49 protein-coding genes and 2 tRNA genes (2 of these 51 cut by a window edge) are annotated in these 57,306 nt (G+C 61.1%); 29 read left to right on the top strand and 22 right to left on the bottom strand.

Going from position 1 to position 57,306, the window contains the following annotated elements:
- The 5 genes in view from VFG26_RS12860 to VFG26_RS12840 are tightly spaced (at most 8 nt apart) and all read right to left on the bottom strand, a layout consistent with a single transcriptional unit that may run on beyond the window.
- On the bottom strand, nt 1-883 hold the 5' portion of the coding sequence (locus VFG26_RS12860) for a hypothetical protein (protein WP_325025877.1). Its footprint begins 101 nt before the window's first position; 883 of the gene's 984 nt are visible here — the first part of the coding sequence; its start codon is at nt 881-883; its stop codon lies beyond the left edge, outside the window.
- 1 nt (nt 884) lies between these two features.
- Nucleotides 885-2,078, bottom strand: a complete 1,194-nt coding sequence (locus tag VFG26_RS12855; protein ID WP_325025875.1) for a polysaccharide pyruvyl transferase family protein — start codon at nt 2,076-2,078, stop codon at nt 885-887.
- The gene (locus VFG26_RS12850; RefSeq protein WP_325025873.1) at nt 2,075-3,868 is read right to left on the bottom strand and encodes a polysaccharide biosynthesis tyrosine autokinase; all 1,794 of its coding nucleotides are present in this window, start codon (nt 3,866-3,868) and stop codon (nt 2,075-2,077) included. Before VFG26_RS12850 ends, VFG26_RS12855 begins: the two co-directional genes overlap by 4 nt.
- Nucleotides 3,868-5,142 carry a polysaccharide biosynthesis/export family protein gene (locus tag VFG26_RS12845; RefSeq protein ID WP_325025872.1) on the bottom strand — a complete coding sequence of 425 codons (1,275 nt, stop codon included), beginning with the start codon at nt 5,140-5,142 and terminating at the stop codon, nt 3,868-3,870. The genes VFG26_RS12850 and VFG26_RS12845 overlap by 1 nt, the downstream gene beginning before the upstream one ends.
- 8 nt (nt 5,143-5,150) lie before the next feature.
- Nucleotides 5,151-5,834, bottom strand: a complete 684-nt coding sequence (locus VFG26_RS12840) for a sugar transferase (RefSeq protein ID WP_325025870.1) — start codon at nt 5,832-5,834, stop codon at nt 5,151-5,153.
- A gap of 424 nt (nt 5,835-6,258) precedes the next feature.
- Here VFG26_RS12840 and VFG26_RS12835 point away from each other — a divergent pair, with 424 nt between their 5' ends.
- From VFG26_RS12835 to VFG26_RS12805, 7 genes are read left to right on the top strand one after another with little or no spacing between them, the layout of a single operon-like run.
- Nucleotides 6,259-7,731, top strand: a complete 1,473-nt coding sequence (locus VFG26_RS12835) for a hypothetical protein (protein ID WP_325025868.1) — start codon at nt 6,259-6,261, stop codon at nt 7,729-7,731.
- 32 nt (nt 7,732-7,763) lie between these two features.
- The gene (locus VFG26_RS12830) at nt 7,764-9,614 is read left to right on the top strand and encodes a WecB/TagA/CpsF family glycosyltransferase (RefSeq protein WP_325025866.1); all 1,851 of its coding nucleotides are present in this window, start codon (nt 7,764-7,766) and stop codon (nt 9,612-9,614) included.
- On the top strand, nt 9,611-10,879 hold the full coding sequence (locus VFG26_RS12825) for a polysaccharide biosynthesis protein GumE (RefSeq protein WP_325025864.1): 1,269 nt from the start codon (nt 9,611-9,613) through the stop codon (nt 10,877-10,879). The genes VFG26_RS12830 and VFG26_RS12825 overlap by 4 nt, the downstream gene beginning before the upstream one ends.
- 18 nt (nt 10,880-10,897) lie before the next feature.
- Entirely contained in the window at nt 10,898-11,950 is a 1,053-nt protein-coding gene (locus VFG26_RS12820) for a glycoside hydrolase family 5 protein (RefSeq protein WP_325025863.1), read from the top strand.
- Nucleotides 11,947-13,224 carry a lipopolysaccharide biosynthesis protein gene (locus VFG26_RS12815; RefSeq protein ID WP_325025860.1) on the top strand — a complete coding sequence of 426 codons (1,278 nt, stop codon included), beginning with the start codon at nt 11,947-11,949 and terminating at the stop codon, nt 13,222-13,224. The genes VFG26_RS12820 and VFG26_RS12815 overlap by 4 nt, the downstream gene beginning before the upstream one ends.
- 8 nt (nt 13,225-13,232) lie before the next feature.
- The gene (locus VFG26_RS12810; RefSeq protein ID WP_325025858.1) at nt 13,233-14,057 is read left to right on the top strand and encodes an FkbM family methyltransferase; all 825 of its coding nucleotides are present in this window, start codon (nt 13,233-13,235) and stop codon (nt 14,055-14,057) included.
- 52 nt (nt 14,058-14,109) lie between these two features.
- Nucleotides 14,110-15,555: a mannose-1-phosphate guanylyltransferase/mannose-6-phosphate isomerase gene (locus VFG26_RS12805; RefSeq protein WP_325025856.1), complete on the top strand. Its 1,446-nt coding sequence runs from the start codon at nt 14,110-14,112 to the stop codon at nt 15,553-15,555.
- Nucleotides 15,556-15,755: 200 nt separating this feature from the next.
- Here VFG26_RS12805 and VFG26_RS12800 read toward each other — a convergent pair.
- A tRNA-Gly gene (locus tag VFG26_RS12800) sits at nt 15,756-15,829 on the bottom strand.
- 423 nt (nt 15,830-16,252) lie between these two features.
- Between VFG26_RS12800 and VFG26_RS12795 the strand changes: the two genes are divergently transcribed.
- From VFG26_RS12795 to VFG26_RS12770, 6 genes are all read left to right on the top strand, one after another.
- Nucleotides 16,253-16,708, top strand: coding sequence for a hypothetical protein (locus VFG26_RS12795; RefSeq protein WP_325025854.1), 456 nt, complete (start codon nt 16,253-16,255; stop codon nt 16,706-16,708).
- Nucleotides 16,709-16,860: 152 nt separating this feature from the next.
- The gene (locus VFG26_RS12790) at nt 16,861-17,796 is read left to right on the top strand and encodes a hypothetical protein (RefSeq protein WP_325025852.1); all 936 of its coding nucleotides are present in this window, start codon (nt 16,861-16,863) and stop codon (nt 17,794-17,796) included.
- Entirely contained in the window at nt 17,793-18,593 is an 801-nt protein-coding gene (locus VFG26_RS12785) for a glycosyltransferase family A protein (RefSeq protein WP_325025850.1), read from the top strand. The genes VFG26_RS12790 and VFG26_RS12785 overlap by 4 nt, the downstream gene beginning before the upstream one ends.
- Nucleotides 18,590-19,354 carry a glycosyltransferase family A protein gene (locus VFG26_RS12780; protein ID WP_325025848.1) on the top strand — a complete coding sequence of 255 codons (765 nt, stop codon included), beginning with the start codon at nt 18,590-18,592 and terminating at the stop codon, nt 19,352-19,354. The genes VFG26_RS12785 and VFG26_RS12780 overlap by 4 nt, the downstream gene beginning before the upstream one ends.
- Nucleotides 19,344-20,024: a glycosyltransferase family A protein gene (locus tag VFG26_RS12775; RefSeq protein ID WP_325025845.1), complete on the top strand. Its 681-nt coding sequence runs from the start codon at nt 19,344-19,346 to the stop codon at nt 20,022-20,024. The genes VFG26_RS12780 and VFG26_RS12775 overlap by 11 nt, the downstream gene beginning before the upstream one ends.
- Entirely contained in the window at nt 20,021-21,475 is a 1,455-nt protein-coding gene (locus tag VFG26_RS12770; protein WP_325025844.1) for a nucleotidyltransferase family protein, read from the top strand. The genes VFG26_RS12775 and VFG26_RS12770 overlap by 4 nt, the downstream gene beginning before the upstream one ends.
- Before the next feature lie 222 nt (nt 21,476-21,697).
- On the opposite strand, the gene VFG26_RS12765 is transcribed toward VFG26_RS12770, so the two are convergent.
- Entirely contained in the window at nt 21,698-22,369 is a 672-nt protein-coding gene (locus tag VFG26_RS12765) for an outer membrane protein (protein WP_325025841.1), read from the bottom strand.
- Nucleotides 22,370-22,703: 334 nt separating this feature from the next.
- On the opposite strand from VFG26_RS12765, the gene VFG26_RS12760 reads away from it, so the two are divergent.
- Complete coding sequence (locus VFG26_RS12760) at nt 22,704-23,012, top strand: hypothetical protein (protein ID WP_325025839.1); 309 nt, start codon at nt 22,704-22,706, stop codon at nt 23,010-23,012.
- Nucleotides 23,013-23,075: 63 nt separating this feature from the next.
- On the opposite strand, the gene mscL is transcribed toward VFG26_RS12760, so the two are convergent.
- On the bottom strand, nt 23,076-23,498 hold the full coding sequence (gene mscL / locus VFG26_RS12755) for a large-conductance mechanosensitive channel protein MscL (RefSeq protein WP_325025838.1): 423 nt from the start codon (nt 23,496-23,498) through the stop codon (nt 23,076-23,078).
- Between the two features lie 305 nt (nt 23,499-23,803).
- Here mscL and VFG26_RS12750 point away from each other — a divergent pair, with 305 nt between their 5' ends.
- From VFG26_RS12750 to pip, 3 genes are all read left to right on the top strand, one after another.
- Complete coding sequence (locus VFG26_RS12750; RefSeq protein ID WP_325025836.1) at nt 23,804-24,064, top strand: DUF4212 domain-containing protein; 261 nt, start codon at nt 23,804-23,806, stop codon at nt 24,062-24,064.
- Between the two features lie 8 nt (nt 24,065-24,072).
- A complete protein-coding gene (locus VFG26_RS12745; RefSeq protein WP_325025834.1) occupies nt 24,073-25,908 on the top strand; it encodes a solute symporter family protein in 1,836 nt (611 codons plus the stop codon).
- A 68-nt stretch (nt 25,909-25,976) separates the two neighbouring features.
- Entirely contained in the window at nt 25,977-26,948 is a 972-nt protein-coding gene (gene pip, locus VFG26_RS12740) for a prolyl aminopeptidase (RefSeq protein WP_325025831.1), read from the top strand.
- A gap of 39 nt (nt 26,949-26,987) precedes the next feature.
- Here the strand turns inward: pip and VFG26_RS12735 are convergent, their stop codons facing one another.
- Nucleotides 26,988-27,659 carry a hypothetical protein gene (locus VFG26_RS12735; protein WP_325025829.1) on the bottom strand — a complete coding sequence of 224 codons (672 nt, stop codon included), beginning with the start codon at nt 27,657-27,659 and terminating at the stop codon, nt 26,988-26,990.
- Between the two features lie 362 nt (nt 27,660-28,021).
- Between VFG26_RS12735 and VFG26_RS12730 the strand changes: the two genes are divergently transcribed.
- The 3 genes from VFG26_RS12730 (at nt 28,022) to VFG26_RS12720 (ending at nt 32,802) form a co-directional block, all read left to right on the top strand.
- Nucleotides 28,022-30,895, top strand: coding sequence for a sel1 repeat family protein (locus tag VFG26_RS12730; protein ID WP_325025827.1), 2,874 nt, complete (start codon nt 28,022-28,024; stop codon nt 30,893-30,895).
- A gap of 192 nt (nt 30,896-31,087) precedes the next feature.
- Nucleotides 31,088-32,014 carry a sulfite exporter TauE/SafE family protein gene (locus VFG26_RS12725; RefSeq protein ID WP_325025825.1) on the top strand — a complete coding sequence of 309 codons (927 nt, stop codon included), beginning with the start codon at nt 31,088-31,090 and terminating at the stop codon, nt 32,012-32,014.
- Entirely contained in the window at nt 32,014-32,802 is a 789-nt protein-coding gene (locus VFG26_RS12720; RefSeq protein WP_325025823.1) for a TIGR02186 family protein, read from the top strand. Before VFG26_RS12725 ends, VFG26_RS12720 begins: the two co-directional genes overlap by 1 nt.
- 1 nt (nt 32,803) lies before the next feature.
- Here the strand turns inward: VFG26_RS12720 and pdeM are convergent, their stop codons facing one another.
- From pdeM to VFG26_RS12700, 4 genes are all read right to left on the bottom strand, one after another.
- Nucleotides 32,804-33,526: a ligase-associated DNA damage response endonuclease PdeM gene (gene pdeM, locus VFG26_RS12715; protein WP_325025821.1), complete on the bottom strand. Its 723-nt coding sequence runs from the start codon at nt 33,524-33,526 to the stop codon at nt 32,804-32,806.
- Complete coding sequence (locus VFG26_RS12710) at nt 33,523-36,177, bottom strand: ligase-associated DNA damage response DEXH box helicase (RefSeq protein WP_414653292.1); 2,655 nt, start codon at nt 36,175-36,177, stop codon at nt 33,523-33,525. Before VFG26_RS12710 ends, pdeM begins: the two co-directional genes overlap by 4 nt.
- Before the next feature lie 96 nt (nt 36,178-36,273).
- Nucleotides 36,274-37,362, bottom strand: coding sequence for a quinone-dependent dihydroorotate dehydrogenase (locus VFG26_RS12705; protein WP_325025819.1), 1,089 nt, complete (start codon nt 37,360-37,362; stop codon nt 36,274-36,276).
- Nucleotides 37,356-37,709 carry a DUF952 domain-containing protein gene (locus VFG26_RS12700; protein WP_325025817.1) on the bottom strand — a complete coding sequence of 118 codons (354 nt, stop codon included), beginning with the start codon at nt 37,707-37,709 and terminating at the stop codon, nt 37,356-37,358. The genes VFG26_RS12705 and VFG26_RS12700 overlap by 7 nt, the downstream gene beginning before the upstream one ends.
- A gap of 159 nt (nt 37,710-37,868) precedes the next feature.
- Between VFG26_RS12700 and VFG26_RS12695 the strand changes: the two genes are divergently transcribed.
- A complete protein-coding gene (locus tag VFG26_RS12695; protein WP_325025815.1) occupies nt 37,869-39,635 on the top strand; it encodes a DUF262 domain-containing HNH endonuclease family protein in 1,767 nt (588 codons plus the stop codon).
- A 62-nt stretch (nt 39,636-39,697) separates the two neighbouring features.
- On the opposite strand, the gene VFG26_RS12690 is transcribed toward VFG26_RS12695, so the two are convergent.
- Both VFG26_RS12690 and VFG26_RS12685 read right to left on the bottom strand, forming a co-directional pair.
- Nucleotides 39,698-41,350, bottom strand: coding sequence for a lysine--tRNA ligase (locus VFG26_RS12690; RefSeq protein WP_325025814.1), 1,653 nt, complete (start codon nt 41,348-41,350; stop codon nt 39,698-39,700).
- 99 nt (nt 41,351-41,449) lie between these two features.
- Entirely contained in the window at nt 41,450-42,148 is a 699-nt protein-coding gene (locus tag VFG26_RS12685) for an alpha/beta family hydrolase (RefSeq protein ID WP_325025812.1), read from the bottom strand.
- A 162-nt stretch (nt 42,149-42,310) separates the two neighbouring features.
- On the opposite strand from VFG26_RS12685, the gene mepA reads away from it, so the two are divergent.
- Nucleotides 42,311-43,813, top strand: coding sequence for a penicillin-insensitive murein endopeptidase (gene mepA, locus VFG26_RS12680; RefSeq protein ID WP_414653291.1), 1,503 nt, complete (start codon nt 42,311-42,313; stop codon nt 43,811-43,813).
- A gap of 122 nt (nt 43,814-43,935) precedes the next feature.
- On the opposite strand, the gene msrA is transcribed toward mepA, so the two are convergent.
- Nucleotides 43,936-44,589: a peptide-methionine (S)-S-oxide reductase MsrA gene (gene msrA, locus VFG26_RS12675; RefSeq protein ID WP_325025810.1), complete on the bottom strand. Its 654-nt coding sequence runs from the start codon at nt 44,587-44,589 to the stop codon at nt 43,936-43,938.
- Between the two features lie 117 nt (nt 44,590-44,706).
- Complete coding sequence (locus VFG26_RS12670; RefSeq protein WP_325025808.1) at nt 44,707-45,204, bottom strand: hypothetical protein; 498 nt, start codon at nt 45,202-45,204, stop codon at nt 44,707-44,709.
- Nucleotides 45,205-45,393: 189 nt separating this feature from the next.
- Here VFG26_RS12670 and VFG26_RS12665 point away from each other — a divergent pair.
- Nucleotides 45,394-45,483, top strand: a tRNA-Ser gene (locus VFG26_RS12665).
- 63 nt (nt 45,484-45,546) lie between these two features.
- Here VFG26_RS12665 and VFG26_RS12660 read toward each other — a convergent pair.
- Both VFG26_RS12660 and VFG26_RS12655 read right to left on the bottom strand, forming a co-directional pair.
- On the bottom strand, nt 45,547-46,164 hold the full coding sequence (locus VFG26_RS12660; protein WP_325025806.1) for a rhomboid family intramembrane serine protease: 618 nt from the start codon (nt 46,162-46,164) through the stop codon (nt 45,547-45,549).
- A gap of 127 nt (nt 46,165-46,291) precedes the next feature.
- On the bottom strand, nt 46,292-46,951 hold the full coding sequence (locus VFG26_RS12655) for a TetR/AcrR family transcriptional regulator (protein WP_325025805.1): 660 nt from the start codon (nt 46,949-46,951) through the stop codon (nt 46,292-46,294).
- A gap of 116 nt (nt 46,952-47,067) precedes the next feature.
- Here VFG26_RS12655 and VFG26_RS12650 point away from each other — a divergent pair, with 116 nt between their 5' ends.
- From VFG26_RS12650 to VFG26_RS12640, 3 genes are all read left to right on the top strand, one after another.
- Nucleotides 47,068-47,907 (top strand): oxidoreductase, encoded by an 840-nt coding sequence (locus VFG26_RS12650; RefSeq protein ID WP_325025803.1) that lies wholly within the window; start codon nt 47,068-47,070, stop codon nt 47,905-47,907.
- Between the two features lie 136 nt (nt 47,908-48,043).
- The gene (locus VFG26_RS12645) at nt 48,044-48,433 is read left to right on the top strand and encodes a DoxX family protein (protein WP_325025802.1); all 390 of its coding nucleotides are present in this window, start codon (nt 48,044-48,046) and stop codon (nt 48,431-48,433) included.
- Between the two features lie 189 nt (nt 48,434-48,622).
- Nucleotides 48,623-49,522, top strand: coding sequence for an ATP-grasp fold amidoligase family protein (locus VFG26_RS12640; RefSeq protein WP_325025800.1), 900 nt, complete (start codon nt 48,623-48,625; stop codon nt 49,520-49,522).
- Between the two features lie 86 nt (nt 49,523-49,608).
- On the opposite strand, the gene VFG26_RS12635 is transcribed toward VFG26_RS12640, so the two are convergent.
- Nucleotides 49,609-50,769, bottom strand: coding sequence for an MFS transporter (locus VFG26_RS12635; protein ID WP_325025798.1), 1,161 nt, complete (start codon nt 50,767-50,769; stop codon nt 49,609-49,611).
- A gap of 542 nt (nt 50,770-51,311) precedes the next feature.
- Between VFG26_RS12635 and VFG26_RS12630 the strand changes: the two genes are divergently transcribed.
- On the top strand, nt 51,312-53,435 hold the full coding sequence (locus tag VFG26_RS12630; RefSeq protein ID WP_325025796.1) for a glycosyltransferase: 2,124 nt from the start codon (nt 51,312-51,314) through the stop codon (nt 53,433-53,435).
- 170 nt (nt 53,436-53,605) lie between these two features.
- Nucleotides 53,606-54,682 (top strand): glycosyltransferase, encoded by a 1,077-nt coding sequence (locus tag VFG26_RS12625; protein WP_325025793.1) that lies wholly within the window; start codon nt 53,606-53,608, stop codon nt 54,680-54,682.
- Nucleotides 54,683-54,736: 54 nt separating this feature from the next.
- On the opposite strand, the gene VFG26_RS12620 is transcribed toward VFG26_RS12625, so the two are convergent.
- Complete coding sequence (locus VFG26_RS12620; protein ID WP_325025791.1) at nt 54,737-55,171, bottom strand: CBS domain-containing protein; 435 nt, start codon at nt 55,169-55,171, stop codon at nt 54,737-54,739.
- 189 nt (nt 55,172-55,360) lie between these two features.
- Nucleotides 55,361-56,467 carry a bifunctional DNA-binding transcriptional regulator/O6-methylguanine-DNA methyltransferase Ada gene (gene ada / locus VFG26_RS12615; RefSeq protein ID WP_325025790.1) on the bottom strand — a complete coding sequence of 369 codons (1,107 nt, stop codon included), beginning with the start codon at nt 56,465-56,467 and terminating at the stop codon, nt 55,361-55,363.
- 103 nt (nt 56,468-56,570) lie between these two features.
- On the opposite strand from ada, the gene VFG26_RS12610 reads away from it, so the two are divergent.
- Nucleotides 56,571-57,306 carry the 5' portion of an FUSC family protein gene (locus VFG26_RS12610; RefSeq protein ID WP_325025788.1) on the top strand. 1,322 nt of this gene lie beyond the right edge of the window, so only the first 736 of its 2,058 coding nucleotides appear in the window; the start codon lies at nt 56,571-56,573; its stop codon lies beyond the right edge, outside the window.

Here is a 57,306-nt window from a genome sequence, read left to right as displayed (position 1 = left end):
GCGGGCTCGGCGCCATAACGTGGCGCGCCGCCTCAAGCGGGCTCTCGCAATTGATCGTCGCGGCGCGTAGCCAGGCGGGCGTCTCAGCGGTGTGGGTCGTCAGCACGGACACGCCGTGCTTGAGGCAGGCGAGCGCGGAGCCGCGCTTGTCCGTAATGCCATCGGGGAACGGCATGTACGCATAAGTGGCGCGCCTGAGTTCTCTCGAAACATCCTCGCTGCTCAGGTTCAGATGGAGTTCGATGCCGTATCTGGTGGCCGCATCTTTGACGCGCGCCACTATGGGGGAAGAGGCGTCGGTGATGGCGCCAACGAAGGCGACGGGAATTTGCGAACCTTGCTTTCGCAGTTCGGCGACGGCTTCGATGACGAGGTCGAGGCCTTTGCTCTCACCAATCTGACCGAAGTAGATCAGCCGGCGCATGCGCTCATTCTGAGACGCGGGCGTCACGGGAATGTTGTTGCCGATAGGAATGACGCTGCAGGACTTCGCTGCGAAGGGATACCAAGAGAGAAACGCTCGGCGTTCTTCGTCGTTCGAAAAGACAATCTGCTTCGCCAGCAACGCCGCAGGGAGGCAATAGAGCTTCCGCGCGGTTGAGAAGATCCGGAACTCGTGGAGCGTCAGGATCGTGCGCCTGTTCAGTGCCAGAAGCGCCCACCAGGGCGCCTTGCCCATCTGCAGGCTTGGATACTGAATGTGAATGATCTTGCTGCGGTGCGTGCGGGAAATTCGGAGTGCCTCGCTGAGCGACCACGTCTTCACGAGCGCGCATTCCGTACCGTCGTGCACGGAAGCCAGGGCTCCGACGAGGCTGTTCGTGTAATCGAGGACACCGCAGCGGTTGCCCGGCGTGCCCGAGAGGACGTGAACAATCCGCACCTTAGGTCCCCTGCGTGATCATTGCTGCGAGCGAGCGTATGCTCTGATGACATGCCTCGATCTGCTGCGCACGGTGCGGTTCATCCAAGCCTTCGCGCGCGGCTTGCAGCACGCGTGCTGCAGCCTCTTCAGGGCGTGCGCCACGGTCGTCGAGAAAATACTCGGCGCGATTGGTCAGGCGGTAGAAGGCGCGAACTTTCGGATCCCAGCCCAGTCCGATCGAGGGAACGCCAAGCGCATACGAAATGATCGACGCATGCAGGCGCTGCGCCAGCACGGCCTCAAAACCTGAAAGGTTATTGACGAGATCACCATCGTCTTTCGGGGCGATGCCTGAGGCGGTGTGCGCGATGCCATTCGCGCTCAGCAGCTCGGATACGCGGCGCGCGGCACGAATATCTCCGGCCTCTCCCGTGGTGAAGAGGCCGACTTCCCCACCGGCGGCCGATATGCGCCGCGCGACATCGATCCAGAACGCATCGGTGATCCCCGATGGCTCCGGCCGTATGTTGGTGACCGCGGCGGGCGACATGATGCCCAATCCAACGCTGAAGCGGGCGCTTAGCGATTGCTTTTCGACGCCGAAGGTTCTCGCGGCGAGGAGTCCCGGATCGGGCGCGATGCTGATGCCGTTGCGCGCCAGACGCGCTCGGCTCAGGTGTTCCGCTGATTGCTCGTCGCGGACGCTGATGCTTTCGATTGGCGAATGCTCAAGAAAGCGCCGTAACTCCTCGCCCGCCGCAGCTTCCCAAGTGTCTGGGTGAGAGACGCCGACGGAGTGCACGTGAATGCCGATTCCAAGCGCGCGTGCGAGTTCTCCGACAGCACTGAGCCGAGCCGGAAAATACTCCGTCGTTCCCGTGAGCAAATGTCCTCCGCCGACGACGATCGCGGACACAGGCGTGCCGTTGATCGCTCTCTGCCATTCGGACAACAGCCGGTGGCGCGCGCGCCGAACGTTGAGCCGTGTCTTTATCCGCCGGGGCACGAGCGGCAAGATCATCGCGCGTGCTTTTGACGGCCGTGAAGGTGCGGTCGAGGCAGGTTCGCTCTTGCCGTCGATATCCCAACCGTCTACCTGGCCGTCGAGTTCGCCCCGAAGCCCCTCGTGCAGACAGCGCCCAAGCAGGCGATCGCCGAGGTTGGCGCTAAAAAAATCGTTGAAGCAGATAACCCGCAGTTCAATATCCCTCACACTTCAGCGCGCTCAGCCTTGGCCATCATCCTTGTCGCCGCTTTCATAGGCCGGATGGATCCCTTGGATTGGACCTCGGGTGATTTGTTGATCACGATGCCCATCACACGGCTTGCAAGTCCGTCGGCGTTTTCCAGACAGTGTTCGATATCGACGATCGGGCTGCCCCAGCGGGTCACGATGAGAACGCCGTCAAGCAGCGACGCGATCGCGCGCGGCTCCATGTGATCGAGCCCTGCCGGCAGATCGATGATGATGTAGTCGAAGTGGCTCTGGGCACGGCGCAGTGCATTCCGCATCCCTTCGCAACTGAGGACATCGGCCGGGTGGCCATCCGTTCCGAGCTTGTGCTGACCCAGGAAGCTCAGATGGTCGGACAAGCGGGCGACCGTGAAATTGCCGTCGGTCGAGGCCATGAAATCGGAGAGCAGCGCGGCGCTTGGTTCGCAGAAGGCGCGAGCCAACGTCGGATTGTGCGTGTTGGCATCGATCAGCAGCGTTCTGCTTCCTGCCTGCGCGGCGAGGAGAGCGAGACTGTAGCTGATCGTGGTTTTGCCGTCCTGCGGCCGTGGAGATGTGACGCCGATGATGCGCGCGCTATCCTCGGCACCGCGTTGGCCGAACGCGAGCTTTATCTTGCGCAGTTCATTCTCAGCGAGAGCTGCGCCATTGCCAGCATCTTTGACAAGCGCAACCGGCAATTCTTTATCGCGCCCGAACAGGCTCGTGCGGACTTTGATCGACGGCAATGGTCCGAACGCTCTGATCCCGAGTGCGCCCGACAATTGCGCGCGCGTTCGCACGGCAGGCTGAAGAAACTCGGCGCCGAAGGCTCCGAGGACGCCAATCGTGCAGCCGGCAATCAGCGACAGCGCAAGCACGAGGATCTTGCGGGGCGATCCGGGACGGGTCGGGGGGATGGCGCGCGTCAATACGCGGGCACCGGTCGTCGGAATCGCGATCTTTTGCAGCTGCAGCGCCTGCGTGTAGCGGTTCTGATAGGCCTCATAGTTCGCGCGCGCGCTCCGCGCCTTGTCATTGAGGTCTCGCACCTTGAAGTCAGTGGGGCCGCCATCAGCAGAGGCAGCGGGTGCCGGGTTGGGTTCGCTCGCGGCTTCGCGGGCTTCCTTGTCAGCCCGTTCGGCTTGCGCGCGAAGCTCCGTGAGCCGGTCCTCCATCCACTTGTTGGCGCGCTCTTGCGTATCCTGGCGCGAGCTCAGCTGTTCATCGATGTAACCCTCCGCAATCGCGTTAGCGATTTTGGCGGCTTTTTCGCTATCGACGGACGTTACGTCGATCTGCGCTACGTAGCTTCTTCCGATCCGCTCGATTTTGACCTTGGTCAAAAAGTTATCCAAAGCGATTTCGCGCCGGTCGACTTCGCGCGATCCTGAACCAAGGCCCGGGACTATCGACAACAGGCGAGAGAGCAAGCCTGGTTTCGGATTGCCGAATTCGGGGTCGTCGGCGAGGCCGAGCTTATCAATCACATGCAGCGCAAGGCTCGCCGAGCGAACTGCTTCGACCTGAGATTCAACGACGCTGCTGTCGACGGTCGCCTCGCGTGACGAGGCGTCGTCGTCTCCAGGCATCTGTCTGGTTTCCGTGAGCAGGACAGCAGTCGCGATGTACTTATTAGGCGTCACCGCAAGGTACACAAGGGCTCCGCCGAGGCAGGCGAGGATCGCCATCAAGATCGCGCGGCGCCACCATTTGAGAACGCTCAAGAGCTGGCCGAGTGACCAGCGAGAGCTTTTCAGATCGTATGTGGATTGACCGATGTGAAGCACTATTGGGATCTTCTCTCATCTGACTGCGGGGATGGCGCGCTGCCCTCGGGCATTTGCAGCGCCACGTCGACGACGTCGCCGGGTGCCAGCTCCTCGTCTTGCGTGGCGGTGAGGTCGACGGAGCGGCCGTCCTTCTTGCGGTGAATGCGGATGCTCGGCTCGCTGTTGTTCCCGCGCACGAGTTGCGAGCGAACGAGGCCCGTGTAGATGAGCTTATCTCCGAGCGCTTGGAGCTTGCCGCGGGTTTCAGCCATTTCCGTTTCGGTATTGCGTATTTCCGCCAGGATGCTTTCGCGCCGTTCGTCAGGCAACTTGTTCAGCTGTGCCTCCAGATCGACGCGGTCGCGCTCGGAAACGCCGCGCTGCGCGACGGTTTGCAGATATCGCGTCGAGGACAGCAGGATTGTCCGCCGTGCCTCGATGACACGTGTGATTGGAAGCGTCTGCCTGCCGAACAGTTCCTTGACGCGGTCGAGCTCCTCGGTGTCAGCCTGGACGCCGAGGTTCTCCTTTTCCTCCTGCTGCAGAAGGGTGTTGATGCGATTGTTCTGACTGGCGATCGCGGCTTGCAGATATTCGCGCTGCGTCTGATGCAGGCTGTTGCGCGTTTTCAGCTGATCCTCTTCGAGATCGACGATGGCCTTGGCCTTCTGCTCGGATATCGGCGTCTTGAGCAACTGCGCGCGGTCGATCTTGTCCTTACCGTCAAGTTCCGCTTTGAGCCTCAGGATCTTGGCCTGCTGGGAAGCGAAGATGGTCCATTGTGCTTCATAATCGGCGCGGAAGTCCGCTTCCTCGAGGAGCGGGTTTTGCGCGCGAAAGCGCATGACATCCACTCCGCCGGCCAACGTGATGGCCTGGCGCACCGTCATCCCGGGCCGGAACACCTGCTGTCCCGGTTGTGAGACATCGCCATTGACGTAGATCGGCCGGTATTCCGCGATAGTGACCGAGATCTCCTCCGGCGCCAGCATTTCCGAGAGCTGACGTCCATCACTCGTACGGCGGCGAAGCACCTTTGCTGATATTTCACCGCGCACTTTGGATTGAAGTTCCGAGATCGTCAGGCCTTGCGCGTTGAATTCGCCCGTGAGCGGCAGGCTGATTTGCCCGTCGATATTGACGACTACGCGCGTCTTGATGTCAGGCGCAGAGGCTGCGCTGAAATCGACCGCGTCGCCAGGCTGAAGCCGATAGCTGTCGGCTGCCAAGCTGAGACCTGTTGTGTTCAACAGGATGGGAAGAGCGACACCCAGATATTTCCAATTCTTCATAAGCACCCTCAGCTTCCAGTGCCGCGCAGCAGCTCGGATTTGAACGTTTGCCAAAGGATGCGGAAATCCAAAAGCAGCGACCAGTGCTCCGCGTAGGCCAGATCGTATTCGATGCGCGCCTTGGCGAATTTCGCATCTGTCGTGCTGCCGCGCAGACGATTGATCTGCGCCAAGCCTGTTATTCCCGGACGCATGCGATGGCGTTTGAAGTAATGCGGCACCAGCTCCTCATAAAGAAGACCGCCTGCGCGCATGCCCGGAACATGCGGGCGAGGGCCGACAAGCGACATGTCGCCAAGAAGCACATTGAAGAGCTGCGGAAGTTCGTCGATGTTCGTGCGGCGAAGTACTCGGCCCACTGGCGTTACGCGCGGATCATCGGCGCGGGTCTGCTTGACGCCCGTCGCATCGCCCTGATCGATCCTCATCGTTCGGAATTTGTAGATGCCGAACAGCTCGTTGTTCAGGCCGTAGCGCGCTTGCTTGAAAAGAACAGGTCCGCGTGACGTCGTTTTGATCGCCAGCGCCGCGCCCAGCAAGAGCGGTGAGGCAAAGGCGATGAGCACACCGGATGCGACCACATCCACCGTGCGTTTGACGGCCAATTGCAAGGCGAAGGATTTGTCAGAACCTGACGATCTAAGTTCAGCGCCTGTCAGCGCAAATGACTGAGGACGATTGAGCAAATTCATCGATATCGTCTCCGCGATTTGCTTGGTGAATTGGTTTGCGCGCCGAGCATTTATCTCGTGAGCGAATTGGAAATTTCAGTTTGCCGCTTTTCAGACAATTTCAGCGGCCTCATGGGGCACAATTATTGTGCAACGCACGCGACGATACTCCTCTGAAAAATTTAGGTAATGCGACGTATTGTTCGCGATTGCGAAGAAACCTTTCTGCTATTCCGAAGTTAGTTTGTGGGGAATGACATATGGTGGGATCGTGCAAAAATTAGACTCGAAATTGTTGCACCACGCCGATTTGCTTCAACTCGAAAAGAGGCCATCTGCATTACGCGCAGCTCTTAAATGGCGGCGCCTAAATATACTCGCTTGTATGAGTATTGGTCTATTCGCCGGAATAGTTGTGCTCGCTCTAGAACAACGCAGTCATTTGGTGACGGGGGAAGCTCTTCTTCCGTCATTCCAAGCGTCTGCTGGAACGCTCCCAGGTTCCGTCTCGAAGGAGAGTTTCGTCGATGCTCAACTTCAGACGATCAAGAGCGATCCGATCATTTCCGCAACGCTCGATAAGCTTGAGTTGGATCCTGCTCATCTTATTTCCGATGCAAGCACATCTTCACCGGAACAACGTTCGCCCTATGCGAAAAGATCCGATGCCGAAAAGCTGAAAATCGTCGGAAAAGTTAAGGAGCTGCTTACCGTAACGCCCATCGCGTCAGGCTCTGTCGTGCGGGTGACGTTCGCGTCGCGCGATCCCGAAAGCGGTGCGAAGCTCGTGAATGCGGTGCTCGATACTTATCTTGAGGATTATCAAAAGAGTGTCCGAGATGCGCCAAAGCAAGCGGTGCAGGAACTCGAACAGCGCCTCGATAAGCTGCAGGAGCGTGCAGCGACTGCGGAAGAGCAGGCGAGTACACAATCAGAAAAGACAAGTGATCGGCGCAAGCTTGAGGCTTTAGCGAGCACATATCGCTCTCTGCATCAGCAGACACTGAGCGAATATTCTAACGCCCTGAATGCCGAGCCGCCGGTCAGTGCGGGCCCACGCGTTCTGACACGGGCCAGCCCCGAGCGCACATCGCCCGCGATCAGCAGTGCCATCTTGGGGGCCGCCCTCTTGGGCGGCGGCGTCATCGGTGTCGCCTATGCTGCGCGGCGTGAGAAGGTGACACGGCCGGTGCGCACGCTCGATGGGCTCGAAGCCGACACAGGCTTACCGGTGCTCGGTGCTGTCTCACTTATCAGCGGCCGCAAGCTTTATCCGAAGAATGGTTCGGAGCCGCCGCTTCTGCTCCATGACGATAAGGACTGTCTGCGCGGGGTTCTCTTGCGTCTGCGGGAGAACATCACCAAAGGTCCGAGCGTCGTGGGTATCGCATCGACGCTGGATGGCGAAGGCAAGTCGACGATTGCGTTCAACCTCGCCGTTCTCGGCGTCGAAGGTGGGGCGCGCGTTCTGCTCATAGATGGCAATTTGCATAGGCCCGCCCTTGCGCGCGGGCTCAGCGGCGCGGCTCAGGGCGAATTCTTGAGTGTTCTGCAGAACCCGTCCGATCTCGAGCGCAATGTCGTCGATACGGAATTCGGCTTCGACTTTTTGGGCGCTGACAACGTTGGTGACCATGTACGGCCGGCGGTGTTGTTCGCATCTCCGGAGCTTCGGCAGCTGATTGCCCAGGCGCGCCAGAACTATGATCTCATCATCTGCGATCTTCCGGCGTTGGGAAATCATGCCGACGCGCAGGCGGCGGCGCCGTCATTAGATGTGTGTGTTCTCGTTGCTGCTTGGGGTTCAACGCCCACGCCCGCGCTTGTTCGCGCGCTCAAATCCAGCCCTGCCGTCAGCGCTCGCACGGCCGGCATCATCATCAACAAGGCTCCGCTTGAAGTCCTACGGCCGGTTTGAGGCCGTCCCATTCGACTAAGGAGGTTTTCTCCATGCGCGTTTTGCATGTTGTTCGTCAGTTTCATCCCGCCGTGGGCGGTCTCGAGAATATGGTTTTGTCGCTGGCGCAAGCACAGAAGGCCGCGGGCTTGGATGCGGAGGTGCTGACGCTCAATCGGTGCTTCCAAGATCTGGACACCGTGCTGCCGGCTCAGGATCTCGTGAATGGCATTCGCGTCCGGCGCATTCCGTTCATCGGATCGCGGCGCTACCCGCTGGCGACGCAGGCGCTCGCGCATTTGAAGAGCTTCGACCTCGTGCACGTGCACGCTGTCGATTTCTTCAGTGATTTTCTGTCGGCCACGGCGCGCCTGCATGGAAAGCCGATGGTGCTCACGACGCACGGCGGCTTCTTTCATACGTCCTTTGCGCAGCGCTTGAAGCAGGTCTACTTCCGCACCGTCACCAAGACCGCGCTTCGGAATTATCGCCGCGTCATCGCGTGCAGCGAGAACGACGCACGGACGTTCAGGACGATTGCCGGTAACCGCGTTGGGTTGATCGAGAACGGGGTCGACATCGACAAGTTCAAGGATGCCTCGAGCCAGGCGTTCCGGCCCAGAATTGTCTATTTCGGCCGCTTCGCTCCTCATAAAGGGCTCGTCACTCTGATCAGGGCATTCGAGCATGTTTCTCGCGAGATTCCTGGCGCGGAACTCGTCTTGATTGGAAGCGACAGCGATGGAACGCTGGCGCAGGTCAAAGCGGCGGCTCAGTCCAGCATGCACGCGAGCAGCATCAGGATCCTCACGAACTTGAGCGATGCGGAGATCAAATCCGAGCTATCGAAGTGCAGTTTCTTCGCGTCGGCATCGGAATACGAAGGCTTCGGGCTGACGGTCGTTGAGGCGCTGTCAGCAGGCCTCGTGCCTATCGTCAATGCGATTGCGAGTTTCAAAGCGATTGTGGAACGCGCAGGCGTCGGCCTTGTTACGAATTTTTCGGATCCGGACGCGGCAGGCGCCAAGATGTGTTCGTTCATAAAAGCCCGTGCGCAAGATCACGCGCAGTCGCGCGCCGCGGCAATGGCTTCCGCAGAAGTTCATAACTGGAACCGCGCTGAGCAGCTGTATCGCGCCGAATACGAACGCGTCCTCGGCACGAATGCACGCACGTTGCTTGGGGTGAAGCTCGACGTCATGACTCGCGACGATGCCGTGACGGTGCTCGACGGCGCCGTTTCACAGCGACGGCCGCTGCGCGTCGCCTTTGCAAACGCGCACACGTTACGCTTGGCAGCGAAGAACGCCGATCTGCGCCGGACCCTCAAAGACTTTCTCGTCTTCAATGATGGTGTCGGCGTCGACATCGCGAGCTGGATGAAGTTCGGCAAGCGATTCCCGGACAATCTGAATGGGACAGACTTCGTCCCCTATTACCTCGAGAACACGCGGCACCGCTTGCGAATTTATATGATTGGGGCGCGTCCGGAGATCGTCCCACTCGCGGCCGAGCGCTTCTCGGCTTCCTATCCTCAGCATTCGATCGTCGGCGCGCGCGATGGCTATTTTTCACGCGATGCCGAGATCGAGCGGGTGCGCAAGGACATCAAAGCATCCGGAGCCGACATGGTGCTCGTTGCCATGGGCGATCCGCTTCAGGAACTTTGGATCGACAAGCATTGCCGCGATCTGCCGGTGTCATTGCAGGTCGGTGTCGGCGCTTTGTTTGACTTCACCTCAGGAAAAGCCTGGCGCGCGCCTCTTTGGATGCGCCGCGCACGCTGCGAATGGATCTTCCGTCTCGCGCGGGAGCCCCGGCGCTTGTTTCACCGCTATGTGATCGGGAACATGGTGTTCTTGCATCTGGCGCGGCTCGACCGGCGCAGCGGCTTCTCTCCATGAGCGGAGTGGCGAGCGCCGGAAGCCACAGCTTCGATCATCACGCAGCGGGTCTGGCAGACAGCAGGCTGCTTCTCATTGCGCCTGCGCTCATTCTGATTGCCAGCATAACGTTCAACGCCGGTCTGGCGATCGTCAACGCCAACGTCATGGCGCTGTCATCGTCCATCGTGATGCTCGTCGAAGGTCTGTTGACCGGTGCTGCGCTCGGTGTTGCGCTGCTGCGCTGGCGTCCGGAAATGGCGCCAATGATTGTCGCCATGGCGCTCATCTTTCTGTTCGGCGTCGTTCGCTCCATCGCGACGGAGGAACTCCAGCCCAAATACATTCGCGACTTGATGATCATGCCGGTGTTCCTGCTGCTCGGCATGGCTTCATCCAAGGAGCACCTCGCGCGCACGGTGCTGGCGATCCACACGGTGGTGCTTATCGTCCTCGCCGTCGAAGCGCTGATGCCGGGGCTGCACTCGAAGCTGTTCAATATCCAGGACTACTACATCAACACGCGCGGCACGCGCGCCGATCAGTTCTACAACACAAACTCGGATCTGTTCATCAGTGCCACGCGGCCTGATGCACGGTATTTGCCCTTCATCACTGAAGAGCGAATGTCTTCGGTGTTTCTCGAACCCGTTTCGCTTGGCAACTACTGCAGCATCATCATTGCGTTCACCGTGTCCTGCTTCCGGCGGCTGGGCTGGCCGGCAACGATCTATCTCGCGCTGACGACGGTACTTCTACTTTTCGGATGCGACGGGCGGCTCGCCGTCCTCGCATCGCTCATCATTGCTGCTGCCGCTCTTATTACGCCTTATCTGCCGCCATTCTCGGCCATCATCTACCTGCCCGGGGCCGTGCTGACATTATTTACCGCTGCCGCATTGCTCGGATTGAAAGCCGGCACAGACGACTTCGCGGGCCGGCTTACCGGTACAGTCGAACTCTTGCACCGCTTCGATCTGGTAGACTTTCTGGGACTTTCCAACCAGTACGTCGATTGGACGGTCGATAGCGGCCTTGCCTATCTGATCGTCACGCAATCTTTGCCGGGTCTCATCCTGCTGTGGACATTCATCGCGTGGCACGTCTCTGAGAGAACAATCGAGCAGGTGCGGTTCACGCACGCGCTTTGCCTTTACCTCACACTGTCGATGCTTGTGAGCTTTTCATTGCTCACCATCAAAACCGCAGCGCTGCTGTGGTTCATCCAGGGTGCCCTGCAAAGCAGCGGCTCCGAAGCAGGGCGAGACAAGTTCTCGCAATCGTAGTGAAAGGAGACTTACTTAATGCATTTCAGACCTACGCGCCGTAATGTTCTGGTTGTTGGAGGCGCGACCATTGCTGCTCAGGCATTTCATATTCCCGCTGCTCGTTCTGTTACGCAGGCTCACTACGCGGGCGTCAATGTTGCAGGCGGCGAATTTGGGAAGATCCCCGGCCGATACGGTTACGACTATGCTTTTCCGACCCAGTCGAACTTGAGCTACTTCGCCACGCAGGGCTTCAATATCGTCCGGATACCGTTTCGCTGGGAGCGCCTGCAGCCTCAACTCAATGCCGAACTGGATGCGGCGGAACTCAAGCAGCTCAAGGCCACGGTTGATGCCGCTACGAAGCTGCGTCTCACAGTCGTTCTCGATACGCACAATTATGCGAAGCGGCGCGTTTCATCGGATAATTGGAAGGACGCCTTCGTCATTGGGTCGCAAACCGTTCCGGCTGCGGCGTTTACGGACTTCTGCAGGCGATTGGCGACGGCGTTCAAGGACAACAACTCAATCTTTTTCGGATTGATGAACGAGCCAACCGGGATCAAGGCGCCGGAATGGCTTCCGATCGCGAATGACGCCATCGCAGCCATGCGCGCGGCCGGAGCAAACCAGCTCATCCTGGTGCCGGGTGTGAACTATACCGGCGCTCACTCGTGGATCAGTTCAGGCAACGATGTGATGGCCAACATCGCAGATCCCGCGAACAACTTCGCAATCGAGGTGCATCAGTATCTCGATAAGGATTCGTCGGGAACGTCGGGCACGGTGATGAGCGCGTCTATTGGAACGGACCGCCTGCAAGCCTTCCAGAATTGGGCGCGTTCGAAAAAGCTCAAGGCGTTCTTGGGCGAATTTGCGGCCGGCCGGGATGCTGCTTCGCTCGAGGCTCTCGACAACATTTGCAACACCTTGCGCGAGAACAAGGATGTTTGGCTCGGCTGGACCGCCTGGGCCGGCGGCGGCTGGTGGCCAGATGATTATTTCTTCAATCTCACGCCCGCAAAGGATGGCACTCCCCGGCCGCAGATCGCGACACTGTCGCGGCAGGCGAAAGCGTTCATTCAGTGAAGTCTGACCCTGCAGCGGGCCGCCCGATGGCTGAGGCGATGACCTCTCCGATATTGCGCCTCAGCGTCTTCGCGATGCGCGTGTGCGGCATCGGGAGCAAATTTCTCCTGGGCCTGTTCATCGCGAAGTTCATGTCGCTGAGCGATCTCGGGGTCTATGGCCTGCTGCAGGGTCTTGTCGCAATTCTGCCGATCGTTCTGCGATTTGGCATCAATCGCCAGGTGATGCGCGAGGTGACGGACGCCTCGGATGATGACAGATCAAAGCTCATCACGGGTTACTTCGCGCTCTACGCCATTCTCTATGCCATGGCGCTTGCATCGGCTGTTGCGCTTGCCTTCGCTGGCGCGGTTCCATGGCTTTTTGTCATCGTTATTGGCCTCATCGCGGGAGAACACCTCGTGATGGACGGCTACGATTTCCTGATTCAGCTTCGCAAGCCACTTCAGGCAAATGTGGTTCTGAGCATTCTTTCGGCGTCCTGGCCGGTCGCGTTCATCATCGCAGCTTTCGCATTGCCGGCGTGGCGAACAATCGATGGGCTGGCGATGTTCTGGCTTGCCGGAAGTTTGGCTGCAGGCGTCCTTACTGCGCATCTTCTGCGCTCCGATTTGACGGCATTTCATCTGCCATCGCTGGCGATGGTCCGGAATTCGCTTCGCACGTCGGCGATGCTTTATGGGAATAGCCTCGGATCCACGGCGGCGATTTATCTCGACCGGTATCTGGTTGGCGCATTCCTGTCGCTCGAGCTTGCAGGGGTGTACTTCTTTTTCTGGCAGGTGAGCACGGCGATCTACAACCTTGTGAACTCCGGGGTGATGTCGTTTGCGCGGCCGCATCTCGTGTCCGCCTTCAGGTCAGGCGACGAGCAAGCGTTCCGAGATCTCAGCGTCCAGACCACCCGCACCGCGCTATTGGAAGCGTCCGTCCTGTCGGCCGTTTCCGCTGCCGCCATCTGGATTGTTCTGCCTTATCTCGGACGGCCGCTCCTCATGAAGTACGAGCCGTTGCTCTGGGTGCTGCTGGTCGCGATGCTCGCGCGCATTTATGCCGAGATCGGCGCGCTGCGCCTCTATTGCAAGAGCCGCGATCCGCGACTTGCCAAAAGTACTTTGCTGTCCGCTGTGCTGACGGCCGTGCTCCTGCCTTTCGGTATCCAAACGGCGGGCGTCTACGGATGCGCAGCGGCTCTAACGCTGATGTACGGTCTTGTCGCCGCTTACCGTTCTTATGAGCGGTTTGAGGTGCCCCGGCCTTTTCCGCAGGCGTAGGAGGTGTGATGCAGAATGCTTTGAGAACGATGGTCTCGCAGCTGGCTTGGAAACTTGCACCCAGGCACATGCATGATCGCCACTTGGCGCAGGACAAATTCGCCGAATGCGAAGAGGGAATTATCGGCAATATCGTCGATCGCCATCGTGGGAGCATCGATGTCGGCGCCAACCTCGGGCGATATACCATCCGGCTGGCGCGGTGCACGGATTTCGTCATCGCTTTCGAACCTCATGTGCAGGTCGCAAAACTGCTGCGCGACTTGGTTCGCCGGGAGCGTCTGGACAACGTGACGATCATCGAGATGGCGGCTTCCGCGATGCCCGATCGGGCGCTTCCGCTGTTTCTGCCGTCGAAAGGAGCGGGATGCGCGGGGCATTCGACACTCGAAGGGGCAGCGCAAAGCGGCGCGGTCGCTGAGGCCGAGGTGAGGACCGCCACGCTCGATCAGTTCGCCGATCGCGACATCGGCTTCGTGAAGATCGATGTGGAGGGTCACGAATATGACGTCTTGCGCGGCTCAGAACGTTTGATCGAAGCGAACGCGCCGATTTTCATGATCGAAATCGAGAACTTGTTTGCTCTCGATCAGATCGCGAGAGTTCGCGAATTCATGGGCAAGCGCGGCTACAGGGGCTCGTATATTTACAATGGCAGACTCCACGACATCGATGGCCTCGACCCACGCCTGCAGGATCGCTCAGCCCTCGACTGGTCGCGGCCGCGGCGAGAGATGGAGTTCGTGAATAACTTCTTCTTTGTACGGGAAGGATCATCGTCGGAACAATTTGCGGAGCGGATGGCAGCCGCTCTGGCGGCTACGTCAAACTGATATCGAAACGTTGGCTGGCGCGGCGCCGGTCGTCATAAGGAGAGCCTTGTTTATGAGCTTCATTCACCCCGTTATCCTCTCCGGCGGATCGGGTACGCGGTTGTGGCCGCTATCGCGCGCGATGTATCCGAAGCAGTTCATCCGCTTCTTCAATAGCCAGAACGCGTCATTCCTCGGTACGGCCCTCGGCCGCCTGCCGCAGAACGCTGGCTTCGAGAAGCCGATCCTGCTTTGCAACAACGATCATCGCTTCCTCGTGCGGGAGGAGTTGGATCGCGCTGGTCTCGAGTCGCGGGCGATTGTGCTCGAGCCCGTTGCGCGCAACACGGCGCCCGCGATTGCGGTGGCGGCGCTCGTCGCGCTCAAGCACGATCCCGATGCCATCCTCGCGGTCATGCCGTCCGATCACGTCATCGAAGATGCTGGCGCCTTCGCCGAGCACATCCGGCGCGCCGCGGAAGTCGCAGCGACGGGCAAGCTCGTGCTGTTCGGCATCAAGCCGACGGAGCCGCATACGGGCTACGGCTACATCAAGTGCGGCGAGCCGCTCGCCAATTTCGACGGCCGCGCCTTCGACGTTGCGAGTTTCGCTGAGAAACCCGATCGCGCTACGGCCGAGAGTTATCTGGCGGACGGATCGTATCTCTGGAACAGCGGAATTTTCGCGCTCGACGCCAAGACGTATCTCGCCGAAATCGAACGTCTGGAGCCCAAAATTCTTGAAGCGGCGCGCGCGGCGCTTGCGGGGGCCAGCGATGATTTAGGATTTCTGCGCCTCGATCGCGCAGCGTTTGCGGTGGCTCCCAACATCTCGATTGACTATGCGGTCATGGAGAAGACGCGCGCGGCGGCTATTTTGCCAATGAACGTCGGCTGGAACGACGTCGGCTCATGGTCGTCGCTGTGGGAGATCGCGCCTCGTGACGACAAGGGAAATTTCATCAAGGGCGAAGCGGTGCTGGAGGAAACATCGGACTGCTACGTGCATTCCGAGCGGGCGCTGGTCTCGACGATCGGCGTCAGCGATCTCATCATCGTCAACACGCCCGACGCGTTGCTCGTTGCCGACAAGGACCGCACGCAGGATGTGTCGAAGATCGTGCAGCGGCTGAAGACGTCGAACCGCAAGGAGCAGGAACAGCACCTACGCAATTACCGGCCGTGGGGCTATTTCGAGACCCTCAACATCGGGCCGCGCTTCCAGGTGAAGCTTCTGCATGTGAAGCCGGGCGGCCAGCTGTCGATGCAAATGCATCATCACCGCTCAGAGCATTGGATCGTCGTGCAAGGAACGGCCCAGGTGTCCATCGGCGACAAGGAGCAACTCGTTCGCGAGAACGAGAGCGTCTACATTTTCGCGACGCAGTGGCACCGGCTTTCGAACCCCGGCAAGGTGCCGGTGGAGATCATCGAGGTGCAAATCGGGTCGTATCTCGGCGAGGACGACATCCTGCGGACCGACGACATCTATCATCGCCAGCCCGAAGAGACGAAGTAGCGTTTCGCGCTGGTGGCGCGCGTTCAGCGCCGTCCGCCAGCAGCTTTTCGTTGGCGCTGGCGACACGCGTTCCGCGCGCCGGCCGCCAGCGCGAAAGATCAACCAATGACAAGCAGGCGCGCTTTGCGCCTGTTTTAAAATCCGAGAATTTAGGAAGCAGGCAGGCGCCTCGACGGCGGAAGCTAACGACTTTGGATCGTTGGAGCGGGCGAAGGGAATCGAACCCTCGTATGCAGCTTGGGAAGCTGCCGTTCTACCATTGAACTACGCCCGCGAAGCCCTCGATTTTAGGGGCTTTGAGCCTGAAATCCCAGGGTGTTCTCGTAGAACATAAAAGCCAAGAAAAAACAACAGTAGACGCTCCCCTGGATGGCAACGGGGCCGTCGCGCTGACGTACTTCGGCAGCCTAGGCGTTCCATGAGAGATGCCCCCTGTCTCGGAACGGCCGTGATGCCGGGAATCGTCCAAAGGCCGGCATCCGGGTGAAGAGCCGCTGCGATGGCGTGCGCTTTTTGCTGTCGAGAACGGCAAGAGTAGCCGAGCCGCAACGTCATGCGGCGAAATCGAATGGCTTTATGAATGTTGTGAACAATTGTGGACGGCCACCTCGCTTTTCACGCAAGACAAAGCCAGATGGATTGGATCGTCGGCTGATTCGCACTTGAATTGGCCGATCCAAATGCAAGGAAGATTGTAATGGTGGTGGCTGCGGCCGATATAGGCCTCTTGGAGGTCTCGACTCCCGACTGCGTCGCCAATGATTTCGACGGCGAGATCGTGGCACTGAATTTGTCGAGCGGCGTCTACTGGAGTCTGCGCGATCTCGCGGCCGCGCTGTGGCGAGATGTTACGTCAGGACACAACCCGCTAGCGATCGCCGACCGCTTGGCTCAGATAAATTCAGAACTTGCTGACGAGAGTCGCCTCATCATCGCGAATCTTGTGAACGCTGGCCTGTTGCGCCCGTCCAGTACGAGCCCGGTTGCGCTCGAAGCGAGCGAGACGGTGGCACGTGCAGAGGCGGGCGAAATTGCCTTCTCAGTCGAGTCCTATGAGGACATGAAGGACCTGATCCTGGCAGACCCGGTGCATGATACCGAGGAGCACCTCGGCTGGCCCGTCGTGCGCAACGACAATGGCGTCCGCGCATGATTGCAAGCGCCCTGTCGGGTCTCGCGCGATCTGAGACAAGCCGGCCGAGCGCACATCAGCTGTTAGACGCGCTAGGGGTGTTCACGGCGCGACACGCTAAACGCGCGCATCAGGTCCGCGTCCGCGTCGCAGATCTGTGCATCCGTCTCCACATGCCATCGGCGGTCCTGGCTGATCTCTATGCCCGCCGGCTCGGTGGTGCGATCACGAATACGGGGACCGATCATCTCCACTTCCATCTTGGCGAGCCCTCGTGGGCCGGTAGCCCGGATGCCGCTGCTTTTGCTTACTACCAATCCCTCGGACCCGATTTCGAGCGGCTTGCCGGAGAGGCAGGTCTTATCGGAGTCGTGGGCCGGCGAGACGCGTCCAACAATCCAACCGAGCCATGTACGCTTTTCAATCCGCGTACGGGCGTCGGCGTGCAGTGGGTGACCGCGCTGGCTCACCTGCCACCGTGGGATGCTGGTTCGCCTTTCCGTCTGCTTATCCACTGGGCGACCGCGCAGCGCGGAATGCGCATGATGCACGCCGGCACTCTCGTCTCCGGCCGCCGGGCCATGCTGCTCGTCGGTCAAGGTGGCAGCGGTAAGTCTGGTACGACGCTCGCGGGCATCGCGTCGGGACTTCAGACCGTGGGCGACGACTATGTCGTGGTCACCGCGGACGCCCGGCCTCGCGTCCATCGGGTCCATCAGTTGCTGAAACAGGACCCTGCCGGTATCAAACGTGTCCTTGGGCCGCGCGAACTTGAGGAGCCCTCAGCGCTGAATTGGCAGGGCAAGGTCGAAATCGATCCCGAGTTACATTTCAAGGGGTGCATGGCCGAGAGTGCTGACGTTGCAGCGCTGGTGCTTCCCCGGATCGCTCATGCGGACCAGACGACTTTCGAGCCTATCCGGCCTCAGGATTTGTTCGCTCACGCAGCCGCATCCATGTGGCAGCAGCTCCCGGGCGCTCAGAAATCCGGCTTTGTTTTTGCCACGGCGCTGACGCGGCGCGTTCCAACGTGGCGCATGAACCTTTCCTCAGACCCGTTTGAGATCGGCAGTGCAGTCCGCCGGTTTCTCGATAACGGTGGACCATGACCACTCCCATAGTCAGCGTCATCATACCGGTTTTCAACGGTGAGCGGCACGTGGCGGCAGCGCTGGCGTCGCTAGAAGAAGAGCCCGGCTTTCAGCTCGACATCGTCATTGTCGATGACGGATCGACGGATCGCTCGGTGGAAATCGTCGCTGAAATCAGTCGCCGCGATCAGCGTCTTCGCATCATGAGCGGGCCACATCGCGGCGGCGTCGCCGCCGCGCGCAATACGGGCGTCCAGGCGGCGCTCGGCGAGTTCGTGACTTTTCTCGATTGCGATGATGTCTGCCCGCGCGGGCGTATTGCGCGCCAGCTCGGAAAGCTCCTGGCCAATCCTGAGGTGGCGTACGTCGCCGGCCGGACTCTGCTTTTCGAGCAGCTCGACGATGCGCAGCGTCCGTCGCCCGGTTCGCGGAGCGCAAGCATGATGCTGCCGACATTGCATAGTGCGCTGTTTCGAAGAGAGGTGTTCAGCCGACACGGTTTGTTCGATGAAGAACTCGCGTTCTCAGAGGATGTAGACTTTTTCTTCCGGCTCGCCGAGCACGATGAACCTTTACTGGTTGAAGCCGAGATTGCTTCGCTCTACCGCCGCCACGACGGAAATATGACACGTAACGGCCGGGCCATTCGCACCTCCACGCTCCAGGTTCTCAATAAATCGATTGCGCGGCGACGGGCGATGGGACGGCGTAAGCCGCTCGATTTGTTCTTCGTGCAGCACCAAGAGGCAGACGCTTTGTTCGCCAAGCCGCCAAGCGATGATGCGCATGACCGCTCAAAGGCAGGAATGCAATGAGCGTTCAAGCTCTCCCTCGGATCTCGGTCATCATGACGACGTTCAACGGGGCTGAATTTATTGAGCAATCTATTGGGTCGCTTAGAGCCGAAGCCGGTGTCGATCTCGATATCGTCGTCGTCGACGATGCCTCGACGGATGGAACGCTTGCACGTCTGCGCGATATCGGCGGGCGTGATCCTCGTGTTCGGGTTTTCGCCGGGGAGAAGCGCGGCATCGCCGGATCGCGCAATGCTGGGCTGGCAGAAGTTCGGCACGAACTTCTTACATTCCTCGATCAAGACGATCTTTGCATGCCGGGCCGTCTCGCGCGTCAAGCGGCGCTGATAGAGAGAACGCCCGGTATCGCTGCCGTCATGGGCGAAACGCTTCTATTCCAGACACTCGGTCCTGACCGGATGCCTTTGCCGGGTACCGATACGGCGCGCGTTCTCGGTATCCAGCTGTCGGCTGGCCTCTTCCGGACCAGTGCTGTCCGATCACTTGGCTTCAATACCACATTCGCGATGGCAGACGATTTTGATCTGATTCTGCGCCTGCTTGAGGCCGATCATGAGATTGCAGTCGAACGCGAAATCGCGACGTTGCACCGGCGTCACGCCGGAAACACCTCGGGAAATATCGCGGCCTTGCGGCTCGAATTGCTCAAGGTTTTTCAAGAATCATTGAAACGGCGCCGCGCTGCGGGACGCGCCGGGCCGATCGTGCATCCGCTGGTCGCATCGATGTCTCGGGTTGGGAGCCCACTCCATGCCGGATAGCGCTTATGCAGTAATCATCCCCGCGTATAACGCGGCGCGCACGTTGGACGAAGCGATCCGATCGGTGCTTGCACAGACGGTTGCCGCCAGCGACATCCTCGTGATTGACGACGGCTCGACAGATGATACGGGCACTATTGCCGCGAGATACGGCGGCACGGTTCGCGTGATCCGGCAGGATAATGCGGGTGCGGCTGCGGCGACGACCGCAGGATTGAAAAACGTATCGGCGTCTTTCGTTGCCGGTTTGGACGCCGATGACATTTGGCTGCCTGAGAAAGCTGAACGGCAATTGGAGCGGTTTGCGCGCGGGCCGCACGTTGACGGCTTGTTCTGTCGCGGCCGGCGCTTCCGTCATGGCAGTGATGATCGATCGAGCGGCGCGGTTGCAGAAGGCCTGTCGCGCTCCTCTATGATGTTGCGCACTTCGGCCGTTGCGGCGATCGGGCCCGTCAACGATCCAGGCGGTGCGCGTGGCCGTGGTGAGATGATCGATTGGCTGCAAAGAGGCCGCGAACTCGGATTGATTTTCGAAACGCTGCCGGAGGTATTGTGGCTCCGCCGGATCATCCCGGGGAGCTTGAGTTACGGCTACGATACGGCGGCAGATCGTGGCTATCTCGACGTCGTCCGTGCCTCGCTTGAGCGGAGGAGAGCGAGATCAACATGAGGGTGTCCGTATTGAAGGGGGCGCGGCCGGCGCCTCAGATAGATCTTCTGCTTCAAGCTTGCCTCGCTCCGCCGGACGCCGCGCGTGCGGCTTGGCACCGTTGGCTCAAGAACCGCGAACTCGACGATGCGAGCTGGCCGGAAATGCGTATTCTTGCGCCGCTTTCAGGCCGCCTCAGGACACTCGATCCGGACTCCACCTACCGGCCGCGCATCGAAGGGTTAGCCAAATCGCATTGGACCCAAACGCAGTTTATGCTGGGTGAAACGCTGCCGGCCATCAAAGCCCTTCGCAAGGCCGGGATCGAATGCATGCTCATCAAGGGCGCCGCCGGATACGCAGAAGGATTCGGGCCGACGGTTCGCCGTTTGATGGGCGACGTCGACATACTTGTCCGGCAAGAGGATGGGCCGCGTGCCGCCGCCGTTTTGACAGCCTCAGGCTGGGAGTCGACGAACGGCGATTCTGCCCTCCTGTTGAAACAACTCGCGCCGCTGCGCGCGTCATCGAATTACCGGCGGGGCGTTTACGGCGAAGTCGATCTGCACACTCAGGCGTTTCACTTCTGCCGTCGTGACAGCGAACTCGAAAGCGCACTCTGGCGCGACGCGAGATCAATCTCGTTCGGCGGTACCGACGTTTGCGTGCCCTCTTCTGCGGACAGCATGGTGATCAGTCTCGCCCATGGCGTGGCCGGCGCCGATGGAGACTGGGCAATCGACATCGGTCAGCGCATCAACGCCGGCGGCATCGATTGGGACCGCACGATCGAACTTGTCGAGCGCCGGGCCTTGGTCCCGTTAGCGCTCGCCGGTCTCAGCTATCTGCACGAGCTTGGCCTCGGTGTGCCGCAGGAGGTGCTGCGCAGACTTGGCCAGACGCCGGTCGCGCCTGGCGTCTGGTTGAAACATTACGCAAGCATCCGCCCGAACCGGCGACAGCGCCGATTGCTGCAGAGACTTGCCGACGTATTATCGTCGCCGCTCCTGCCGCGTGCCATCTATCATCGGCCGTTCAAGTCCGACAATTTGATCGGAGTCGCGCGCGACAATCTCGGCCTTTGGTCCCCGCGCCGGTGGCGGCGCATACCGCTGGCTGAGGTTCATGCGGCGCCCTCGGCAGGTCATTGCATCGAGATTGATGGGAGTGCGGATGTAAAGGTATGTGGAGTATCTCTGCGCTTTCCGGCGAGCCGCCAATCGAGGCGCGTGTTCATCGAGGTCGTGTCCGGCGAGACGGTCATTCATCGGCTGCGAGGCCGTTTGCGCTCACGCACTGGCAAGCATCAAACCATGCGCTTTGAAATTCCGCTGAATGATCTGGCCCCCGGTCAGCGCATCATAACACTTGAGGCGCGCCCCTCCGGTTATGTGTCGCCGGCGGCACCGCAAGCCGAGGTCGCGGCAAAGTCAGCGCCTGCTTTCCAAGTAACGGATGCCTGGGCCGCCTGACGCGCGCTCATTGGGCCGCGGTGCGCGTTGTTTGCCGCGAAGGCATTGACAGTAAAGCCGGGCGGTGGGGAGGCGATTAGTGCGATACCGGAAATCGCGCTTTTGAATCGGAGCGGACGCAATGCCGTGTACTCGGGCGCCTTTGGCGTCGCGCTCCCCTTATCTATCCGGACGGCGCGCACGCCCTTTGAGAGGCGGGCGTGCGCGCTAAAAAACGGGAGCCTAGAATTTGTAGCTCGTGCCGAAGCGGATGGCTTGCACGGTCACTTCGGTTGGATAGCGATAGCCGTCCTCGTCCGTCGTGGGCGTGTCAGTGAACTGGCCGAGATCCGTGTAGCGATACTCGACGCGCGAAGTCCAACGAGGTGACCACGCGTATTCAAGGCCGCCGCCAACCGTCCAGCCGGCCTGTCCGTGCGAAGAGCGGTCGCGGTCGGATCCGATATCGTAGGACGTCTTGACCTGGGCCAAGGCGAGTCCGCCGGTGGCATAGAAGAGTGCAGGGCCTGCGATGTAGCCGACGCGTCCGCGCAGAGAGCCTTGGACGTTGATGTTGGTCTCGATGACGCCCGCGTACGACGTGTCATTCCAGCCATCTACGTTGGAAGCTTCAATATCGGCTTCGAGCCCCAAGAGGAGAGAGCGTCGCACGTAGTTATAGCCAACGTGCACGCCACCGATTGCTCCGGTGGTATCCCAGGTGTCGTCCCAGCTCGAAGTGCCGTATTGGATAGACATATCCTCGCCGTTCACTTCGCCCCAGGAATAGCCGACTTGGGCGCCAAGGTAATAGCCGCTCCAGGAGAAGGGGCGGGCGTGATCGGACATCTGTCCTGCATAGGCCGGGGTCGACGCTGCGAGGAAAGCGGCGGCAAGGAAGTTCTTGAAGCACATAGTGTCTTTATTCTCCGAATCGCATTCGCGCGATCTGAACCCGGTGACACACTTTGACGGTCGAGCAAAGTATCACGCCGGTTGCTTGAGGTGTTTCGGGGCGTGATTGGTCCGCAACATTTCGATGTTCCTCTGGAGGCTGCGCGCTTGCGCCGCGCCATGCCGTCCGCTCGGATCGACAGGGTCCTGCATCGTGTTGGTGGCTGCCGAACTTGAAATGCCGCCCCAGGTGTTTGAGCGGCTTGCCGAGGACGTGTCAGCGGCGGAAATTTTGGGGTCCGGCGTTGAGGGGATGCGTGCTAGAACGCGAAGAGCGTTCATCGGGGGAGAGATGATGAAGACTGTTTCTGCAACTCTCTGCATTGCAGCTGCGTTGGCGGTTTCAACGGGCGGCGCTTCCGTTCGCGCCGAGGATCTGAGCCTGTCGGGTTCCTCTCAATTTCCCGCCGTGCCGTCAAAGCTCAGCCGCGACATCAACAGTGCTGCGGGCCATCCAGCCGACAAGCCTTCCACAGATGTTGAGGCGCAGATCAGAGATCTGGAAGCGTCGCGCGCCGCTGTCGACCAGCGCAAGACGGCCCCGATCAGCCTGAGCGTCAGCGGGTCCATCATTCAAGAGTTTCAATACAACGTAGGACGCTGATGTATCGCGGCCATGCGCAGCAGCGGCCGCGCACGGCGATCGGGCGTGCGTGTCTACGTCCGCCTAGATCTGGTCTCTGGGCGCGCTTCCGGGTGTAAGCGGCGCTCTTTGCGCAAGCAGATCGCGAATTTCTTTCAAGTAGATTTCAGTCGGAGTCGGAGCGGGGGCCGCGGCCGGCTTCGGCTTCTGGATCATCGAGATGGCTTTGATGAGAAGGAAAATGGCGAACGCGGTGATGAGGAACTTGATGAGCGCGTTGAGGAAGAGGCCGTACCTGATCTGTACTGGCTCTGTTGGGGTCGGAATTGCGACCGCAAGGTTCGAGAAGTCGACGCCCGCCAGCAAATAGCCGATCGGCGGCATGACGATGTTGTCGACGAGTGTCGAGACGATTGGCGCAAACGCGGCGCCGATGATGACGCCGACGGCGAGGTCGATCACGTTGCCCCGCATCGCAAATTCTTTGAACTCGCTTACAAAGCCCATCGCGATCTCCTTCTCAGCTTGTGTTTGCTAAACCGGTATGGCGGGCCCGGCGGGTTGACGGTTCGTCCGATGTTGCCGGGTTTTCGTCACAAAGAGGCGAACTGACGCGACTCGCGCTTTCCGGGCCTAAGCGCGGGTTTCTACGACTCTTACAGAACTTACGGGATGGCGTTCCCCACGACAACGTGGGACTGAGCCGGTTTTTGGGTATTCGGGGCGTTGGACAAAGGCGGTACCAGCCGGGCATAATGCTGTGTCCGGCACTGGTTTGGGGGTTCGCCGGACGAGCAGGGGGACTAATCCGGATGATCGAGCGCAAGGAACGCAAGCCCTATTGGCGGCACACCAAATGGCAGGTTCTGGCGAGCATCATCCCGTTCGTGGCGCTCGTCGTCATTCTGCCGATCTATTCCGAGCAATTGAATGCGAACCGATTTCTTGGCTTTCCGTTAGGGTATTTCCTGGCGGCGCACGGCTTCTTCGTCGTCGCGCTGATTACGGTCGCGAGTTACGTCAATCGTCAAAATGCCATCGATCACTGGCATGGCGCCCATGAAGACATGTGAGGGGACGTATGGCGATTGGCGCGCGTGCGAGGATGGTCAATCCTCGCCTGGGGACGTATTTCAGCATCTTCGCGGCGCTCTACGCCGCGCTCTTTCTGCTCGTTCTCATTTTCGAGCAGCTCAGTCTCGATGACCAGCTTCTGAGACTGGCGATCTTTGCCGGACCGATCTTCATTTATGGGGCGATGGGGCTGTCGGTCACCACGAACGAGACGCTCTGCTTCTTCGCCGCTGGTCGGCGCGTGCCAGCCGCCTATACCGGTCTGCTGCTGGCCGTTTCATCGCTTGGCGCGACGATGATCGTTGCCGGCACGGGGCTGTTTTTCTTCGCCGGCTTTGACGCCATCGTGCTGCTGATGGGCACGCTCACCGGCTTCGTCATCATGGCGATTGCGCTCGCGCCCTTCTACCGGAAATTCGGCGCCTTCACGGTTCCAAGCTATCTCGGCCGGCGTTTCGAGAGCCGCGTCTTGAGAGTGGCGACCGCCGCCGTCGCCGCCGTTCCGATGCTCCTCGTTCTCTCTGCCGAACTGCGCATGGGCAGCAGTGTCGCGCAACGGCTAGTAGGCGGCAGCCAAGGCAGTCTCATCTGCCTGCTCGCACTGACGATTGCCATTTCGACTGCCGCGGGTGGCAAACGCTCGTTCACGTGGGCCGGTGTGGCACAATCAATTGCCCTGTTCCTGGCGCTGCTGACCGTTGCGACGACGGTCAGCGTCATCGTCACGAGCTTGCCGATCCCGCAGCTCGCCAACGGGCCAATGGTGCGCGAACTCGTACGCAATGAAGTGAACGAGGGGTTGCCACTCGTCCGCGTCTGGCCACTGGCCTTCGAGCTGCCGCCAGAGGGCTTTTCGGCTCTGACAAAGCCTTACACGCAGCCGTTCGGCGCGATCGGTCCTTTGGCGTTCATCATCGGGACGTTCGCCATCGCGACCGGTATCAGCGCGGCGCCGTGGCTGCTGCCGCGGGTGGCAGCGTCGCCCGGCGTTTATGAAGCGCGGAAGTCTCTCGGCTGGGCGACGGTCTTCTCGGGATTGGCGCTGCTGACCGTGTCGTCTGTCGCCGTTTTCATGCGCGATTTTACGCTCGACGCGGTGCGGGCGGAGCGGCTTGGCTCCTTGCCCCAGTGGCTTTCGCAATTGGCCGCCGGTCACTTCGTCAATTTCGATCAGGCTGCCGCTCAGCTTGGATTCGAGGGATTGAAGTTCGACCGTGATGGCATCCTTTTCTCGTTGCCGGTTGCGGTGGGGCTACCTTCAGCCTTCCTTTACCTGCTGCTTGCCGGCGCGCTGGCGGCCGCATTGGTGACAGCTAGCGCCACCACGGTTTCGCTGGCGACAGTGCTCGGCGAAGATGCCGTGCAAGGCATGTCGTGGGAGCCGCCAACCGCATCGAACCGGGTGTGGGTGGTGCGCGGCTTCATTGGGCTCACTGCGTTGTCCGGGGCGGCCCTTGCGATTGCGGCGCCGACCGATCCGCTTCGACTCGTGCTGTGGGCGCTTTCAATCACCGGGGCGAGCCTCTTTCCGGTCATCGTTCTGTCGATCTGGTGGAAGCGGCTGACGGCCGGGGGCGCGATCGCCGGGGTGCTATCCGGTTTCATCGCGGCCGCGCTCGCCATTCTCACGAGCGAACTCGGCATGATTTCGACGCCGAGCCCGATTGCCGGAATTCTCGGTCTGCCAGTTTCTCTTGGGCTCGCTGTTACATTGAGCTTAATGCGGCCGGAAGCCAACCGTCATGGGCTCTCCATCGTGCGGGACATGCGCATTCCAGGCGGGGAGATTATTTACGATCGCGAGATGCAGCGGCTGCAGCTCAGAAAGCACGCCCGCACATAATTCGGTATGCCCATGAGCAGCCGGCATCGGCTAGGATGGCTCGACTGTCAGTCAGCTGAAGAGCCTCCATGACCGTTCGTGATCGATTGGATCTCTATCCACCCCTGTCGCCTTACCGCGAGCATCGGCTGGCGGTTGGCGGTGGGCATACGCTCTACGTCGAGGAATGCGGGAATCCGGCGGGCCAGCCCGTCGTGATCCTTCATGGCGGACCGGGCGGCGGCAGCAATCCGACCATGCGGCGCTTTCACGATCCCGAACGCTACCGCATCGTGCTCTTCGATCAGCGCGGGTGCGGGCGCTCAACGCCCTATGCCTCACTCGAGGAGAATACGACGTCCGATCTCGTCGCGGATATCGAGCGCATCCGCATCGAACTCGGCATCGAGCGTTTTCAGCTTTTCGGCGGCTCCTGGGGTTCAACGCTCGCTCTCGCCTACGCAGAGACGCACCCTGAGCGGGTCAGCGCGATGATCCTGCGCGGGATCTTTCTGCTGACGAAGGCAGAGCTGCATTGGTTCTATCAAGAGGGCTGCAGCTGGATCTATCCGGAGGCGTTTGCGGAATTCCAGCGGCCCATTCCGCCGGAGGAGCGCGGCGACATGATTGCCGCCTATCATCGCCGTCTGACCTCACCTGATGCCAGCGTTCGGTATGCAGCCGCACGCGCCTGGAGCATCTGGGAAGGCACAACACTGTCGCTCATTCCAGAGCCCGATCGTGTCGCGCGTTTCGGGGCGGATCACTACGCGTTGGCTTTCGCGCGGATTGAGAGCCATTACTTCGTCAATGGCGGTTTCCTGCGGCGGGACGGGGAATTGCTGCACCAGGCCGGACGATTGCATCAAATTCCGGGCGTCATCGTGCACGGGCGTTATGATGTCGTGACGCCAGTGAGAAACGCCGTTGCTCTCAACAAGGCGTGGCCCAATTCAGATTTGCGCATCGTCGTTGATGCCGGGCATGCGATGACCGAGCCCGGCATTGTTCATGAACTCGTTCGCGCAACGCGGAAGTTCGCAACGGCGCGCTTGGCGTAACAGGCGGCTCCGGAACCTCCGTTCTTTTCACCGATGCGTCTAGGGGCTGAGCTTGGCCGGCGGCGTCGAGGGCTGGGATGATGGCGCGGCTGGCGCCTGCGAGGGCCCTGGTGCCGATTGCGAAGAGCCACCCTGCTGCTGCGATGAGCCGGGCTGCTGGACGGAAGCCTGCTGATCCTTATCGATTTCGCGCACGCGGTCGCGGATCTTCTTATAAACGCGCGTCATGTAGTCGAGCGCCTGATCGACCTGCTCTTCGGTCGGTCTTTCGAACCTGCTGCCGGAAGAGCCTTGCATGTTGTCCCCATGCATATCGCCGTGCATGCGCGCGTGCGGTCCATAGCCATGGGATCCCATCGGGGGCTCGCCAGACTCCATATCTTCCAGCATGTCCTTGATGCGCTGCTTCAGCTGCTTGTTCTCCTGCCGAAGCGCTGCGACTTCATCCTGCTGCGGAACGTTCGTCTTGTCCTCCACGCCCTTGCAGGCGATTTCATTGCCGACGCGCGCGCAGATCACCAGGACGCCAGTCTCGCGATCGAGCCGCATCACGCCGCCGTCGACCGGGGACATCGAATAGCGCCCTTTGGCGTTTTCGTCGGCATCCCATTTGGAGGCTTCGTTTGGAGGCGGCTGAGCTGCTGCGAGCGTTGTCAGCGCCGGTAGGATCAGCATTCCAAGCGCCGCCGCTCGTTTTGTTTTGGGGGTCATCATCAATTCCTCCGCTTTGGATCTCAGGACGCGGAGATGGTCGCAGTGCAGATGCATCGCAAGCGCGGGTTGCCCGCGCGGTTGCGGAAGCGTTGTCCGCCGGGAACCAAATTTGTTCGAGTCGAGTCGTTCGAGTGCGGAGTGAAAAGCCTGATAAATGCGGTCTAAATCACAAATTTCATCATTTTAGTACGTACCTTAACCCCGCGTTTACTTGGCTACCCCGATTGTTCAGCGAGCCATGAGTTGTGCCGCGTCCTCACGTTCGCAGTTGCCCCGCGCGATAGGACGATTCCCGTTTTCCTATCTCGACGACATTGCGTTCTCCCGGACCGTCAGCATCGCGTTGCCTCGAGGGGAAAATGTCCAATTCGGAATTGAGCGCTGGCTATCGGGAGAGCGGTGACGAAGGCAGCGGCAGCAACGACCGCTCCGATCTCAGGGCAATGCTCGACGTCATCGCTGCGCAGCTCGCCGACGCGGATCGCCGTCACACGGCCGCGCTTGCAGAGATGCAAGAGCGCATCGAGGGAATGGGCCGCGAAGCCGATGCCCTCCGTCCACGCGTGCCGGAAGAGTTCGCGCCGGCGTTCGGCCGGATTGAGACGGCTATGGCCGAATTGGCGCACCGCCTGTCGGATCCCGACGAGGTGAAAAGCGGGCCCAGCGGCAAGCGCCCGGTTTCAGCTTCAGGGCATCAGCCTTCCACCAACCCATCATACAAGTCCTCAATGCCCATGGCTCTACGTTCTGCCCATAACGACATGCACGATGCCTTTGCGAAACGCACGCCGGACGTCGATACGTTCGACGTGATCGGCGCTCCGTCAGATGATGAGATGGATCCGTGGGATCGTGCGGCGGCGGATGCGCTCGCCGGACTTTACGAGCGGGAAGAGGCGAATTTCGCTGCGAAAACCCAGGGTGCCGCCAATCCGGTCGCGCCGTTGCAGAGTCAGACGAACGTCCATTCGGGCGGTGGTTCGAGCGTCGATCAAATGTGGCTCGACAAGAAGTTTGCAGAGATTGCGCAAGGCATCGAGCAATCGCTGGCGGCGATGCGCCCGGAGAGCGGCATCTCGCAGATCAGCGAGCGTCTCGATCAATTCGAACGGCAGTTCGCCAAGCTCTTCGAAGGCGTTGCCACGCACGACGATCTCGCCGCCGTTCACCTCATCGAGCAGCACGTCGCCGAGGTGGTCAATCATCTCGTGCAGACGCAAGATCAGCTGGAACGGCTGAACATCATCGAGGCTCAGCTGGCGAGCATTTCGCATACGCTTGCCGACGTGCAGGGCGTGCCCATCGATAGCGACGGCGGTGCTGCGGCTCCATCGCGCGTTCTCGATTACGATGCGATCGCGCGTGCGGCGGCCGAGCAGACGGCGCGGCGTATGGCTGATCTTCGTGCTGACGACCGGCACTCGGCGGCCGACGAGCTGCGGCCGCTCATCGAGCGCTTGATGTCGCAAAACCGGCAAGGCGAAGAGCAGACCGCGGCTCTGCTCGATACGATGCAGCAGGTCATGATCCGGCTTCTGGATCGCGTGGATTCAATCGAGTCTGGCCAGCGGGCGGCGTCACAGGCTCCGGCTCCGGCGCCATTGGCCGATAGCAGCACCTATCACGCTGGCATGTACGGCTCTGAGGGCACGGCGCCGTCCGGTTCGCTCGATGACACCGCCAGTCTGTCGCTGGATGCGGCCGTTGCGGAACTCGCCTCCGCGAAGGCCCCTGAGCCTGCGACGCCTTCGCGGCCGCGCGGGCGTGATGCAAGCTTTGAAGAGGCAGCGCGCTCAGCCGCGAAAAGTCGCGAGGATTTCGTCGCCGAGGCACGGCGCGCCAAGAAGCGTCTTGCCGAACAGGAGGGCGCCGCCGGCCGGACCGTTTCGGCTTCGATGATCGCGGACGAACCGGCAATCGGTGCTGCGCCGGCTGGGCCCCGGCCAATCCGTCCGGCTGCCGCACCGACAAAGAAGGCGTCGGGACCTTCGGGGCCGTCGCCGCGCTTGATGGTGATCGCTGCCGTCGCGCTGCTGGCGCTCGGAGGCCTCTGGTACACGTTCGGATTCGGCAAGGCGCGGGTCGGATCGCTGTCGAGCGAGCAGCAGATCGAAGCCGTGCCGTCACCGCAAGCGAATGGCGAAGAGCCTGGCGGGTCATCCGATGCTGCGAAGTCCGCAACGGACGCTCAGGCTCCGGCGGCGAATCCGGACGATGCAGCTGATCCGGCCAAGCAGGATGGTAAGCCGCACGGCGAACTCGTGCCTGGCCAGGGCTCGCCGGAGAAGGCGGCGTTCGACGCTGCGCCGCGCCGCACGGCTTTGCCGATGCTGGGCGTCGCTGTCGATCTCGATCAGCCAGTGACGGCTGAGGACATCGAACAGGCGAAGCGCCATCAGGCCATGGCTGAGATCTCGGGTGAGCTTGGCTATGCGGCGGCCCGGTCCGCCGACGGCGCCGCTGTTCCCGCTTCCATGGTTCCGAGCGACGCTGAAACCGAAGTCGGCAAGCCGCCGATGACCACAGGTTCGGTCCCGCCATCGGCGTCAAAGTCGTCGCCGCTCGACATGCCGCCGGCCACGGTTGGTCCGTTGTCGCTGCGTCTTGCCGCGGCCAATGGCGATCCTTCGGCGGAGTTCGAAGTGGGCGCGCGTCTGGCTGAAGGCAAAGGTACGGCGCAGAGCTTCAAGGATGCCGCGAAGTGGTATCAGCGTTCGGCCGATCAAGGCTTCGCGCAATCGCAGTACCGGCTCGGCACGCTTTACGAGCGCGGCCTCGGGTTGAAGGCGGACCGGGCGCAGGCGGCGATCTGGTATCAGCGTGCGGCCCAGCAGGGCAACATCAAGGCGATGCATAATCTCGCCGTGCTCAGCGCCAATCAGAGCGATCAATCGCCCGACTACATGACGGCGGCGCAGTGGTTCGAGGAAGCGGCGCAGCGCGGGCTCGCGGACAGCCAGTTCAATCTCGCGGTGCTGTATGAAAACGGCCTCGGCGTGAAACGGGACATGAGCCGTGCCTTCATGTGGCTTGCGATCGCGGCGCGGGGCGGCGATCCGGATGCTGTTCGCCGGCGTGACATTCTTCGCGGCAAATTGACTGCTGAGGAGCTCGCAGCCGCCAACAAAATGATCGCAGAGTGGAAGCCAATGGCGTCGACGCGCATGGTGAACGATGCCCGAGCCGCCGGCGAAATGTGGAAGAACAACCCGAAAAACGGCATGAACGGATAACGCCGTTACGCCTTTCCATCAGGATCGGGGCGCTGGCGTTTCATTTTCGGCCGCCGTGGGATCGATGCAATGCCGCCTGCGGGTGTGACAGCGATGAATGGAGGGAACGCTTGCCGCTTCTTTCCGATTGGTGTCCCTTAGCGCAGCTTCACGCCCTTCCTTGATGCGCCGCTTGCCGCCCAGGACCGCCGGATGACACTTTATCTGCCGATCGCCGAGATGCCGGTCTCCGTCATCCTCTTTCTGGCACTCGGCGCGACCGTGGGTTTCCTTTCCGGCCTCTTCGGCGTGGGCGGCGGATTTCTCCTGACACCGCTGTTGACGTTTCTCGGGATACCGCCGGGCGTCGCCGTGGCGACGAGCACGTCTCACGTCGTTGCGTCATCGGTTTCCGGGGCGATGACGCAGCACCGGCGCGGCAACGTCGATATTAAGCTCGCGCTCGTCATGCTGGCGGGCGGGATCGCCGGAAGCTACATCGGCGTCGCCTTCGTCAAGGTGCTGACTGCGCGAGGGCTGTTCCAGCTTACGGTTTCGTTGACGTACGTGGTCTTTCTCGGCGCGGTCGGCACACTCATTCTCGTCGAAGGCATCAACGCGGCGCGAAGAGCGCGCCCGGGCGGCAGCGCGTCCACCCGCAAGCCGGGCCAGCACGGCTGGATCGAAGGCTTGCCGTTCAAGATGCGGTTTCCGCGGTCGAAGCTCTACATCAGCGTGGTGCCGCCGATTGTGATCGGCACGTTCGTCGGCTTCATCTCGGCGATCATGGGCATCGGCGGCGGCTTCGTCATGATCCCGGCGATGATCTATCTGTTGCGCGTGCCTACAGGGCTCGTCATCGGCACGTCGCTTTTTCAAATCGTCTTCGTTTCGGCGGCGGCGACGGTACTGCACGCGGTCGAAAACAAATCGGTCGATATCGTTCTCGCATTGATCCTCATCGTGGGCGGCGTGCTTGGGGCGCAGCTGGGCACGATGGCTGGCGAGAAAATCCGCGGCGAGCACCTGCGCGTGCTGCTCGGTCTCCTGATCCTGCTTGTCGCCGCGCGCATGGCGGTCGGTCTCGTGGTGAAGCCCAGCGATCTCTTTTCGCTCGCATCCGTTCCGGGGGCGTCGTGATGCGAACGCTCGTTGGCGCTGCGGTCGTCTGGATGCTCGCGCTGATGGGTGGCGCGCTTGCGCAGCAACGCCCGCCCGAAAGCGTGGAAGCGGATGCTTCGACCCGTCAGGTGGCAATCACATCGAGTTTCACCGGGACCGAGATCCTGGTTTTCGGTACGGTCGAAAATAGCAGACAGCCAAGTCCGGAGGCGGGAACATACGACGTCATCGTCGTCGTCGAAGGTCAGGCCGCGCCGGCGGTCGTGCGTGAGAAATCGCGGGTTGCGGGCATCTGGATCAATACCTCGTCGATGCGGTTCGACGCGGTGCCGAGCTATTACGCCATCGCTTCGACGCGGCCAATCGACGAGATCGCAGGGAATGCGCTGCTCGACGCGAAGCAGATCGGCTTCGATCACATCCACATGTCGCCTTCGGGCTCAGAGACGGCAGAGGGAGGCGCGGTTCAGACCTACAAGCAAGCGCTCATCCGGCTGAAGGAGGGGCAGGGCGTCTATGTGAAGAGGGACTTTGGCGTCACGTTCATCGGGCGCAGCCTCTTCAGGGCGACGATTTCGCTGCCGCCGAACGTGCCCGTGGGGCCGCTGACCGCCCGGGTTTTTCTATTCAAGGAGGGTCGTCTCCTCGGCGAGTATGAAAGCCGGGTGGGCCTGAGGCGCGAAGGAATCGAACGCTTCATCCACGAGTTCGCCCTGTCGCAGCCGCTTGCCTATGGCATCGTGACAGTTCTGCTCGCGGCCGGGGCGGGGCTGGCGGCGGCCTTTGCGTTCCGCAAGCCGGCGTAAGTCAGTCGTCGCGCAGAAGACGTGGCGCGACGGGATAAAGGCCCTCGTGGCCAAGCATCCAGACATCGAGGCCGTCGTCTCCGAACAGCGGCTCGAAGGCGGCGTTGAGAATGTTCAGGCCGCCCGTGAAGGCGCCGAAGGCCGGCATGACAAGGCGCAGGCGATTGCCGACGAAGCAGGGGCGGCGCAACGACGTGCCGTGGAAGACGAGGCGGGCGGCGGGGTGGAAGTGCCCGGCGATCTCGTGCGTGCGGGCACCCGCCCGGGGTTCATGGCGAAGCGCGATGCCGCCGACGACGATTTCCGGAGTGACGTAGCCTGCGAGCATGCGATCGATTTTCGGATCATGATTGCCGGTGATCCAGATCCAGTCGCGGCCTTCCTGCAGCATGCGCAGGCTTTCGATGTCGGTCGCATCCATGCGCGCGGCGCCGTCCTGATCGTGGAGGCTGTCGCCGAGGCAAATGACGGTTTCGGGATCGTAGCGGTCGATCAAGACGGCGAGCTTCTGCAGCGTGTCGCGCGTGTCGTAGGGCGGAAGCATTTGCCCGTAGGCGGCAAATGATGAGCCCTTCTCGAGATGGAGATCGGATACGATCAGCGCGCGCTCGGCCGGCCAGAACAGCGCGCCGGATTTGTGCGCGAGAAAAGCCTTGCCGCACACGTTGACGGGCTGGTCGGCGAAATCGTCGAGCCCCAGCCGTTCCGGTTTCAGCATGTTCATGTCCGCATGTCCCCCGTTGCTTCGCGGATCAGTTCATCTGCGGCATCGCGTAAAATTGCGTCACGGTCTTGGCCATAAACCAGCTCGACGCCGATTTCCAACAGCACCGGCACGGCGAGCGGGGATACGCGATCCAGAGTTTGATGTCTGATTCTCTGCTTTATGCGAGCGAGAAACGTGCCGAGGCGCTTGATATCGAGCAGCCCCGTGGCCGCGTCGGCCCATGCGGCTTCGAGCAGCAGGTGGCCGGGATCGTGGCGGCGCAGCACATCGTAGATGAGATCTGTCGAGATCGTCACCTGACGGCCGGATTTCACCTTGCCCGGATGGCGGCGCTCGATCAGTCCGGCGATCACTGCCGCCAAACGGAACGTGCGCTTCATGAGCGCGCTTTCGGCGAGCCAGGCGTCGAGGTCGTCGCCCAGCATGTCCTCGTCGAAGAGTTCAGCCAGCGAAAGGCGGCCACTCTCGATGAGGCTCGAGATGTCTTTGCGCGTCCAGACGGCCATCGCGTAATCGTTGGCGACGAAGCCGACAGGATTGGCGCCGATGCGGTCCAGACGGCGGGTCAGCAGCATGCCGAGAGTCTGGTGCGCGAGGCGGCCTTCGAACGGATAGGCGACGAGGAAGTGCCGGTTGCCGCGCGGGAAAGTTTCGATGAGCACTTCATCGGGCGCGGGCATGACGGAGCGCTCGGTCTGCAGCTCGAGCCAATTGCAGACGGGATTGGGCAGCGCCGACCAGACGCTCGGATCTGCGAGCATATCGCGCACGCGTTTCGCCAAGTGCGTGGAGAGCGGGAACTTGCCGCCGTCGTAGCTCGGCACCATCGGATCTTCGGCGGTGGCGCGCGAGACGAAGACTTCCGTATCGCGAATGCCTTCGAAGCGCAGGACTTGGCCCGCGAAGACGAACGTGTCGCCCGGCGTCAGCTGTTCGGCGAAGCCTTCCTCGACTTCGCCCAGGACGCGGCCTCCGATGCGGGCGGTGTTCTTCTTCGCTCCGCGCGATGAGATGAGGCGGACCTTCAGGTGGGGCGCGTCGACGATGGTGCCGACGTTCAAGCGGTATTGCTGGACGATGCGCGGATGGGCGACGCGCAGCTTGCCGTCTTCCTGGCGGCGCAGTTTCGCGAACCGTTCATAGGATTTCAGCGCGTAGCCGCCGGTCGAGACGAAATCGACGGTGCGGTCGAAATGCTGGCGCGTCAGGCCCGCGTAGGGAAGTGCTGAGCGAACTTCATCGAAAAGCGCGTCAGGATCGAAGGGGGCTTGGCAGGCCATGCCGAGAACGTGCTGGGCGAGGACATCGAGTGCGCCGACGCGGGACAGCGTGGCGTCCTGATCGCCCGCTTCCGCGGCCTGCTGGGCGGCTCGGCATTCGAGCACTTCGAAGCGATTGCCGGGAACGAGGATTGCCTGCGATGGCTCATCGAGCCGGTGATTGGAGCGGCCGATGCGCTGCAGCAGGCGGCTCGCGCCCTTCGGTGCGCCGAGATGAATGACGAGATCGACGTCGCCCCAGTCGATGCCGAGATCGAGCGTCGAGGTGGCGACGACGGCGCGCAGGCGTCCCGCGGCCATCGCAGCTTCCACCTTCTTGCGCTGGGCCGTTTCGAGCGAGCCGTGATGCAAGCCGATTGGATAACTTTCGTCGTTGATGCGCCAGAGTTCCTGGAACGCAAACTCGGCCTGCATGCGCGTGTTGACGAAAACGAGCGAGAGCTTGTGCCGGCCGATCGCCTCATAGACTTCGCGCATGGCGTAACGTGCGGTGTGGCCGGTCCAGGGAATTTCGTTTTCAGCTTCGAGGATTTGGATGATGGGCTTGGCGCCGCCTTTGACGGTGACGATGTCGGCGAGACTCGTTTCGGTTTCGGGTGCGGTTTGCGGCACGAGATAGCCGCGCAGCTCGCTCGGGCGCGCGACGGTGGCCGACAGTCCGATCGTCATGACGTTGGGTGAAAGCTTGCGCAGGCGCGCGAGGTCGAGCGCGAGGAGATCGCCGCGCTTCGACGCGGCAAGCGCGTGCAACTCGTCGAGGATGATCGTGTCGAGATCGGCGAAGAGAAAGGGCGCGTCGGGATGGCTCAAGAGCAGCGCGACCTGCTCAGGCGTCGTCAGCAGGATGTGCGGCGGCTTCACGCGCTGGCGTTGCCGCTGCGCGATGGAGGTATCGCCGGTGCGCGTTTCGGTGCGGACCTTGAGGCCCATTTCTTCGATGGGGTGGGTGAGGTTGCGTTCCACGTCGGCGGCGAGCGCCTTCAGCGGCGAGATGTAGAGCGTGAAGAGTCCGGCGCCAGCTCTCTTCTTCTGGCCGTTGTGGATGGAAATGAGGCTCGGCAGGAAGCCTGCGAGCGTCTTACCTGCGCCGGTTGGCGCGATGAGGAGCGTGGAGCGGCGTTCGCGCGCAGCATCGAGCAGCGCCAGCTGATGCGGACGCGGAGCCCATCCACGCTTCGCGAACCAGGCTGCAATCTCGGGCGGCAGCTGTTCGTGGACGGGCCCGGGAGCAGGAGCGGGTTTCGCCCGGCGCGATTTCTTCTCCGCCGCTGGAGCGACGAGCGCGGCACTGCGCGGCTTTTTGGGCGCGCTCGCCTTTGCCGGCTGCCGCGCTGCCGTTTCCGGAGACTTCGAGGTTTTGCGCGGCAAGGGCAAAGATGGGCTCAGGTCGATCTAAACGCTTTTATGGGCAACTTGAACCTTATAGCGTTTCGACGCCGGAAGGCCTCGTGAAAAACGCGCGACCTAGAGCGGCTGTTTCGCCCAGTAGTCGGCGTGGCGGCCGCGGATGGCCGCGAGGCTCGTCTGCCGGCCGACGTGCAGCGTTTTCGTGAGGTGCGACTTGATCTCCCCGATCAGCGCCGGACCCTCGTAAACAAGACCGGTGTAAAGCTGCAATAATGTGGCGCCGGCTTCGATTTTCTCCAGCGCGCGCGCGCCGCTGTCGATGCCGCCGATGCCGATGAGGGGGATCCGGCCTTCGGTCAGTTTGTAGACGCGGGCGAGCATGGCGGTGGAGCGCTGGAAGACGGGGCGGCCCGAGAGCCCGCCGGCTTCGGTCGCGTGTGGCGATTTCAGACCGTCGCGCGCGAGCGTCGTGTTCGACACGGCGATGGCATCGACGTCATAGGCGACGAGCTTTTCGACGATTGCGGCGATGTCGTCTGCCGCGATGTCGGGCGAGATTTTGACGACGACCGGACGTCTCTGGGCACCGTCGTCGATCAGGCGCTTGCGCGCCGTCATGATGCGGGAGAGGAGCTCCTCGAGTGCGGCGGGGGCTTGCAGGTCGCGAAGGCCCGGCGTGTTCGGAGACGAGATGTTGACGGTGAAGTAGCTCGCGACCGAATTGAACCGCAGCAGGCCCAGAACGTAGTCCTCGGCGCGATCGACGCTGTCTTTGTTGGCGCCGATGTTGACGCCGACGATGCCGCCGCGATTCTTGCGCGCTTCAAGCCGGCCGAGCGCGGCTGCGTGGCCCCCGTTGTTGAAGCCCAGGCGATTGATGAGCGCGTTGTCTTCGATCAGGCGGAAGACGCGCGGCTTTGGATTGCCGCTTTGCGGATGCGGGGTGATGGTGCCGATTTCGGCGAAGCCGCAGCCCATGCCGAGAATGGCATCGGGAACGCGCGCGTCCTTATCGTAGCCGGCAGCGATGCCGACGGGATTGTTGAATTCCAGGCCGAAGACAGTTTGCGTGAGTACGCGATCGTCGCTCGCCCGCCCTCGCGGATAAACGCCGTATTCCAATGCGCGGAGCGAAAGTTCGTGTGCTTCCTCCGGAGAAACTGCGAAAAGCGCATTCCGTGTCAGCCGGTAAAATTCTTTCAGCACGTGAGAATGTCCTCGTCGAGATAATGAACGCCGTCGCTATCAATTGGCAGCGGCCGCTCCCATAAAGCCACAGAAACGTCCAGCGGCGCGTAGAGATGGGGAAAGAGATCCCCCTTTCGGGATTGTTCCCATTTCAAATCGGCGCCTAGCCTTGATGCCTCGAACGCGATGAGAAGCAGATCGCGCTTCCCTTTGAAATGCGCATCTAATGTGCCGCGCAACTGGCGGCCTTCCGACAAATGGATAAATCCATCTCGCCTGTCGTCCGACGATCCGTCATACTGACCTTTTTTCTTTGCCTCCGACCATTCGGCCGACGTGACAATTTTGTAGACTATCATTTTCATTTGATTTTGAACTTTGATGAAGCGCGCGAAATATGCGGATTGGGGTATATCGCTGGCGCTTGCCGGGGGCTAGGGACGCAACTGTCACCAGTGCGCGCTTGTTTTAGCTAGTGGCGATTACTGAGGCTAGGGAATAGCAGTCAAGAGGGTTGTGGCAGCGTGTATCCTACGGCATCGCTAAGCATTTCAGAATTGTTGTCCGGTCCTTACCTTCTGAACATCCCGCTCTTCCAACGGCCCTATTCGTGGGGGCGCGAGCAGGCGGAGCAGCTTCTGGACGATCTTCTCGAGGCTGCCGGGATTTCGACGGACGACGAAGCGGAACCCGCTTATTTCCTGGGCGCGGTCGTGCTGATGGATGCGCCGGGCGCCGAGACGGCAAAGCTTTCACCCAAAATGACGGCTCGCGAATTCGGCGTGATCGACGGACAGCAGCGCCTCATCACTCTGATGACGCTTCTGGCTGTTCTGCGCGATCTCGAAACCGATCCGCGAAAAATTGTTGCGAAGCGCGTGCACAGCATGCTGGTCGCCCAGGTGGGGACGCGGTTTTTCCGGACGGAACGCTTCCGGCTGCATCTGTCGACACGCGAACGTGCGGTTTTCGAAGACAATGTTCTGCAACCCGGAAGCTCGATCCTGCCGGCTGACGTTCCATCGCCCACCCTGCCGGAGGCGACGCTGCTGGAGGTGCGGGACCGCTTCAAGTCCGTGCTGCAGGAACTGACGAACTCGGCGCGCGCGCGGCTTGCCGATTTCATTGCTGACCGGTGTTTCGTCGTTGTCATCGTTGGCAACGATATCGACCGGTCTCACCAGATGTTCGTCGTGTTGAACGAGCGGGGCAGGAAGCTGCAGCGCAACGACATCCTGAAATCGGATATTCTTGCCCGCATGTCATCGGGCGACGCCAAGTGGGCGGTTGCCAAGTGGGATGACGTGAGCGCTGAGCTCGGCGAGGGGTTTGAGGCTTTCTTCGCGCATCTGAGGACGATCTATGGCCATGGGCGCCTGCAGATCGTTTCGGGCGTGCGGCAGGTCATGCGCGATTCCGGGGGTTCGGAAGCTTTCTTCAAAGACGTGTTCCTGCCGCTGGCGGAGTCCTATGCGCTCATTCGCAAGAACGGGCGGGACGAACTGCCGCCTGAGATGCGGCGGCTGCTCACGTATCTCAATCGCTTGCCGGAGGCAGACTGGGCGCCGGCGGCAATTTTCGCGCTGAAGGATTGGAAGCGCGATCCGGCGCGGGCATTGTTCCTGCTCGGCGAGATCGAACGCCTGGCGATGCTGACGCGGCTGTTGTGCGCGGGATCGGGTAAGCGCGTCCGCCGTTTCGCGGAATTGATCAGGGTCATTCGCTCGGGCGAGGCGATCGACAAATCGCATCCGGTTTTACAGATGACGCGGGACGAGGTGCGCGGCATCGCGTTTCATTTGAAGGACTTCCATAAGCGCAATCCGAAGGTCTGCAAACTGCTGCTGCTGCGGCTGGGCGACGAGATGTCGGGCGGATTGGATGCGGTCGATCCCGATCTCTATACGATCGAGCATGTGCTGCCGCAGCGGCCCGCGGCTTTGAGCCCGTGGCGGCAATCGTTCCCGAGTGCGGAGGAGCGGGCGCAACTCGTCGAGAGCCTCGGTAACCTGGTGCTGATCACGCAGCAGGAGAACGACCGCGCGCGCAACGCGTCGTGGGAAGAGAAGAAGCAGATCTATTCGAAGGGCTTGCGGGACGCGCCGATGCTCGCCATCACGCGCGACGCTGTCCAGGAGCGCGAATGGCTGCACGGGCAGATCGAGGCGCGCGAGCAGCGTCTCATCGGCCTCGTCGACCGCATCTGGCGCGTGGACATTTCAAGCCAGAAATCCGCGGGCCGCAGTGTGCATGCGGCCGAGGAGACGGAGAGGGCGGCGCCGGTCGTCTGACCTTTTGCGCTCGGCGATTCTCGTTCGTCGAGCCGGCCGCCGAGTGCGCAAGGATGCGCGTCTTACGCGCTGGCGAGCGCGCCGGAGAGGGCCTTGGCGATCAGAGCGCGGGTTTCGGGAATGCCGTAGAGCGCAACGAATGTGCCGAGGCGCGGTCCGCGTTCCTGGCCGAGCAGGATCTCGTAGACCGCCTGGAACCAGTCGAGCTTGACGCCCGGGCCGCCGGTGGGGCTCGTCTTGGTCGGGTCCTGATAGCGCGGAATTGCGCGTCCGACATCGAGGATGGCGTTCTGGATCGCATCGCCATTGCTGTCGGCGGGAAGCGCGGCCAGCGCCTTGTCGAGGCTTTCGAGCGCTGCCGCCTCGACCTCGTCGGGCGTGCGGAACTTCTTCGTCGGCTTCACGAAATCTTCGTAGTAGCGGATCGCGTAGCCCGCCAGCTGATCGATGATCGGATTGTCTTCCGGCTTCGCGCCATGCGTGTAGCGATTGAGGAAGCCCCAGATGACGTCCTTCGTGTGCGCGTGGGAGGCCGACACCAGGTTCAGCAGCAAGCCGAACGTGACGGGGATTTGCGGCTGCGGCGGCTGGCCTGCATGGATGTGCCAGACCGGGTTGTCGAGCTGCTGCTTGGCGTCCTGCTTCGGAAAGCTCGAGAGGAACTGCAGGTATTCATCGACCGCGCGCGGAATGACGTCGAAGTAGAGCCGCTTGGCGCTGCGCGGCTTCTGATACATGAAGAGCGACAGGCTCTCGGGCGAAGCGTAGGTCAGCCATTCGTCAATCGTCAGGCCGTTGCCGCGCGACTTGGAAATCTTCTCGCCCTTGTCGTCGAGGAAGAGTTCGTAGACGTAGTGCTCAGGCGGCGTGCCGCCGAGGATTTCGCAGATCTTGTCGTAGATCGGCGCGTTCGTCTGATGGTCCTTGCCGAACATTTCGAAGTCGACGCCAAGGGCGACCCAACGCATGCCGAAGTCGGGCTTCCACTGCAGCTTGACCTGGCCGCCGGTGACGGGAAGCGTGATGTCTTCGCCGTCTTCGTCGGCAAACGTGATCGTGCCGGTCTTCGGGTCGACCTTCTTCATGGGGACGTAGAGGACGCGGCCCGTCTTGGGCGAGATCGGCAGGAAGGGGCTGTAGGTCGCCTGGCGTTCGGCGCCGAGGGTGGGCAGCATGACCTTCATGATGTCGTCGTAGCGCTCGACCGCACGCAGCAGGACCTCGTCGAAGCGGCCGGACTTGTAATACTCCGTTGCGCTCGCGAATTCGTAGTCGAAGCCGAAGGTGTCGAGGAAGCGGCGGAGCATGGCGTTGTTGTGATCGCCGAAGCTCGCGTAGTCGCCGCCCCAGGGGTTCGGAACCGACGTCAACGGCATTTGCAGATAGGGCTCGAGCGCCTTCCGGTCGGGAACGTTTTCCGGAATCTTGCGCATGCCGTCCATATCGTCGGAGAAGCAGAGAAGGCGCGTCTTGCGCTTGCCTTCCGTCAAAATCTCGAACGCGTGCCGCACCATGGTCGTGCGCGCGACTTCACCGAACGTGCCGATGTGCGGAAGGCCCGAGGGACCATAGCCCGTCTCGAACAGGACCGTCTTCGTCGCGCCGTCCGGCAGTTTCTCCAGCCGCTTGATGAGCCGGCGGGCTTCTTCGAACGGCCAAGCCTTCGACTGCTGGCTGGCTGAGGCCTGATCGGGCGTGAAGACGAGTGCGGTCATCGGGTGCTGCTGCGGTCGGTGAGGTTGATATTACAAAGGCTTGACGTGAGACGAAGGCGCGCACCGTAGGTGGCTCGGCCCTCAGCGTCAACGCAGGCCCTAATGCTTCGCGGTAAATGCCGCAACGGCATCGGCGGCGGCTGCCAGATTGCCTTTTCGCGTGAAGCCGGAATTGCCACGCGGGCCGAAATCGTGATCGCCGTCGCTGATCCAGGCGAAGCTGATTTTCTTGGAAAGCCTGACTTTCTCGATTTCGCTGCGGTTTCCGAAGGGATCGCGCTCGCCCTGGACGATGAGAGCGGGGCAGCGGAGTTTCGTCAGGTGGTCGATGCGCAATTTGTCGGGCGTTCCCGGTGCGTGGAAGGGATAGCCCAGACAGACGAGGCCGCCGATCGCCTTTTCTGCGTAGAGTTCGTCGGCGAGCATGCTGGCGACGCGGCCGCCCATCGACTTGCCGCCGATGAAGAGTTCCTGGCGCGGGTTTTCAGCGGCGACCGCGCTCACCATATCCCGGAATTCCGGGATCAGCTTCTCGGCTTTCGGCGGCGGGCGCTTTGGGCCGCCTTCACGTCTGGCCGACATGTAAGCGAACTCGAAGAGCGTGAGTGCGATGCCGCGCTCACTGAGGAGTGAGGCCATCTGGTCCATATACGAAGAAGTAATCCCCGCTCCCGCGCCGTGGGCTAAAATCAGGCGAGATTTGGCAGCGGATATGCCGGTATCGATGCGAAAGACGGTATGGGGCCCAGATGCGGGGCCTTTGGCCGGCGGTTTGGTAACTTGCTGAAGGGGTTTCATAAATGCTTCGGGCCGGAGCTAATGAGATGGATAGACGGGGCGACCAAATGGCTGCGGTCCATTAAGGCGGTGCTAGGCAACCGCGCAACTACAGACGACGTTGAGCCAGAATTTCGCCCGAGAATGGTCTAGAATGATGCGAGGCAAAAACGGGGACATAGCATGAGGGCCGCAAGGTTCGTGGTGCTCGCGGTCTTCTGTGCGATGGCCGTGGCCGTGGCTTCGTGGCTCCAATCGCCAGGTGCGCCGTTTACCGCGCTGGAATTCATCGGGCCGCTGCGTGCCGAACCCCGGCCCGTCGACGATTCAAGCGGCGTTCCCGTTTCGCCGGATCCGGCTCATCCCGATGTGGACGCGCATGCGCCGCTCCCGGCATTCGTGCCGAAGGGTGGTGTGCTGACGAATACGGAGGAAGCGGCTGCGCAGGGCGAGGAGCCGGTCAGTCCGAATGCTGCTGCGCCGACTCGCGATACGACGACGGGGTCGGTGGCGCCCGATCACCTCCAGGGGACGGCGGTCGCGGCGGGCGCGAAGTCGTCCAAGGCGCGGCCAATTTCGATCGAGGTCGAGCCCATTCCCGGTCTCGGGACCGTGGAGCCTCCGACCGCGCCTGTCTGGCCGACGTTCGTCGGGGCGAAGACGCTTTTCGGCGCTGCAAAGGTGCCTGCGCCGCTCGCGCCGCGCGCCATCGGGTCCTATTCGCGCGGCTGTCTCGCGGGCGCTGTGGAACTGCCGATCGACGGGCCGGCTTGGCAGGAGATGCGCCTGTCACGCAATCGCAATTGGGGACATCCCGAGCTGGTCTCGCTGGTCAAACGATTTGCGATGGATGCCCAGACGCTCGATGGTTGGCCGGGTCTTCTCGTCGGCGATCTGGCGCAGCCGCGGGGCGGTCCAATGGTAACGGGACATGCGAGCCATCAGATCGGGCTCGATGCCGACATCTGGCTGACGCCGATGCCTGATCGACGCCTCACCGAGAAGGAACGCGAAGAGCTGCAAGCGACGTCGATGCTCGACAGCACCGGGCTTGCGGTCGATCCGACGATTTTTACCGAGAGACAGACCGCGCTCATCAAGCGGGCGGCGTCCTATCCTGAGGTCGAGCGGATTTTCGTGCATCCTGCCATCAAGAAAGCGCTCTGCAAGATGGCCGATCCGGTGGACCGCGCGTGGCTCGGGAAGGTTAGGCCGTGGTTCGGGCATTACTATCACTTCCACATCCGCATCAAATGCCCTGAGGGCTTTGCCGGATGCACACCGCAGCCGCCGCCGGGCAATGAGGATGGGTGCGGGAAGGAAGTCGACAATTGGCTGGCGCGCGTCATCCCCGCCAAGGAGCCGGCGCAACCGGCGCCGCCTCCGCCAGTCTCCAAGCTGAAGCCGCCGAAGCCGCCGCTCATGCTGGCGGAACTGCCGAAGGAATGCCGCGCAGTGCTTTCGGCGCGCCCGGATCCGGTCAAGGTTCCTCAAGAGGCGCTGCTGACGCCTGTACAAGTCAAGAAGGCTCTAGCGAAGGCCGCTTCGGTGCATGCGGCGCTCGCGAAAGCCGCGGCGGTGCCCGGCGCGAAGCCGCCGCCGTCAAACTTGGCGGCGCGGCCGGCTCTGAGGCCGCACGTGCGCAAGGCAGCAACGCCGGACCCAAAGGCCTCCGATCCCAAATAGAAGGTCAGTGCTATTTTCGATTGCGCAGGGCGGCTCCCAATGAGGAAGCGGCCGCCCGGCGAATCTTTTGATTGCGCCCGGCGACTCCCCGCTGGGAGCCGGCCGCCGGGCGCGATGGTGCTTCAAGTGGAGGCCGCAGGCGCGGGGCAGGTCACGCCCGTTCCCGCAAGACCGCAGTAGCCGCCTGGGACCTTGGCCAGATACTGCTGGTGATAGCCTTCGGCGAGATAGACGGGGCCCGCTGGCCCGATCTCCGTCGTGATGGGACCGTAGCCCTTGCCGGCGATCGCCTTCTCATAGGCTGACTTCGACGCTTCGGCAGCCGCGAACTGCTCGGGCGTCGTCGTGTAGATCGCCGAGCGGTACTGGGTGCCGACGTCGTTGCCCTGGCGGAAGCCCTGGGTCGGATCATGGGCCTCCCAGAACGTCTTTAAGAGCGTTTCGTACGAGATCACCTTGGGGTCGAAGACGACCACCACGATTTCGGTGTGCCCGGTGCGGCCGGAGCAGACCTCCTCATACGTGGGATTCGGCGTAGAGCCTCCGGCATAACCGGCTGCGGTGATCCAGATGCCGTCGCCCAGCTGCCAGAACAGACGTTCTGCACCCCAGAAGCATCCCAGACCGAAGACCGCGACTTCGAGACCCGCGGGATAGGGTGGGTTCAGGGGGCGCGAAAAAACAAAGTGCTCTGCATTGGGCGCGAGGATTGGAGCCGGGCGGCCTTTCAGGACCTGCTCCGGAGCTGGCATTGCAACCTGCTTCCTGGCGAACATGGATTGGCTCCTTCTCAATGTTTGGATCACGCCCAGTATACGGTGGATCATGGCGTTTCGTTTCAGAAGGACGAAGGCCGATTCGGGATGCGCCGGCCGCTACAAACTTGAATGCTCTCAATAGTCGTTCGCGAATATGCGGATGCGGCGGCGCGGCCGTCCGAGATAGCCGCACGCAATCGCGAGCAGGAGGAAGATCAGCGTTCCCGGCAGGGACAGAACGGTCGTCAGGACCGGGTTCCAGAGGGCGGGTTCAATCGACGTGGTGACGGACCGTTCGAAGGCTTCCAGGAAGGCCGGCGCGCCGGTTTCAAGGTGCTGCATCAGAGAGATGGAGCCGGGCGCCGCGCCTTCGACCGATGGCTGGGTGATGTCGGCGGCAAACGAGATGAGGGCGCCGAGGGCGAAGAGCGCGGCGAGAAACCGCAGCATCAGCCGCGGGCGGGTTTCTGGGTTCACCACGCCCATGACGAGGGCGATCAGGAACGCAGCCCCAGCCAGCCGGAGCAGCCAGCCGTTGTTGGGCTCGCCCGCTGCGTACCACAGGCAACAGTAGGCCGTGGCGCTCAATGCGGCCATTCCGGCGAAGATTTTCAGCAGGACTGACGAGGTCATGGACGCACTATCTCGTTCACCGGCTCGTTCATCGGGCCTGAAAGCGGCGATGAACGGGCGCCATGAGTGGCGCTGGGAGGTAAGCCATTTAGTGTGGCTCAGGCGGGCCGCGGTCAAGTGGCGGAGTTGTTCGAGTGGCGTTGCGCTTCCGTCTCGGATCGGTTAAGTGACCACCTTCGCGATTGCGATGGAGAGGTGGCCGAGTGGTTGAAGGCGCTCGCCTGGAACGCGTGTAGGCTCGCAAGGGTCTCGTGGGTTCGAATCCCACCCTCTCCGCCAACCAACCTGAGACGCCCGCGGTCACACCATTTTTCGCTACGATGCCCCAGCGAGCGAATGCGCTTAGTTCGCCTGTTGGACGTCTGGCCTCAGGCGGATGAAAACGGCTCCGAGGGCCGCTCCGAATATGAAGCCGGAAACATGTCCAGGCTTCGGATATCCCGCATACGCTAGGTCCAGAGCTAATCCTGTCACCAGGACTAGTGCCGCGAGACCGAACGCCGGCCGCCAATCGATGGCGCCAAAGATGGCCAGCACGACAGAACATCCTGCGAAGGCAAATACTGCCTGCGATGCCCCTGTGCCCACATTCCATGGCGCCTCGATCAGAACAGGGCTGATGGCCGTTGCTAAGCCGCCAGCCACAAGCCAGAGAAAGATGAGCCGGAGAGAACCGATTGCCTGTTGCAAAAGGCTTCCAAGCAGGAACAAGCACAGAGCGTTGAAAAGCATGTGCGGGATCTTGGCGTGAACCAATTGGGCGGTTGCCAGGCGCCAAAGCTCCAGATGCGCGAGGTCCTCGAAGGTTGTTCCGCCATAGCTTCTGAGATCAGCGACCTGAGCGGTTTTGAAGAGCGAACCATTGAGATGATAGGCAACTGCCAAGGAGACGGTCACCGTAGCCAATGCCAAGAAACTGGCGGCGCTGAACCACCTGATCGTTCGCGGGCGATCAATCATACGAATATCCGCAACACGCCTCTCAAGCGGAACAGCTCACAATCCAAACACGTCGGCAGTGGGACCAATCGAGGGGCATCATTGAGTGCTTTCGAAGGCGATAGAGGACGCGCCCTGGTCGCCGATTTTATGACGCTCTCTGCAGGCTTTTGATCTTAGCAATCAGGAAATTCCGGCGCCTCGGGCTGGCGAAGCCCAAGAGTAGCGCGCAGGCGCCGGCTTCGAAGGCATTTCCCAGTTCTTCGTCCTGAAGCTCTCCAGCGATCCAGAAAGAAACGCAGCCGCGGAAGTGGAAGGCGAGTTGGTTTGCGAGGATCGCTTGCGCGACGTCCTTCATGTCCGGCGCGATGCCGGAGAAGTTGCCGAGCGCCAGCGACCAGAGCTTTCCAGAGTGCTGGTGGACCGAACTCGGATGGGGACCGGCCACGCCAAGGGACCCCACCACGGCTTTGTGAACCGTGGGCTTCTCCAGCAGGAGTTCAACGCTGATCCGTCCCATCGCCAGAAGGCGGTCGATGGCATCGCCTTCCGGTTCTTCTTCGCGGAAGCGCGTGGCCATGCGTTCGATGAGACGGGACGACAGCGCCTGCATGATCGCGTTCTTGTTGCCGAAATGATTGAACGGCGTCGCGAAGCCGACGCCGGCTTCAACTGCGAGAGCGCGCATTGAGAACTCCGCATTCGGGCTCTCTTCTAAAAGCCGCTCGGCGGCATCCAGCACCACGTCTCGTGCGAGCTGCTTGTTCCGCTCCCTGAGCGGCTGCGGCGTGGCCTTCGCTGCGGACATAAGGTTCCCCTTGAAATTTGCCGTCGCAGAAACCTATATCATGATATAAGTCAAATATCACGATGATAAAAGTGCAGTTGGGCCCTCAATGAGGGGCGGTTTCGATGGAGCAGCCGATGAGCAGTTCAAAGATATTCTTGATCACGGGCGTCAGTTCCGGCCTCGGAAAAGCGTTCGCCGAAGGCGCGCTGGCGGCGGGGCACCGCGTTATCGGCACGGTGCGAAACGCGGAGGCCGCGACTGCTTTCGCCTCCGACAAATCGGGCCGCGCGCACGCCGTGTTGCTGGACGTCACGAATTTCGGCGCGATACCGGATGCCGTCGCGATGGCCGAGCAGGCGGTGGGTCCGATCGATGTCCTCGTCAACAATGCCGGCTATGGACATGAGGGCATCCTGGAGGAAACGCCTTTAGAGGACGTGCGAAGGCAGTTCGATGCCAATGTCTTCGGCGCGGTTGCGATGATCAAAGCCGTGCTGCCGGGCATGCGGGCGCGGCGTTCAGGGCGCATCATCAACGTGACGTCGATGGGCGGCTTCATCACGTTGCCCGGCATCACCGCCTATTGCGGCAGCAAGTTCGCGCTCGAGGGGATTTCCGAAGCGCTGGGCAAGGAAGTGAAGCCGCTCGGCATTCACGTGACGGCGCTGGCGCCGGGGCAGTTTCGCACCGAATGGGCGGGGCGCTCGATGGTGCGCGCAGATAGGAGCATCGCGGACTACGATGCCGTGATGGATCCGATCCGTAAGGGCCGTCAGGCGAAGAGCGGAAAGCAGCCGGGCGATCCGGCCAAGGCAGCGCAAGCCTTGCTGAAGCTCGTTGCGTCGGATAATCCGCCCGAGCGGCTCTATCTCGGCGCTGACGCTCTCAAACTGGTCGGTGATAAGATCGAAGCCATGAAAGCGGAGATGGCGGCGTGGGAGACCGTCTCGCGATCGACCGATTTTGATGAGTGAAGCCGCGGGTTCGGAACATTTCCGAACCCTTCCGTCTGGAGCCCGTGCAGAGCCTTCGCCTGTGCCCGAAGATTGCCGTTGCGTCACGCCGCGGCGTATGATGGGCGAGAGGACGGTTTTGGGGGACACGGGCGACATGAATTCTTCGGGAATGCTCTGGACGGGACGCGTCTTGACCGCGCTGTTTGCTCTTTTCATCCTCGCAGCCTCGGTGGCGCCGAAGCTCGCGGGCGCGACGGTCGTTGACGAGACGCTCTCTCAACTCGGCTGGCCGACGCACTTCGGGCTCATGCTCGGGCTGATCGAACTCGGTTGTCTCGTTCTCTATCTCGTTCCGCGTACGAGCGTTCTCGGCGCCGTATTGATGACCGGGTTCCTGGGCGGCGCCATGGCCACGCAAGTTCGCGTGGGGAGCCCGCTCTTCTCCCATCAGCTCTTCGGGATTTATCTCGGGCTTTTCATGTGGGGCGGCTTGTGGCTGCGTGATGTGAAGTTGCGCGCGCTCTTTCCGCTACGCGCGCCGTGAGTGATTGCGCCAGATCCTCGGATTATAATTTGATAAGATTATTTCAACGAGGCTGTTGCCCTCCAGTGACGCATTTGGCTCAGAGTAACCTCTATAGCCTCTCACACCGGGCTTGATCCGGGACTTAAGAATCCGCTGCGTTCGTCCAACGATTTCGACCTCGGCTGCAATGCGGTGGGGGCATCAGGGATGGGCGTCGTACTCGAATTTCTCGTCATCACTGTCCCCTATTGGGTTCTGAGACTTTGCGGCTACCTGCTTCCGTCCAGCAGATTGAAAGACCGCATCGACGCGTTTTTAAAATTCATAAAGCGGCATCGTCGATACCCGAGTGACAAGTCCGTTTTCAGCGATGTCTTGTACCGGATCAAATCAGGAGGCGAGCTGTCCGATCCTGTCCGCACATTCACGACCGACAAGGAACTCGCAAAGATCTTCATCAGCGGTGTTGTTGGCCCGGCTTATAACGTTCCGACGATTGGGGTCATTCGATCGCGGGCTGAACTCGCCGCATTCCAGTTCCCGGAGCGGTGTTTCATCAAGGCAACGCACTCTTCCGGTCTCAATGTTTTTCGCGAGCGCGGCGAGCCGGTCGATTATGCAAAGCTGGCCGGGTGGCTCGAGCACAGTTATTACAAGAAAAAACGCGAAGCCAATTATCGCGATCTTCGGCCAAAGATCATCGTCGAGCCGCCGATCTTCGAAGGGCGCGATTTCTACGAACTCAGCCTGTTCTGCAATGACGGTGCGGTGAAAGTCATCATCAGGCAGTACGGTAACAAGCTCGCGAAAGGCTTTCGGAGGAGGCGGCTTTATACGGCTGCGTGGGAGGATTGCCATTGCTCGATGGGGTATCCACTCGCGGACGTAGCTGAAAGACCCAAGAAGCTCGATGAAATCATAGTCGCAGTAAATCTCCTGGCCGCTTACTTCTCATTCGTTCGGATCGACGTTTATACGGATGATAATGCATTCTTGATCGGCGAGATCACGCACAGCCACGCTGGCGGCGGGCAGTCCTTCATTCCAAAGAAGGCGGAAATCGACGTGTCGAAATTGATTTTTGACGCTTCACCGAGAAACGCATGAGCCTTGTCCGCTCTTCTTGATCTCGTCTCATTGGCTAGCCCGCGAGGGAAACTCATCACCGCGGCTGAGCGACTGTGGGACTCTGGTCAGTCATCTACGCGCAGGAAACGGCCGCCGGCGGCAACGGCGAGGAGAAGGACGGCGATCAGGATAAACGCGGTAAGTAGGCCAACGGCGTGCGCGATGAAGCCGATGGCGGCCGGACCGGCCAGAATTCCCAAATAGCCGATCATCGTTACGGCCGGCACCGCGACATGTTCAGGCATCGCCTTCTGGCGTCCGATGGCTGTGAAAAGTATCGGCACGACGTTGGCGCAACCGACGCCGACGAGGCCAAAGCCGATGACCGTGCCCCAGGAGGAGGGCACGAGCGTTACGACGAACAGGCCAATGGCGGCGCAGAGGGGACCTGCGAGCAGCATGCGTGCGCGCCCCACGCGCTCGACGACGGCGTCGCCCGTCAGCCGGCATATCGTCATCGTCAATGAGAAGGCCGCGTAGGCCAATCCGCCCAGGGAGGGATCGACGTTTCTGATACTCGTCAGGAAGACTGCACTCCAGTCGAGAACAGAGCCTTCCGTCATGAAGACGACGAAGCACAGAAGTCCGATGAGCAAGACCACACCGTGCGGGATTGCAAACGCAGCGCCATCGCCTTCCGCGCCGTAGGGCAACAGATAGGGCGCTGCCATGGCCATTGCAGCGACCGTAAGCGATACGATGAACATGACGGCCGAGAAGGGGGCCAGTCCTGAAGATAGGAGCAGCGTCATGAGGCCAGCTCCGGCGAGGCCACCCAGACTGAAGAGGCCGTGGAAGCCCGACATCATCGCGCGGCCGCTGGCGCGCTCTACGATGATGGCCTGAATGTTCATGACGCAATCGAGCGTTCCCAAGCCGACGCCGCAGACGAAAAGGGCAAGGGCCAAAAGCGGGAGCGACGACGCGAGTGACAGAACGGGAAGAGCCGAAATGACAAGCTGCACGGCAAAGAGGATGGGGAGGCGGCAGCCGTATTTCTTCGACAGCCATCCCGCGAGCGGCATTCCGGCAACGGACCCGCCGCCGAGGCAGAGGAGAAGCAGACCGAGCCCGGAGTCGCCGAGATCGGTGCGATCCTTGACGTAGGGCACGATCGGGGCCCAGGCGGCGAATGTAAATCCCGCAACAAAGAAGCAGACGCGGGTAGAAAATTGCTCTGCGCGGCCTGGCAGGGTTGAGCTCGGGCTCGTCGGCGATGCTGACATTCTTCTGGTCGATTCCGCTTTTCTTGGCGGGCGACGGAAATGCCAGCGTCTGCGGCGGCATTGGCCCGCTACCCGCGAACAGGCCGGCTTTGTAAAGCCACTGCCGCTTTTGCTGCAGGACGAATGAAGCGTCGCTGAGCAAATGGACGCGCCCGGGGAGGCGATGCCAGTTATTCTCTCCGTTGGAGGCTGAATGCGGTGCTCGCGCGTTTCGCGTTCCGTCACCTTAGCGAAACGCAAAGTGTTTGGTTGTCACCTGCGCGCGCACATCACTCACGCTTGTGATTTATGCTGAGTGCAAACTCAAACATTCCTTGAGCGATCTGCAAAAGCTCTGTTGACGAGTTTCGCTGTGACGTGGCGAACATAGACGTGTGCGGATCTTTACGCTACGACGGGTGCATTCTCTCTTTTGCATTCTTTCAAGTCATTTTCGCGCGTTTGGCCGACTCTTCCTTTTTATGGGTAGCTTTCAGCAGCCGACTTTCTTGCGTGCGTGCCAGCTCATTTTTCGAATTTATATTGTCCGACGGAGGTTCTCGGTGAAGATTTTATTTGTGAGTCCGGAGGTCCCGTCCTTCGGTGAGACAGCCGGCATTGCAACCTATCTCTCCGAAGCTACAGCCGCTCTTCACGCTGCCGGTCACGAGTGCCACGTGCTCACGTGGCGCGATGGTGTTCAGCTCTTTCGCACGTCCAATCAGTTCAAGCACGTTCTGCACGAGGTCCCTATCGATCTCGATGAACACCCGAGGGTAGAGCGGAATCTCGTGATATCGGCGACGGTGGCTGATGCCGTGCTTGCGCTGCATCGAAAGCACAACTTCGATATCATCGAAGGAACCGACTGGCGTGCTCCGCTGTACTGCCTGCTGCAGCGGCGCAACGTTGAGCCTTCTCTCCGGAACTGCGTCATCACCGTGTTCAATCACGGCACGACCTACAACATTGCGAGGCACCAGAAAGCGTTCATTCCGAGGTCGATCTATCAGACGATCAATCTCGAATACCAATGCTTCCGTTTGGCGGACAAAGTCATATGCCCCTCAGCCGCGACAGCAAAGAATCTGGTGGTGTCGCACGATGTTGCGGCCGATCGGATTGTAGTCATTCCTGAACCTCTCGGGATGGCGGCGAAGCCAATCTCCGCCGCGTGGGTGCCTGCGAAGGTTCTCTGGTATGGGTCCGTCATCGTCTCGAAAGGGCTTGCGCAGTTTACCGAACTCGCCAAGCGGTTCCTCGACTACAATGCGCAGTTGAAGGTCGAATTTCTCGGGCCGGTTCATCCGATGGATGTGCCGATGGCGGAGTTCCTGCAGAAGATCTTGCTGGAGTTCTATCCCTTCGGCGATCGCGTCTCGCTTTGTCCCGGGCGGCCGCGCGAGCTTTCGCTTCAGCGCATCGGCGATTCCGACATTCTCATCAACATGTCGCCTCGGGAGACGTTTTGCTACGCGGCCGCCGAGTCGATCCTTTGCGGTGCTGCACCGGTGATGCTGGCCGGCAGCGCGCAGAGTGAATTCATTCCGCCAAGCCTCAGGCACCGTTATTGTGTGAACAACGGTGCGCGCGATATCTCGACGTATCCTGTCGACCAATTCTTTCTGAATTTGGAGAACGATCGGCCAGAGATCATTCAGTACGTGACTGATCTGACGGCGCCTCAGCGGTACGTGGAGGCCTATGAGCGGCTCGCACCGAAGCCTTCTTCAATGCATGTTGCGCCGGCCCGCAGAGAAAGCGATTGGGGCGTTAGCATCCTCATCCCCGCGCACAATCCGGACGAATTTCTTCTCGAGACGGTCCAATCCGCGCTTCATCAATCGGAAATTCCGGCGAAGATCATCGTGGGCAATGACGGCAGTTCGAAGCCTCAGTCGTTGGACGTGCTGAAGAAAGCGGCGAGCTATGAGAACGTTTCCGTCGTCAATTTCAATTGGCGCGGCCTCGCCGAGACGCGAAACCGTCTGCTCGCCGTATGCGATACTCCGCTCTTTGCATTCGTCGATGCGGACGATCTCATCTGTCCCGACTTCGTCGCCGTCAGCCGGCGCTACCTGCAGGACAATTTTGCGGAGAACGTGCGCTCCGTTCAGGGCTGGTACGAAATGTTCGGCAGCGAGTCCGGAGTTCGCGCGCCGACGGTTTTTCAGCATTTTTCGCACTTCGTGTGGAATGATCTGAAGAACAACCACATGGGCCATACGGAATCCTTCCAGGGCCTCAAGTACAATAGCGGGCTGACCCGAGGTGAGGCGGAAGATTGGGAGTTCTGGCTCCGCTACTTCAAGGCGGGGTATGAGACGCGGGTCATCCCGCAGGTCTTATGGCGCTACCGCCGTCACCCGGGTGCGATGTCGGTGAAGTGGTCGCAAGAGATGTCGGTTGGCACAGCTCGCGCTAATTCACGCGTGTTGAGCGAATATCTGGCGACGGCGACGCGGTCCACCGAGCACATTTGGGAATTCATCGGCGACTATCTCTATCTCGGCGAAGTCTTCTTCAGCGGTTCGCCGCCGGGCGGGTTCGCCGGGAACGGTTCAATGCGCGTTGCGAAAATTCAGCGTTCGTTGTCCGAGTTCCAGCGGAGGGGCCGCCCCCCGAGCCGGAAGCAACGTCTCGCGCTCAGTCTCATGCGTAGCTTGTCGCATTCTTTCAGCAATTGAATTTTTGCCGCGTAGGCGTCGAGGATTGCGATCCGGCGAATTTGCCGGAGCACGGCTTGGTGTGCCCAGACCTACGCAGTTCCTGCCGCTGCCACTCAGTCGGACCAATCGGCCACGGGCCCCGCATTTTATATTTTTTTTCGAATAATGCCTTTTCAAGGGATGCAAGCATGCTTCCGAAATTGGATGTTATCGTCCCCGTCCGGGATGGGGAAAAGTATATTGGGTCTGCGATTTCCAGCCTGATTGCCGATGCGGCATTCGTAAACAAGTTGATCGTGGTCGACGACGGTTCTTCGGATGGAACTGTCGCCATCCGCTCCAATCTGAATTGGAAGGGGAGGCTCGAGATCATCCAGCAGCCGAAGCTTGGAATCTCAGCTGCGCTCAATCGTGCGCTGGTGGCTGCCGAGATGCCGTTGGTGGCACGTATGGATGCCGATGACATTTCCATTCCCGGGCGCTTTGCGGCACAGATCAGCTATCTTCAGTCGCATCCGGGTGTGGCCGCGGTTGGTACACAGGTGATGGTCATCGATGCGGAGGGCAAAGCGACGGGCGACCGTTCGAACTATCCGCTCGATCCCTCTGCCATTCGAACGCAGCTTTACAGGAAGGGGAGTTGCGCGATTTCGCATCCGACCGTCGTGATGCGGAAGGATGCGGTTCTGGCCTGCGGCGGCTATCGAGGCGCGTTCCAGCACGCGGAGGACTATGATCTCTGGCTGCGGCTGTCCGAGCGGCATCACATCGCGAACCTGCCCGAGGCATTCTTGTATTACCGGCTTCACGATGCGCAGGTCGCATCGCGCTTTCATGCGCGGCAGTCGTTCTCGCGTGACTTGGCGCTCTATGCGGCGCGCGAGAGAGAGGCTTCAGGCCGAGATCCCTGTGCGGAACTTAAGGAAGCTCCAAACTTCGAAGATCTGATGCGATCAGCGGGGCGCCATGGACCGACAATCCGTGCGCTTGCAACGGCCTATGACGCGATCGTCGCCATGCAGGAAAAGCGCCGGACGTCGCTCACGCTGGCAGCGGCAGAGGCGATACCGGCTCTTGCGCTGAAGCGCTATCTGGGCGAGAGCCGGCGCCGCCGCTATGCGCTTATTCGCAATGCGGCTTGGACGGAATTGACGAGTTGGAATTTCCGGACGGCGCTTGAAGCCTATTTCGCGTTTCTGCAGTGCCGGATCGGCGATAGCAAAATGTTTCAATCATTGGCTCGGAGCTTCAGTGTGACAGGCTGAAGCTATCAAGTCTTCGGATAAGCGCGGGCGCTTGTTCTTCGTGACGACTGGCAGTCAGCGGATGACCAATGCGATGTCGCGCAGAACGCGCGTCTCGAGGCGTGCTTCTTCGAGACGGTACTTCAAAACGTCGCCGATGCTGATGATGCCGACGACGCGGGCGCCGTCTCGAACGGGAAGATGACGGATCCGCCGGTCCGTCATGAAGCGCGCGGTCTCGGCGATGGGATCGTCCGGCGCGCAGGTCGGCACATTGCGGCTCATCACGTCGGACGCATGCAGCGCGCCAATGCCGGAACCGTGGAAGGCGACGCCCGATGAAATATCGCGTTCGGAAATCATGCCGTCGAGCGTTCCTGCGCCGGAGCTTACCACTACGGCGCCGACGTTTTCCGTAACGAGCCGGTGCGCGACCTCGCAAACGCTATCGCCGGGCCGCACGGTGACGACTTCAGTGCCCTTCGCCTGCAAGATGTTTGCAACCTTCATAGCTCGTCTCCGGTGTTAGGCCATGAAAGGCAAGTAGTGGGACTCTGTTGCCATGCAAGGTCAAGTCCGGCTTGGGGGCTGCCTGAAAACTTCTTCGTGATGCGTACTGAACGCATAGATACTTGCGGTTTCGGTGCAGATTTAATGATCGGGAGTTTTTTAGCACTGCCCAAGATTAGTGGGTACGCATCATTCCGCTTCGCGCGCAATGAGCTTGCGCTTGCGGTCAATGCCCCAGCGATAGCCGGACAGCGAGCCATCGCTGCGCACGACGCGGTGACAGGGAATGGCGATGGCAATCTTGTTGGCGGCGCAGGCGGCGGCGACGGCGCGCACCGCATTTGGCATGCCAATCCGGCCGGCAATCTCGGAATAGGTGGCTGTCGTGCCGCATGGAATTTCGCGGAGCGCTTGCCAGACGCGATGCTGAAAGGCCGTTCCGCGCACGTCCAGCGGAAGATCGAAGCCGGTTGCGGGTGTCTTCACGAGGCCGATCACCTTTGCTACGACAGCTTCATAAGCCTCATCGCCGCCGATCAAGACGGCGTTTGGAAAGCGGTCCTCGAGTTCGTGCAGAAGCGTTTCGGGATCCTCTCCGAGGAAGATGGCGGCGATGCCTTTGTCGCTGCTGGCGACGAGGATGGCGCCGAGCGAACACTGGCCGACCGCGAAGCGCAGCTCAGCCTTAATGCCGCCGGAGCGAAACGCAGCGGGTGCCATGCCGAGCATCGCATCGGCCTGATCGTAGAAGCGGCTCGTCGAGTTGAAGCCAGCATCGTAGATGGCTTCGGTGATGGATCGGCTGTTGGCGAGGCTTGTCTGCACCTGCTTGCGGCGGTGGGCCATGGCGTAGGCTTTCGGCGTCAATCCGGCGATCGCTTTGAATAGGCGATGGAAATGGTAGGGGCTGATGTCTACTGCTGCGGCGAGTTCGGCAAGAGCCGGCGGCGCTTCCGCTTCCTCGATCATCCGGCAGGCGAGGGCGATTTTTGCCGCATAGGTATCGCGCAACGATTGTTCGTTCGGCTTGCAGCGCTTGCACGGCCTGAAGCCCGCGGCTTCGGCTTCCTGGCTCGTTGCGTGAAATCTGACATGCTTGCGCTGCGGCCGCCGCGCGGGGCACGACGGGCGGCAGTAGATACCGGTGCTGGCGACGGAATAGACGACTTTGCCGTCAAAGGCGGGATCGCGCTTTTCGACTGCGTTCCAGAAATCGGCTGCTTCGTTACCAAGCGGGAGCGAAGGCTGCAGAGTCTCGCCTGCGTCGAATCCCGGTTGTGCTGTTCTTGATCTCATTGCTTCACGATAGCCAAGGTTTGAGGCGGGCGCACTCCGTTACTTGCTTTCAAACTCTGCGGAGTCGACCGTTTGAAGCTTCAGCGAAGCGTGGCCGGAACCAATGGCGCCGCTCCACCTTAACCCCTCGGGTCCGATCCGGCATGACGCGCGGCTCGGCTGTGCCCGGTGGCTGCCGATGGACGCTGTTGCACACGAGAAATCATCTGGCATTGCGAACGTCTTCGTTACTGCCGTTCCGGCGCTGCTCTTCGGGGTGCGTTTGACGGCGGCGGTGTCCCTTGCGCTTTTCACCGCTTTCTACCTTGAACTCGATGCGCCCTATTGGGCGGGCACGTCGGCCGCGATCGTTTGCCAGCCGGTCGTCGGCTCTTCGCTACTCAAAGGCGTCTACCGGCTGGTGGGAACGCTGGTGGGCACGATTGCGGCGCTGGCACTCACGGCCGTGTTTCCGCAGGAGCGCGCGGGGTTTCTGTTCGCAATGCTTCTTTGGGCTGCGGCTTGCTCGTTCGTTTCGACTTTGCTGAAAAACTTTGCGGCCTATGGCGCGATGCTGGCTGGTTATACGCTGATCATTATTGCAAGCAGCGTCATTCCCCAGCCCGACCAGATATTCCAGATCGCAATGAACCGGGCGTCGGAAATCAGCATCGGGATTGCGAGCGGAACGTTGGTGATTGCGCTTACATCCCTCGGCGACTCGCCGCAACGGCTGGAGATGCTGCTGTCGGAGCTCATTGAAGAAACGGCTCGGCACTTCGAAGGAATACTCGCCGAACCTTGGAGCGCTGCTGGCCCCGAGAAGCGGCGCATGCTTATCAAGCGAACAGCGGATCTCA

Origin of the sequence: Hyphomicrobium sp., assembly GCF_035687085.1 — a bacterium.
In the GTDB taxonomy this organism is placed as follows: Bacteria; Pseudomonadota; Alphaproteobacteria; order Rhizobiales; family Hyphomicrobiaceae; genus Hyphomicrobium_B.
This window is presented reverse-complemented; position numbering and strand designations above follow the sequence as displayed.

Excerpts from the sequence above, each read along its gene's own strand:
- VFG26_RS12840 (WP_325025870.1), bottom strand. The coding sequence starts at position 5,834 with ATGAATTTGCTCAATCGTCCTCAGTCATTTGCGCTGACAGGCGCTGAA.
- VFG26_RS12795 (WP_325025854.1), top strand. The coding sequence starts at position 16,253 with ATGGTGGTGGCTGCGGCCGATATAGGCCTCTTGGAGGTCTCGACTCCC.
- VFG26_RS12660 (WP_325025806.1), bottom strand. The coding sequence starts at position 46,164 with ATGATTGATCGCCCGCGAACGATCAGGTGGTTCAGCGCCGCCAGTTTC.
- VFG26_RS12785 (WP_325025850.1), top strand. The coding sequence starts at position 17,793 with ATGACCACTCCCATAGTCAGCGTCATCATACCGGTTTTCAACGGTGAG.
- VFG26_RS12830 (WP_325025866.1), top strand. The coding sequence starts at position 7,764 with ATGCGCGTTTTGCATGTTGTTCGTCAGTTTCATCCCGCCGTGGGCGGT.
- VFG26_RS12825 (WP_325025864.1), top strand. The coding sequence starts at position 9,611 with ATGAGCGGAGTGGCGAGCGCCGGAAGCCACAGCTTCGATCATCACGCA.
- VFG26_RS12655 (WP_325025805.1), bottom strand. The coding sequence starts at position 46,951 with ATGTCCGCAGCGAAGGCCACGCCGCAGCCGCTCAGGGAGCGGAACAAG.
- VFG26_RS12805 (WP_325025856.1), top strand. The coding sequence starts at position 14,110 with ATGAGCTTCATTCACCCCGTTATCCTCTCCGGCGGATCGGGTACGCGG.
- VFG26_RS12765 (WP_325025841.1), bottom strand. The coding sequence starts at position 22,369 with ATGTGCTTCAAGAACTTCCTTGCCGCCGCTTTCCTCGCAGCGTCGACC.
- VFG26_RS12730 (WP_325025827.1), top strand. The coding sequence starts at position 28,022 with ATGTCCAATTCGGAATTGAGCGCTGGCTATCGGGAGAGCGGTGACGAA.
- VFG26_RS12685 (WP_325025812.1), bottom strand. The coding sequence starts at position 42,148 with ATGAAACCCCTTCAGCAAGTTACCAAACCGCCGGCCAAAGGCCCCGCA.
- VFG26_RS12645 (WP_325025802.1), top strand. The coding sequence starts at position 48,044 with ATGAATTCTTCGGGAATGCTCTGGACGGGACGCGTCTTGACCGCGCTG.
- VFG26_RS12720 (WP_325025823.1), top strand. The coding sequence starts at position 32,014 with ATGCGAACGCTCGTTGGCGCTGCGGTCGTCTGGATGCTCGCGCTGATG.
- VFG26_RS12640 (WP_325025800.1), top strand. The coding sequence starts at position 48,623 with ATGGGCGTCGTACTCGAATTTCTCGTCATCACTGTCCCCTATTGGGTT.
- VFG26_RS12700 (WP_325025817.1), bottom strand. The coding sequence starts at position 37,709 with ATGAAAATGATAGTCTACAAAATTGTCACGTCGGCCGAATGGTCGGAG.
- VFG26_RS12760 (WP_325025839.1), top strand. The coding sequence starts at position 22,704 with ATGAAGACTGTTTCTGCAACTCTCTGCATTGCAGCTGCGTTGGCGGTT.
- VFG26_RS12770 (WP_325025844.1), top strand. The coding sequence starts at position 20,021 with ATGAGGGTGTCCGTATTGAAGGGGGCGCGGCCGGCGCCTCAGATAGAT.
- VFG26_RS12620 (WP_325025791.1), bottom strand. The coding sequence starts at position 55,171 with ATGAAGGTTGCAAACATCTTGCAGGCGAAGGGCACTGAAGTCGTCACC.
- VFG26_RS12690 (WP_325025814.1), bottom strand. The coding sequence starts at position 41,350 with ATGACCGCACTCGTCTTCACGCCCGATCAGGCCTCAGCCAGCCAGCAG.
- VFG26_RS12670 (WP_325025808.1), bottom strand. The coding sequence starts at position 45,204 with ATGACCTCGTCAGTCCTGCTGAAAATCTTCGCCGGAATGGCCGCATTG.
- VFG26_RS12650 (WP_325025803.1), top strand. The coding sequence starts at position 47,068 with ATGAGCAGTTCAAAGATATTCTTGATCACGGGCGTCAGTTCCGGCCTC.
- VFG26_RS12635 (WP_325025798.1), bottom strand. The coding sequence starts at position 50,769 with ATGTCAGCATCGCCGACGAGCCCGAGCTCAACCCTGCCAGGCCGCGCA.
- VFG26_RS12845 (WP_325025872.1), bottom strand. The coding sequence starts at position 5,142 with ATGAAGAATTGGAAATATCTGGGTGTCGCTCTTCCCATCCTGTTGAAC.
- msrA (WP_325025810.1), bottom strand. The coding sequence starts at position 44,589 with ATGTTCGCCAGGAAGCAGGTTGCAATGCCAGCTCCGGAGCAGGTCCTG.
- VFG26_RS12745 (WP_325025834.1), top strand. The coding sequence starts at position 24,073 with ATGGCGATTGGCGCGCGTGCGAGGATGGTCAATCCTCGCCTGGGGACG.
- VFG26_RS12820 (WP_325025863.1), top strand. The coding sequence starts at position 10,898 with ATGCATTTCAGACCTACGCGCCGTAATGTTCTGGTTGTTGGAGGCGCG.
- pip (WP_325025831.1), top strand. The coding sequence starts at position 25,977 with ATGACCGTTCGTGATCGATTGGATCTCTATCCACCCCTGTCGCCTTAC.
- VFG26_RS12775 (WP_325025845.1), top strand. The coding sequence starts at position 19,344 with ATGCCGGATAGCGCTTATGCAGTAATCATCCCCGCGTATAACGCGGCG.
- ada (WP_325025790.1), bottom strand. The coding sequence starts at position 56,467 with ATGAGATCAAGAACAGCACAACCGGGATTCGACGCAGGCGAGACTCTG.
- VFG26_RS12780 (WP_325025848.1), top strand. The coding sequence starts at position 18,590 with ATGAGCGTTCAAGCTCTCCCTCGGATCTCGGTCATCATGACGACGTTC.
- VFG26_RS12810 (WP_325025858.1), top strand. The coding sequence starts at position 13,233 with ATGCAGAATGCTTTGAGAACGATGGTCTCGCAGCTGGCTTGGAAACTT.
- mepA (WP_414653291.1), top strand. The coding sequence starts at position 42,311 with ATGAGGGCCGCAAGGTTCGTGGTGCTCGCGGTCTTCTGTGCGATGGCC.
- VFG26_RS12725 (WP_325025825.1), top strand. The coding sequence starts at position 31,088 with ATGACACTTTATCTGCCGATCGCCGAGATGCCGGTCTCCGTCATCCTC.
- VFG26_RS12750 (WP_325025836.1), top strand. The coding sequence starts at position 23,804 with ATGATCGAGCGCAAGGAACGCAAGCCCTATTGGCGGCACACCAAATGG.
- VFG26_RS12735 (WP_325025829.1), bottom strand. The coding sequence starts at position 27,659 with ATGACCCCCAAAACAAAACGAGCGGCGGCGCTTGGAATGCTGATCCTA.
- pdeM (WP_325025821.1), bottom strand. The coding sequence starts at position 33,526 with ATGAACATGCTGAAACCGGAACGGCTGGGGCTCGACGATTTCGCCGAC.
- VFG26_RS12625 (WP_325025793.1), top strand. The coding sequence starts at position 53,606 with ATGCTTCCGAAATTGGATGTTATCGTCCCCGTCCGGGATGGGGAAAAG.
- VFG26_RS12790 (WP_325025852.1), top strand. The coding sequence starts at position 16,861 with ATGCCATCGGCGGTCCTGGCTGATCTCTATGCCCGCCGGCTCGGTGGT.
- mscL (WP_325025838.1), bottom strand. The coding sequence starts at position 23,498 with ATGGGCTTTGTAAGCGAGTTCAAAGAATTTGCGATGCGGGGCAACGTG.